Below are 43,696 nucleotides of genomic sequence, written 5' to 3'. Positions count from 1 at the left end.
ACAACTCGGCGCCGATCAGACCCCCAGCACCCGGCGGCCGGCGGCGAGGAGGGCGGTGTCCTCCTGGGGCGGGTGGACGCGCACGCAGAGCACGTCGCGCAGGTGCCGCTCGAGCGAGCCGTGCCGGGACAGCGCGGGGTTGCCGAGGGCCGCGACGGCGGTCTGCACCGCCGCCACCACGGACCTCGCGATGGCGACCTTGATGCCGGCGAGCTCCGGCACGACCGTCGTGTCGCCCGCCTCGAGGCGCAGCAGCGCGCCGTGCAGCAGCGTCTCCGCCTGCACGACGAGCACGTCCACCTCACCGGCGACCGCCTGGATCCGCTCGGTGGTCGCGATGGGGCGGCCCAGGGCGGCCGGCGCGCGCGTGCGGGCGAAGTCCACGAACGCCGCCCGGGCCGCGCGCGCCACGCCGACGTACAGCGCCGCGTGCCCCAGGCTGCCCGGCCCCGGCACGGCGGCCGGGTCGCGGTAGACCCCGTCGGCGCCGCGCGGGATCTCGACGAACGACGCGGCCGGCACCCGCACGCCGTCGTAGACCACGTCGTGCGTGTTCGACGCCCGCAGGCCGAGGTGGTCCCACGTCTCGATCCACGTGATGCCGGGGGCGTCGGCCGGCACGAGCACGTGGCCGACGCGGGGTCGCTCGGGGTCGCCGTCCGGCTCGTCGGCCACCGCCCACACGACGTGGTACGCCAGGGCCGTCCCGCCGGTCGCGTAGGCCTTGTGGCCCGACAGCTCCCACCCGTCGTCGGTGCGTCGCGCCGTCGTCGCCGGCAGCCCGCCGCGCGCGGGGGCACCGAGCTCGGGCTCGGCCCGGATCGCGTTGACCGGGGCCGGGCCCTCGAGCGAGCGGCGCAGGAGGTCGTCGTACGCCGCCGCGGGCCAGTGCGGCCGCTCCGCCTGCGCGGCGTGGGCGTTGAGGGTGTTGGCGACGACGAGCGCCACCGAGGCGTCGCCCTCGCCGAGGGCGGTGAGGATGCGCACCGCGTCCCGCGGTCCGAGGCCCGGGCCGCCGTGGGCCGTGCCGACGGTGGCCGTCAGCAGGCCGGCCCGGTGCGCGACCTCGAGCCCGGCCGTCGGTACGGCGCCGCTGCGGTCGTGCTCCGCGGCGTACGTCGCGACCTCGGCCGTCACCGCCGCGAGGGCGGCGGGGGAGAGGTCCGGGACGGGCAGCGTGCGGACCGGCGCCGTGGTCGCGGTCATGCGCGTCCCGCCGTCGCGAGCCGGCGGTACTCGTCGGTGTAGCCGCCGAGGTGCTCGGCCTGCAGGGTGCCGCGGCGGCCGGTGGTCGCCCGGTGCGCGAGCTCCTGGCGCACCAGGGGGATCACGTGCTTGCCGTAGTCGACCGCGTCGTTGAGCGTGTCGTAGCCGCGGATGCTCACGAGGTCCGCGCCGCGATCGACGTAGTCGAGGATCGCCGCCGCGACCGTCTCCGGCGAGCCGACCAGCGCGGTCGAGGCGCCGGCGGCGTTGGTGGCGGCCGCCGTCTTCGTCCACAGCGCCCGGTCGTAGAGCTCGGAGGCGTTCGCGAACGTCAGCGCCCGCTGCGAGCCGACGTTCTGCGGGTCGCCCTTCTGGTGCAGCTGCTTGCCGAAGACCCCGCGCTCGAACGTCGCGGCGATCCGCGTGACGTAATCGTGCGCCTTCTCCCACGCCAGCGCGTCGGTGGCCGCCACGATGGGACGGAACGTCACCCAGATCCGCGGCAGCGTGGTGCGCCCGGCGGCCCGCGCGATGGCGTGGACGCGCTCGATCTCGCCGCGGAGGTCGTCCAGCGGCTCGCCCCAGAAGCTGAAGACGTCCGCCTTCTCGCCGCCCACGGCGAACGCCTCGTCCGACTGACCGCCGATCGAGATGGGGATCGGGGAGTCGTACGGCGCGAAGCCGGGCCCGAAGCCGTCGAAGTCGTAGAACTCGCCGTGGTGGTCGAACGGCGCCGGCTCGGTCCACGCGCGGCGCAGCAGGTCGATGTACTCGCTCGTGCGGGCGTAGCGGCGCTCCTTCGGCAGGTAGTCGCCCTGCCGGGCCTGCTCCGCGTCGCTGCCGCCGGAGATGAGGTGGACGACCGCGCGGCCCTCGGTGAGCTGGTCGAGCGTCGCCAGCTTCTGGGCGGCGACCAGCGGGAACGTCGTGTTGGGCCGCAGCGCGACGATCGGCTTGATCCGCTCCGTCAGCTGCCCGACCGCCGAGGCGACGACGAACGAGTCGGCGGTGCCCGAGCCGTACGGCAGCAGCGTGTAGTCGTAGCCCCCGTCCTCCAGCGCCCGCACGTAGCGGCGGAAGTAGGGCAGGTCGATGCCGCGTGAGGGCACGGGCTCCAGCTCGGTCGACGGGTTGAGGTGCGAGAGGCTGATGAACTCGACCTGGCGCGCCGCGGTCTCGGGGATGGTGGGGTCGAACTCGGGGGTGCTCACCGTGGGCTCCTCGCGTCGGTACGTCGGGTGGCGCGGCACGTGCCGCGCCGGCGGTTCGACGCTAGGCGCGGGCACCGTGCGGGGTCCAAGAGCAATGGGGGATGGGGATCCATCGGCGGTGCCTATGCGTCGGCGCGCCGTTGCCCGTTCGACCGCGGACGGACCCGCGGATCACTACGATGGCGGCCTCGGCGTACGTCTCGTCGACGTTCACGATGGGGATCCATGTCCGTCCACACCACGCGCCGTCGCGTCCTCGCCACCGCTGCCTGGGCCGCGCCCGCCGTCGCCGTCGTCTCCGCCGCGCCCGCGTTCGCGGCGAGCACGGCCAACGGGACGTTCACCATCACGCGCGGCCTCTCGCGCACGGGTCCGGCGCCGCTCGACGAGGGCCTCGACGCGCACGCCCTCTTCTTCAACGGCTTCACCATCACGCCGAGCCGCTCCAGCGCGGCCGTGCTCACCCTCACCGTCACCCAGGTCTGGAGCTCGCTGGCCAACTCGCAGTTCATCACGGCGCCTCCCGGATGGATCCTGACGTCCGCGCTGGACACCCACCCGATCACGTACGTCTGGGGGACCGGCCTGACGGCCGCGCAGCCGGTGGCGTTCGGTCCGACCGGCTCGGAGTCCGTCTACTTCGACGACGGCGGCTCGCGGGGTGACTTCACCCTGACGGTGACGGCCCCGGGCTTCGACTCGGCGGCCACGGTCTTCCAGTCGCGCATTCCCGTCTGAGCCGCCCGGTCCCGCGTCGTACCCGGGACGTCATGCGTTCCGGCGCCTCGGGCGTGCGGTGCGCATGACGTCCGCGAGGTGGGCGGGGTCGGCGGGGTGGTCAGGGTCGGGCGGGCCGAAGTGGGATGTTGGTACGTCGCTGCCCCGGTCGGGCGCGTCCCGGCCGCACATTTCCGGCCCCCGGTCGGGACGAGGCCGCGTGGCCCCGACCAGATGACGTCAGCTGGCCTTCGCCGCCGTCTTGCGCGTGGTCGTCTTCTTCGCCGGTGACTTCTTCGCCGCCGTCTTCTTGGTGGCGGCCTTCTTCGTCGAGGTCGTCTTCTTCGCCGTCGCGGTCTTCTTCGTGGCAGCTCGCTTCCGCGGCGCCGGCTCCGCCTCCCCGGACCCGTCGGCCCAGTCGGCCCCGTCGGCCGCGTCGGCCCCGTCGCCGTCCGTGGCGGAGTCGTCCACGTCCTCGCCCCGCGACTTCTTCGCGGCCTGCACCGACCGCTGCAGCGCGGCGAGCAGGTCGACGACCTCGCCGGAGCCCTTCGTGGTGGTCTCGGTGCGCTGCACCTCGCCGCCCTCGATCTTCGCCTTGACGACGGCCTCGACCGCCTCGGCGTAGTCGTCGGAGAAGTCGGAGGCGTCGAAGTCGCCCGCGAGGGTCTCGACGAGCATCTGCGCCATCTTCACCTCGGAGTCCTTGATCTCGCCGAGGTCGTCGACGTCGACGGAGAAGTCCGGGGTGCGCACCTCGTCGGGCCACATCATCGTCTGGAGCACGATGACGTCGCCGTTCTCGGTCTCCCGCACGCGCAGCACCGCGATGCTGGTGCGGTTGCGGATGGCGACGGTGACGACGGCCATCCGATCGGCGTCCCGCAGGGCCTGGCGGAGCAGCGCGTAGGGCTTCGCGCCCGTCTTCTCGGGCTCCAGGTAGTAGCTCTTCTCGAAGAGCAGCGGGTCGATCTGGTCGCTGGGCACGAACTTCTCGACGGCGATCTCGCGCGACGACGCCGACGGCAGCGCCGACAGGTCGTCGTCGTCGAGGACGACCATCTCGCCGTCCTCCGTCTCGTACCCCTTGGCGATGTCGGCGTAGGGCACCTCCTCGCCGTCGAGCGAGCAGACGCGCTGGTAGCGGATGCGGCCGCCGTCCTTCGCGTGCACCTGCCGGAAGGACACGTCGTGGGACTCGGTCGCGGCGTACAGCTTCACCGGCACGCTGACCAGCCCGAAGGAGACCGCGCCCTTCCAGATCGCCCGCATCGTTGCTCCTTCTCGTCGTCGCCGTGCTGCCCCGGGAACCGGCCCTCCCGGTACCCCGCCGACCGCTCCGCGAACCAGTCTGGAGGAACGACCCGCCCACCGCCACGGACTCATCGGTGCCGGACGAGCGAGGATGGCACCGTGCCCGCTCCGCTGCGCCCCATGCTCGCGACCCGCGGCGACGCCGTGCCCGCCGGCGACGACTGGCTGCACGAGGTGAAGTGGGACGGCATGCGCGTCCTCGTGCACCTCGACGGCGCCGGCGGCCTGCGGCTCGAGAGCCGCAACGGCAACGTCGTGACCCCCGCCTACCCGGAGCTGCACGGCCTGGTGGACGCCGTGGCCGGCCGGTCGGCGGTGCTGGACGGCGAGGTGGTGGCGTTCGACGAGGCCGGACGACCCAGCTTCGCCGTGCTCGCCGAGCGGATCCACGAGCGCCGGGCGGCCCGGGTGGCGGCCCACGTCGCGGCGCGGCCCGTCACCTTCGTGGCCTTCGACCTCCTCGCGCTCGACGACCGCGACCTCACGACGCGCCCGCTCGAGCGCCGCCAGCGCCGCCTCACGAGCGTCCTCGAGGTCGACGGCGCGGCACCGTGGACGCAGTCGACGACGTACGACGACGGTCCGACGCTCCTCGCCGAGACCGCGCGCCTCGGGCTCGAGGGCATCGTCAGCAAGCGCCGCGACGCGCCGTACCGCCCCGGGGTGCGGAGCCGGGACTGGCTGAAGTTCCCGCACCGGACCCGGGAGTCGTACGTCGTCGGTGGCTGGCGGCCCGAGACCGGGACGCGGGACCGGCTGGGTGCGCTGCTGGTGGGCACGCCGACGCCCGAGGGGCTGCTCTACCGGGGCCGCGTCGGGTCCGGCATCGGCGGCCGGGCCGGGCGCGACCTGCGCGCGCTGCTCGACCCGCTGGTGCGGGCCACCAGTCCCTTCGCCGACGAGGTGCCGCGCGAGGACGCCCTCGGCACGACATGGCTGGAGCCGACGGTCGTGGTCGACGTCGAGGCCCTCGGGCTCAACGGGTCACCCGAAGGGAGCGGTGCGCGGCTGCGGCAGCCCACGTACCGTGGCGTGCGATCCGATCTCGGTGCGGAGGACCTGTGACGACCCACCCCTACGACGCGTCCCGGCGCGCGGTGCTCGCCTCGGTGGGCGCCCTGACGCTCACCGGGCTCCTGCGCCCGGTCCCCGCCACGGCGGCGAGCGCGGCCGTCGGCACCGTCCGGCTCGACAACATGCCCGTCGCGCTCCGCGCCGGCACCACCCAGGTGGTGACGTGCAACCGCACGAGCGGCTACAAGGCGCGCGTCGCGTTCTGGCGCCTGGTGGACGGCCGGTGGCGCAGCGAGTTCAGCACGACGGACGGGCGCATCGGCTACGGCGGGCTGGTCTCGCCCGGCTCGCGTCGCCAGGGCAGCGGCACGACGCCGATGGGCACCTACGGGATCCCCTTCACGTTCGGCCGGTGGAACCGCTCGACCGCGTGGCGGATGCCCTACCTGACGATGGTCACGGGCGACTACTGGGTGCTCGACAACGACTCGCGCTTCTACAACCGCTTCCGCAAGCGTTCCTCGGGCGGCTTCACGACCGCGGGCTCCGAGCACCTCGTCGACTACGGCGACCAGTACGAGATGTCCGCCGTGCTCGACTTCAACTACGCCTCCCCGGTGCGCCACCGCGGCGGCGCGATCTTCCTCCACGTCAACGGCCGGGGTGCCACGGCGGGCTGCGTCAGCGTGCCGCGCGTGATGATGGGCGCGGTGATGCGGGAGCTGCAGCCCGCCGCCGTGCCGGTCGTCACCATCGGCGCGGGCTGATCGGGCAGACTCGACGCCGTGCCGGCACAGGGCGAGGGGACCGAGGTCAGGGTCGACGTCGAGGGCCGCGTGCTGCGCCTGACGAACCTGGAGAAGGTGCTCTACCCGTCCACGGGCACCACGAAGGGCGAGGTGCTCGACTACTACGCGCGCATCGCGCCGGTGCTGCTGCCGCAGCTGCGGGACCGTGCCGTGACCCGGGTGCGCTGGCCCCACGGCACCGGCAGGCCGAGCTTCTTCGAGAAGAACGCACCGACGGGCACGCCGTCCTGGGTGCGCACCGCCGAGGTGTCGACGACGGGGTCGCGGCGGTCGCGGTCGACCGGGGAGGAGGCGCAGGAGGGCACGCTGGTCTTCCCCGTGATCGACGACCTCGCGACGCTCACGTGGGTCGTCAACCTGGCGGCCCTGGAGCTGCACGTGCACCAGTGGCGCGTGGGCCGCAGCGGCCGCTCCCGCCGGCCCGACCGCATCGTCATCGACCTCGACCCGGGCGAGCCCGCCGGGCTGGGGGAGTGCTGCGAGGTGGCCCTGCTGGTGCGTGGCCTGCTCGCGGACCGGGGGCTCGAGGCCACCCCCGTGCTGAGCGGCAGCAAGGGCCTCCACCTGTACGCAGCGCTCGACGGCCTGCCCCGAGGAGAGGCACCGGCGGACAGCCACGAGTCGACCGACCTGGCCCGCGAGGTCGCCGAGCAGCTGCAGCGCGACCACCCCGGCCTGGTCACGGCGTCGATGACGAAGCAGCGGCGCGGCGGCAAGGTGTTCCTCGACTGGTCGCAGAACGCCGGCTCGAAGACCACCGTCGCGCCCTACTCCCTCCGGGGACGCGACCGGCCCTACGTCGCCGCGCCCCTCACGTGGGACGAGGTCGTGGCCGGTGCGGAGGACCCCCTCGACATCGACCAGCTCACCTCGAGCGAGGTGCTGGCGCGGGTCGAGGCCCAGGGGGACCTCTTCGCAGCGGGGTGAGCGCCGGTCCGGCGGTCAGCCGATGAGCTCCTTGAGCTCCGCGATCGTGGCCGTCGGGTCGGCCGTGGCGGGGATGACGTTGAGGTCCGTGACGCCCGCCGCCTCGAACGCGGCGAGGCGCTCCTTCACGTACGACGCCGGACCGATCAGGTTCGCGGCCTCGAGCCACTCGGTCGGGACGAGGGCCTCGGCCTCGCGCTTCTTGCCCGACAGGTAGAGGTCCTGGATCTTCTCCGCCTCCTCCTCGTAGCCGTAGGCCCGCGCGACGTCGTTGTAGAAGTTCTTGCCCTTGGCGCCCATCCCGCCGACGTACAGGGCGAACATCGGTCGCGCGAGGTCGAGCGCCGCCCGCGTCTCCTCGCCCTCGCCGATGGCGACGAGGCCGCCGGCCATGACCTGCAGGGTGCCGAGCTCCTCGGGGCGCTTGGCGGCGCCCTTCGCGAGCGACTCGCCCCACACGTCCTTCGCCTTCTCGGGGTGGAAGAGGTGGGGGATCCAGCCGTCGGCGTACTCCGCCGTGTGCTCGACGTTCTTCGGGCCCAGCGCGGCGATCCAGATCGGGATGGACGAGCGCTCCGGCTTCGTCAGGATCTTCAGCGGCTTGCCGAGACCCGTCACGCCACCCTGCTCCTTGGTGAGCGGCAGCTTCACGATGCCGTCGTTCTCCAACGGCTCGCGGCGCAGCCCCCGGCGCACGATGTCGACGACCTCACGGGTGCGGCCGAGCGGCTTCTCGTACGGCACGCCGTGGAAGCCCTCGATGACCTGCGGGCCGGAGGCACCGAGGCCGAGGATCGCGCGTCCGCCGGAGACGTTGTCGAGGCCGGCCGCCGTCTGCAGCAGCGCGCCGGGGGTGCGCGAGAAGATGTTGAGGATGCCCGAGCCGATCTTCACGGTCTCGGTCTTCGCGGCCAGGTAGCCCATCAGCGTGGGCGAGTCGAAGCCGTACGCCTCCGGGACCCACACGGAGTCGAGCCCGGCCTTCTCCCAGGCAGCGACCTGGTCGGCCGCGTCGCGGGGATTGCCGGAGTAGTTCAGCAGGGTCGCGATACGCAGTGTCATGGCGCCACCATGACAGCACTGCTGTCACGGTGACAAGCGTCGCGGCTGCGCCGGCTTGGAACGTGTCCGCTCGGGCGCTCTAAGGTGGGCACCGTGAGCTCGGAGGCGTGGTGCGACCACTGTGACATGTCCTTGATCAGCTGCCCCCACGGTGCGCCTCCGCCTCCTCCGCCGCCGGCCCCCGAGCCGAAGGCGTCGCGGGTGCGCACGTCGCGGGTGACCGAGCCGGGCACCCCGGCGACCGGGGTGCGGTCGTCCGTGGCCCGACCGAGCGGGGCCCGCGTGCCGGGCACCCCGGCCCCGGCGCCCGTGCGGCGGTCGCCGATCACGAAGCCCGGGCGCACGCCCCAGGCGGCCTACCGCCCCTACCTGCTGTCCGTGGTCGCCGCGGCCGACGGCCGCATCGAGCGGGAGCCCGCGCTCGACGCGCTCGCCCGCCGCATGGCCGACGTGCTCCAGCGCGACGACCTGGCCGTCGGCCCCAGCGGCGAGCTGCGCTGGCGCACCGCCGCCCAGAAGGAACGGCGCGCGATGGTCGACGCCGGGCTGCTGCGCTCCGGCGGGCCGGGGGTCTGGGAGCTGACGCGGGCGGGGTACGACGCGCTCGACGCCTTCCGCGCCGCGCTGGCCGCCAGCGAGGCGGAGCAGTCCGAGCAGTCCGAGCAGTCCGAGCAGTCCGGACAGCCGGAGCAGTCCGAGCCGGGCGACGCGGAGCCGCCCACCTCCTGACACCTGGGCGACACCTGGACGTCGGACGGGTGTCGCTCGCGGCTGGTGCGCTCGAACGCGTGACGGTCACCCTCGCCACCCGGTCGCGGACCCGACCCAGCCTCGTCGTCACGCCGGGTGTCACCGCCCACCGCGGCGCCTCCGGCTGGCGCCCCGAGCACACGCTCGAGGCCTACCGCACGGCCATCCGCTGCGGCGTCGACGACATCGAGCTCGACCTCGTCTGCACCGCCGACGGCGTGCTCGTCGCCCGCCACGAGAACGAGCTGTCGGTCACGACCGACGTCGCTGCACGGCCGGAGCTCGCCCACCGGCGCACGCGGCGGCTCGTCGACGGGGAGCCCTGCGACGGGTGGTTCGCCGAGGACCTGACCGTCGCGGAGATCAAGACGCTGACGGCACGGGAGCGCTTCCCCCACCTGCGCCCCTCCTCCGCTGCCCACGACGGGCAGGAGGGCGTGCCGACGCTGACCGAGGTGCTCGCCATGGTCGAGGCCGAGTCGGTGCGCCGCGGTCGCGGCGTGGGCATCATGCTCGAGCTCAAGCACGTCGAGCACGCCCGCAGCCGTGGGCTCGACTACGAGGGCGCCCTCCTCGACACGCTGCGGCGCCACGACCTCGACCACCCGCGGGCCCGGGTCACCGTCATGTCCTTCGAGGTCGAGGTGCTCCGCCGCCTCGCGCGGCGCACCCGCGTGCAGGTGGTGCAGCTGCTCGACGCGGCGACCCCGTCGCCGCCCGACGCGCACCTCGCGGGCGTGCCCGCGACGTACGCCGCCATGGCCACCCCCGAGGGCCTCGCACGCATCGAGGAGTACGCCGACGGGATCGGCGTCGCCAAGGCCCTGGTGCTGGCGCCGGGGCCGGACGGCGGGCTTGGGGCGCCGACCCCGCTCGTGCGGGACGCCCACCGGCGCTGGCTGACCGTGCAGGTCTGGACCCTGCGGGCCGAGAACCGGTTCCTGCCCGCCGACCTGCGGTCGTCGACCGACCCGGCCGACGAGGCGGCGTTCGGTGACCTCGCCGCCGAGGCGAGCGCCTTCCTCGACGCCGGCGTCGACGGCCTCACCACCGACCACCCGGAGATCGTGCTCGGGGTCGTGCGGGCGCGGGCCTGAGCGCTCAGTCGTCGGTGTCGGCGCCCACCGCGGCGTCGAGACGCTCGCGGGCGCCGTCGAGCCAGGTCTGGCAGGTGCGGGCCAGCAGCTCGGCGCGCTCCCACAGGGCGAGCGACTCCTCGAGGGTCGTGCCGCCGCTCTCCAGACGCCGGACGACGTCGACGAGCTCGTCACGGGCCTTCTCGTAGGACAGGCTCTCGCTCGTGCCGGTCTTCTCAGGCATCGTCGTCCTCCGCGGGTTCGGTCGGATGGGTCGGGTCGGCGAGCGGCTCGAGCCGCGTCGTCGTCGCGTGGAGGCGCCCGTCGGCGACCCGCACCGTGACGTCCGCGCCGGGCGCGGTCTGGGCGAGCGAGGTGACGACCGCCCCGTCGGCGGTCTGCAGCACCGCGTACCCCCGCCGGAGCGTCGCGAGCGGCGACAGCGCCTCGGCCCGGGCACGGCGGTGCTCGACGTCGTCACCGGCACGGTCGAGACGGTGACGCAGCGTGACGCGGGCGCGGTCGCGGAGGGCGGTGACCTCGTCGCGACGCACGTCGAGCAGGTGGCGGGGGTCGGCCATCGCCGGGCGCGAGCGGAGCGCGTCGAGCGCCGCCTGCTCCCGCCCGAGCCAGTGCGCCAGGACCCGGCGCGCACGGTCGCGGGCGGCGGCCACCTGCTGCTGCTCCTCGACCACGTCGGGCACGACGCGCTTGGCGGCGTCGGTCGGCGTCGCGGCACGCCAGTCGGCGACGAGGTCGAGCAGGGGGGAGTCGGGCTCGTGACCGATGGCGGAGACCACCGGGGTGCGCACGGCGTGCACGGCCCGCACGAGCCCCTCGTCGGAGAACGGCAGCAGGTCCTCCACCGACCCGCCGCCCCGCGCCACCACGATGACCTCGACCGCCGGATCGCGGTCGAGCCGCTCGACGGCCTCGATCACCTCGCCGGCGCTGCGTGGGCCCTGCATCGCGGCGTACGCCACCGTGAACTTCACCGCCGGCCACCGCCGGCGGGCGACCTCGAGCACGTCGCGCTCCGCCGCGGAGCCGGGCGCGGTCACGAGCCCGACGACGCCGGGCAGGAACGGCAGCGGACGCTTGAGGTCGGGCGCGAAGAGCCCCTCGGCCGCGAGCAGCTGACGGCGCCGCTCGAGCCGTGCTAGCAGCTCGCCGAGCCCGACCATGCGGATCTCGCGGGCGGCGAGCGAGAGCGTGCCGCGGTTGGCGTAGAACGACGGCTTGGCGTGGACGACCACGCCGGCGCCCTCGACGAGCGGCGGGTTGAGGCTGTCGAAGAGCGTGCGCGAGCACGTGAGCGTCACCGAGAGGTCGGCGACGGTGTCGCGCAGCACCATGAACACGGTGCTCATCCCGGGTCGACGGTTGACCTGCGCGATCTGGCCCTCCACCCACACCGCGCCGAGCCGGTCGACCCAGCCGGCGATCGCCGTGGCGATCTGCCGCACCGGGGCCGGTTGCTCGAGGGAGGTCTCCAGGGCCACGCGCACGAGGTTAGGGCCTGCCGCCGACGGTTCTGCCCCGCGTGCCCCCCTCGCCTAGACTCGGGCCCCATGAGCACCGACCTGGGTACGCCGCGACTCCTGCCGCGCGACGACGCCGAGCGCGCCGTGCTGCTCGCCGCTCCGCGCGGCTACTGCGCCGGCGTCGACCGGGCCGTCATCACCGTCGAGAAGGCCCTCGACCTCTACGGCGCGCCGGTCTACGTGCGCAAGCAGATCGTCCACAACAAGCACGTGGTGAGCACCCTGGAGGAGCGCGGCGCGATCTTCGTCGAGGAGATCGAGGAGATCCCCGAGGGCGCCACCGTCGTGTTCTCCGCCCACGGCGTCTCGCCGATGGTCCACGCCGAGGCCGCGGAGCGCTCCCTCAAGACCATCGACGCGACGTGCCCGCTCGTGACGAAGGTGCACCACGAGGCGCGGCGGTTCGCGGCCGAGGGCTACCGCATCCTGCTCATCGGCCACGAGGGCCACGAGGAGGTCGAGGGCACGGCGGGCGAGGCCCCCGATCACATCACCCTCGTCGAGACGCCCGACGACGTCGCGGGCCTCGAGTTCCCCGAGGGCACGAAGCTCTCCTGGCTCTCGCAGACGACGCTGAGCGTCGACGAGACGATGGAGACGGTGCGCCGCCTGCGCGAGAAGTTCCCGCAGCTGGAGGACCCGCCCTCCGACGACATCTGCTACGCGACGCAGAACCGCCAGGTCGCCGTCAAGGAGATCGGCCAGGGCGCCGACCTGGTGATCGTGGTCGGCTCGGCCAACTCGTCGAACTCCGTGCGCCTCGTCGAGGTCGCGCTGGAGGCCGGCGCGAAGGCGTCCTACCGCGTGGACGACGCCAGCGAGATCGACGAGGCCTGGCTCGAGGGCGTCACCACGGTCAGCGTCACCTCCGGCGCCTCCGTGCCCGAGGACCTCGTCGAGGGGGTGCTGGGCTTCCTCGCGGAGCGGGGCTACCCCGACGCCCGCGCCGTGAAGACGGCGGAGGAGTCGCTCATCTTCGCGCTGCCGCCCGAGCTGCGACGCGACCTCAAGGCCGCCGGGCGCTCCTGATGGCCCGCTTCCTCGACCTGCACCCGGTCGACCCGCAGCCGCGTCTCGTCGCGCAGGTCGTGGAGGCGCTCCGCGACGACGCGCTGATCGCCTACCCGACCGACTCGGGCTACGCGCTCGGCTGCCGCCTCGGCAACCGCGACGGCAAGGACCGCATCCTGCGGATCCGTCAGCTCGACGACAAGCACCACTTCACGCTCATGTGCGCCGACTTCTCCCAGCTCGGCCACTTCGTGCACGTCTCCAACCACGCGTTCCGGTCGGTGAAGTCGGCGATCCCCGGGCCGTACACCTTCATCCTCCCGGCCACCCGCGAGGTGCCGAAGCAGCTCATGCACCCCAAGAAGAAGACCGTGGGCGTGCGGATCCCGTCGCACCCGGTGGTGGAGGCGCTGCTCGCCGAGCTGGGCGAGCCCCTGCTCACCAGCAGCCTGATCCTGCCGGGCGAGGCGGAGCCCCGCACCATCGGCTGGGAGGTCAAGGAGGACCTCGACCACGACGTCGACATCGTCATCGAGGCCGGGGAGACCCCGGCGGTCCCGACGACCGTCGTCGACTGGTCGGAGGACGTGCCGGAGATCGTCCGGTACGGCGCGGGCGACCCGGGGCGTTTCGAGGTCTGAGCCCGCTGGCCGCGCCCACCGGCGTCGGCTCCGTACGGCGCCGGATGGTGCTCGACGGCGGCTCGTGCCGGGCGGGTGCGGTCCGGTGCGCCTGCCCGAGCCGGTCCGGAAGTGTGCGGTTGGGGTTGGCCGGATCGACTCGGGGGTGCCCCAGGTGCACATTTCCGGCCCTGGCTTGGTCTGGCCTGGCCGGATCAGCCGCGCCGGGTCGGGTGACCGCTGGACGTGAGCGGGGTCGAACCCGGCCCGGTGCGCCCTGCCCGAGCCGGTCCGGAAAAGTGCGGTTGGGGTTGGCTGGATCGACTCGGGGGTGTCCCAAGCGCACATTTCCGGCCCTGGCCTGGCGTGGCCGGGTCTGCCGCGCCCGACCCGGTTGATCGCCGGAGGAGGGGTCGGTCGAACCTGGGTCGTGAACTGTGCGGTTGGTGTGCCTCGGATCGACTCAGGGGTGCCCCAGGTGCACATTTCGGCCCGGGCCCGCCCTAGCCCGGCCCGCCCTGCCCTGCTCGGACCAGCCCAGCCGGGCGGCGGCCGGCGCTCAGTCCCGCGTCATGCGGGCGCCGAGCGTGAGCAGGCACAGCGCGTAGCCCGCCGCGAGGCCCGGTGCGTGCAGCAGCATCCCGCTGACGAGGGCCTGGACGGCGCCGTCCTCGGGGCGGGCCAGGGCCCCGGGCGACACGAGGGCGATCGCCGTGAACGCGGCCAGCATGAGCAGGGGCGGCGTCATGCCCACGGCGAAGAACGCCGACCGGTCGGCCCGCACCGCCAGCACGAGGCAGAGCACGACGAAGCTCAGGTCGAAGAAGGAGCTCACCCGGCCGCCGAGGCCGAGGTCGACCGCGAGGATCGTCAGCATCCCGAGCACGCCGACGACCGCGACCCGGGGACCGGGCTCGGTGCCCGTCCCGCGGGCGGCCTCGAGCAGGCTCACGGCGTCAGGGTAGGGCCAACGGCTCAGGCACCACGGCTCGACGCGCCGCCCTGCTCGCGGGGGAGCTCCCGGACCTCGCGGGGGCCGGGCAGCGGCTCGTCGCTCACACCGAGGTCGCCCAGACGCCGCGCGGACACGAGGACCCGCGACTCCAGCGAGCCAACGGCGCTGTTGAAGTGGCGGGTCGCTGCGCCGAGGGAGCGGCCCAGCTGGTCGAGGTGGTCCGACCAGGTGCGCAGCCGCTGGTGGAGCTCGCGGCCGGTGCGCTGGATCTCCGCGGCCTGCTCCGCGAGGGCCTCCTGCCGCCAGCCGAGCGCCACGGTGCGCAGCAGCGCGATGAGGGTCGTCGGCGTGGCCAGCACGACCTGGCGCCCGGCAGCGTGCTCCAGCAAGCCCGGATCCGCCTCGAGCGCCGCCGCGAGGAACGCGTCGCCGGGCACGAACAGCACGACGAACTCGGGCGAGGAGGGCAGCGCGGCCCAGTAGCGCCGCGCGCCGAGGACGTCCACGTGGGCCCGCAGCTGGCGGGCGTGGCGCGCCAGGTGGGAGCGGTGCTGCTCCACCTCGGCCGGGTCGACGGGGTCGAGGAGGCTCGCGTCGAGGTAGCCGTCGAGCGGCACCTTGGCGTCGACCACGACCGTGCGGCCACCGGCCAGGCGCACCACCAGGTCGGGCCGGAGCGCCCCGTCGTCGAGCGGGGTCTGCTCCGTGAAGTCGCAGCGGTCGACCATGCCGGCCAGCTCCACGGCCCGCCGCAGGTGGAGCTCGCCCCAGCGCCCGCGCACGGCCGGTCGGCGCAGGGCGGTGGCCAGCCCGTGCGTCTCGCGACGCAGCTCGCCGGTCTGGTGGCGCATGTCGGCGACCTGGGCGGCCAGCTCGCCCTGCCACGCCGCCCGGTCGTGGTGGAGGTCGGCCAGCTGGTCGCCGAGCCGGTCGATGCCCTCCGCGAGGCGCCCGGCGTCGACGGACTCCCGCGGCGCCGGCCGCGACCGGGCCCAGAGCACCCCGACGAGGCAGCCGACCGCTCCTCCGGCGAGGAGCAGCAGCAGCGCGGTCACGACGGCGAGCAGGTCCATGGGGCCAGCATGGACGGCGGCACCGACGGTTCTGGGGAGCATCCCCGGTCTGGACCACGGGGCCCCGAGAAACAGTTGTTACAGCCGCGAAACCCGACGAGCGGTGCGTGAAACGAGCGATCACTAACTTCCGGTGCACCCGAGCAACGCACGTGGAAGGAAACCCATGTCCCTCTCCTCACGCCTGCAGCAGCTGCGCGACGCCCGTCGCCCGCTGCTCGCCGCCGCGTCCGCCCTCGTCCTGGCCGGCACCCTCGCGGCCTGCGGCGACGATGCCGACGCGTCGGGCGACGACGGTTTCGGCGAGATCAGCGTCCAGTACTCCTGGATCAAGAACGAGGAGTTCGCGGGCGAGTTCTACGCCTACGAGAACGGCTACTACGACGACGCGGGCTTCGACGAGGTGAACGGGATCTCGGGCCCCGACACCGGCGTCGCCAAGCTGCTGAGCGGCACCGTGCAGGTCGCGCTGAGCGACTCCGCCTCGGTCGGCGCGGCCGTCGCCGAGCAGGACGCGCCCCTCAAGATCATCGGCGCGACCTTCCAGAAGAACCCGTTCACGATCCTCTCCCTGGCCGACGGTGGCGACATCGCGACGCCGCAGGACCTCGTCGGCAAGAAGATCGGCGTGCAGGACTCCAACGCCAGCGTCTTCCGCGCGCTCCTCGCGGCCAACGGCCTCTCCGAGGACGACGTCGAGATCGTGCCGGTCGACTTCGACCCGACGCCGCTCATGAACGGCGACGTCGACGGCTTCATGGCCTACCTGACCAACGAGTCGCTGACGGTGGAGCTGGCGGGCTACGAGGTCACCAACCTGCCGTACGCCGAGAACGGCGTGCCCTTCGTGGCCGAGACCTTCACGGTCACCGACCAGTACCTCGCCGAGAACCGGGAGCTGCTCAAGCAGTTCCTCATCGCCGAGATCAAGGGCTGGAGCGACGTCTTCACGGAGTCGACGGACGACACGGTCGACCTCGTCATGGAGTACTACAACGCCGCCGCCTCGGAGAACGCGGAGGGCCTCGAGTCGGTCTTCGGTGCGCTCGACCCGGAGAAGACCGGACTCGCCCTCGAGGCGACGAAGGAGCTGATCTCGACCGACGAGACCGAGGAGAACGGGCTGTTCACCATCTCCGACGAGCTCCAGGAGCAGACGGTGGAGTCGCTGGGCGCCGCCGGGTGGGACGTCGAGACGGACCAGATCTTCGACACGTCGATCATCGACGAGATCTACGCCGAGAACCCCGACCTGATCGACTACCAGCCCTGATCATGACCGCTCCCACCCCCACTCCCACGAGCGAGGGGGCCGGTGCCCGCAGCGGCACCGGCCTCCGGATCACCGGGCTCAGCAAGACCTTCAAGGGCTCCCGGGGCAAGACCGTGCAGGCCCTGCAGGGCACGGACCTCCACACCGACCAGGGCTCGTTCCTCGCGCTCCTGGGTCCGTCCGGCTGCGGCAAGTCCACGATCCTGCGCATCCTGGCGGACCTCGAGACGCCGACGACGGGCCAGGCGCTCGTCGACGGCAAGACCCCGCGCGAGCTGCGCCGTGACTCCGAGCTCGGGATCGCCTTCCAGGACCACGCACTGCTCCCGTGGCGCAGCGTCGAGAAGAACATCCGGCTGCCGTTCGAGGTCGCCGGGAAGCCGGTCGACGCGGCGTACGTCGACGAGCTCATCGACCTCGTCGGCCTCCGGGGGTTCGAGAAGGCCAAGCCCGCGCAGCTGTCCGGGGGCATGCGCCAGCGCGTGTCGATCGCCCGTGCGCTGGTGCTGAAGCCGTCGGTGCTCCTGCTCGACGAGCCCTTCGGGGCGCTCGACGACATGACCCGGCAGAACCTCAACCTCGAGCTGCTCCGCATCTGGACGGAGAAGCCCGCCACCACGCTGCTCGTCACGCACGGCATCGCGGAGGCGATCTTCCTGTCCGACCAGGTGGCGGTCATGTCGGCCCGCCCGGGACGCGTCAAGGAGATCATCGAGGTGGACCTGCCGCGGCCCCGCACGCCCGAGATGATGCGGACGCCCGAGTTCCACGCGCTCGTGGACCGGGCCTCCGAGATCCTCTTCGGCGGCGCGGGACCGGCCGGCGGGGGGCACTGACGTGGTGGGCGAGCGCCGGGTCCCCGGCTGGCTCGCCGGGATCATCGGGACCGTCGTGCTCGTCGGCGCCTGGTGGCTGCTCTCCGTCACGGCGTTCACGCCCGCCGAGGGCACGGACTTCACGCCCGTGCCGTCGCCGTTCGCCGTGGTCCGGACGCTCCTGGAGGACGGGTTCGCGTCGTACTGGACGTTCTTCAGCGTCACCCTGACCGAGGCCGCCTGGGGGTTCCTCTGGGGCAACGCGCTGGCGCTGCTCCTGGCCTCCACGGTGCTCGTGCTGCCGCAGCTGGAGACGGTGGTGACGCAGGTGGCGGTCGTCAGCTACTGCCTGCCGCTCGTCGCGGTCGGCGGCATCGCGATCGTCGTGCTCGGTGGCGCCGACCAGCCCGGCGACCCGTCGTCGACGGCGATCTTCCTCGCCGCCCTCAGCGTCTTCTTCACCACCGTCGTCGGCGCGCTGCTCGGCTTCAAGGCGGCCGACAAGGCGGCGCTGGACGTCGTGAGCGTGTACGGCGGGGGCCGGTTCACGCAGCTGCGCAAGGTGCGCCTCGTGGCGGCGCTGCCCGCGATCCTCAACGCGCTCCAGATCGCCGTGCCGACGTCGTTCCTCGGCGCGGTGCTGGGGGAGTACATGGGCGCGACCGACCGCAGCGTCGGCATCACGCTCATCCGCCTGCAGGGCAACCTCGACGCGGAGCGGGTGTGGGCCGTGTTCCTGCTGTGCGCGCTGGTGGCGATGATCGGGTACGCGGCCCTCGGCCTCGTCTCCCGCCTCCTGACCCCCTGGATCTCCGGGCGGGCCGCGTGAACGCCGTGGCCCGGGCCGCCGGGCGGGGACTCCTCAACGCGGTGCTCACCCTCCTCGTCGTGCTCGCGCTGTGGCAGGCGGTGGTGTCGTGGGGCGGGATCTCGCCGTACGTCGCCAAGGGTCCCGTCGACGTCTGGAACCACCTCTTCGTCACCGACCCCGACGCCGTCACGACCGCCGCGGAGCGGCGGGACACGCTCGTGCCGCTGCTGACGTCGACGTTGAAGGACGCCAGCATCGGGTTCGTCGTCGGCATGCTGATCGCCGTCGCGCTCGCCATGGCGTTCACGCTGTCGAAGACGGTCGAGGCGGGCGTCATGCCGCTCGCGCTCCTGCTGCGCAGCATCCCGCTCGTGTCCATCGCGCCCGTGATCATGCTGCTGACCGGCCGCGGCACCACCGCGTCGGTCGCGGTCATCGGCACGATCGTGGTGCTGTTCCCGGCGCTCGCGTCGGTGCTGTTCGGCCTCAGCCAGGCGAACCGGCAGAGCCTCGACCTGGTGCGGGTGTACGGCGGGGGCAACCTGGCCGCGCTCCGCAAGGTCGCCGTGCCGGGTGCCCTGCCGTCGCTGTTCGCGGCCGCCCGGGTCTCCGTGCCCGGCGCCGTCACCGGGGCGCTGCTCGCCGAGTGGCTCTCCACCGGCACGGGCATCGGCGGCAACATCGTCAAGTTCAACGCCGGCGCGCAGTTCGACAACCTGTGGGCCTGCGTCGCGATGGTGACGCTGGTGACGCTGGTGCTCTACAACCTCGTGCAGCTGCTCGAGAACGTCGTGCTCGCCGAGATGGGGATGAGCCAGCGCTCGTAGGGGCGTTGCCGTCGGGGCCCGGTCGTGGGGGTCGGGCTCCGTCGGAGAGGGAGAACGCGGACGGGGCCGCGTACGGGAGAAAGAAAACGCGGACTGGTCAGGGCGACACGCCGAGGGGCGCGCCCGACCGGTCCGCGTTTTCCTTGTCCGTGCGGGGGCCGCGCCGCACTCTCCCCTCCGGGGCGAGAGCCGCGGCCGACCCTCAGTACGCCGCGCGGTCGCCCTTCGCGAGCCACGCGTCGAACGGCGCGGTCGCGTCGGTCGGGCGCACCTGCACGACGGGCGTCGTCCAGTCCGACCGCGGCGTCGCCATGAGGTCGTAGAACGCCCGGTCGTCGAAGCCTCCGCGGGCGGCGTCGTCGCGGTCGGCGGCGTACACGACGCGGTCGACGCGCGCCCACAGGGAGGCGGCGGCGCACATCGGGCAGGGCTCGCACGAGCTGTAGAGCACGCAGCCGGCCAGGGTGAACGTGCCGAGCTCGCGGCAGGCCGCGCGGATGGCCTGGACCTCCGCGTGGGCGGTCGGGTCGAGGGTGGGGGTCACCCGGTTCTGTCCGGTGGAGACCAGCTGCCCGTCGCGCACGACGACGGCGCCGAACGGTCCGCCGCCCTCCTGCACGTTGGCGACCGCCAGCTCGACGGCGCGGGCCAACCAGGTGGACTCGGTGCTCATTGCTCTCCTCGGGGGGACGTTCGGGCCAGCCGCCACACGCGGTCGCGGCTCATCGGGATCTCGTGGGGCCGCACGCCGAGCGCGTCGCGCACGGCGTTGGCGAGGGCGGGGGCGACGGGGTTGTAGGGCGCCTCGCTCATCGACTTCGCGCCGGCCGGGCCGAGCGGGTCGACGGTCGCGGCGAACAGCACCGTCGTGGGCGGCACGTCGGCCATGTTCGGCACCCGGTAGTCGCGGAACGCCGCCGTCGTGGGGACGCCGTCGACGAGCACGACCTCCTCCTGCAGCGCACTGCCCAGGCCCTGGGCGACACCGCCCTCGACCTGGCCGCGGAGCTGCTCGGGATTGAGCACGACGGCCGCGTCGACGCCCTGCACCGAGGTCAGCACGCGGACCTCGCCGGTGCGCGGGTCGACCGCGACGCGGAAGCCGTGCACGTTGAAGGCGACGGAGCGCGGCGAGCCGTCGCACGAGCCGTGGGCGACGAGCGGCCGGTCCAGCCGGGCGGGGTCGCCGCCGGCCGCGTCCAGCAGGGCCCGGAGGGACGTCGCGGCCCGCGCCACCGCCGTACCGGCCACGACCGACCCGGTCGACCCGTAGGCCCCGGTGTCGAAGCCGGCGGTCGCGGTGTCGGCGGTGCGCAGGCGCACCTGGTGGGCCGGTACGCCGAGGGCGGAGGCCACCAGCTGCGTGTGGACCGTCGCGGTGCCGTTGCCGAACTCGGCCGTGCCCACGTCGAGCGTGACGACCCCGTCGGGGGTGAGGGTGAGGGTGGCGTTGCTGTGGTGACCGCGCGGCGGGATGGTCGCGATCATCGCGGCGGCCACGCCCTCCCCGACGAGCCACGGCGTGCCGTCGGGCCGGACCGGGACCCGGTCGGCGTCGACGGGCGCGGTCTCCGCCAGGTGCCCCTCGACGAGGTCGAGGCACTGCGCGAACCCGTCGCCCGTGTGCTCGAGGTCGGTGTCGGGCGGGCCGTTGACGACGAACGCGTCGCCGGGCACGACGGCGTTGCGCCGCCGGACCTCGAACGGGCTGATCCCGACCTCGCGGGCGAGCTCGTCGAGGGCGGACTCGATGCCGAGCACGACCTGGCCGAGCCCGTAGCCGCGGAAGGCGCCCGAGGGCAGGTTGTTGGTGTAGACCGCCTCGGCGTCCACCCGCTTGTTGGCGCAGCGGTAGAGCGCGACCGACTCGTGGCAGCCGTGGAACAGCACGCCGGGACCGTGGTTGCCGTAGGCGCCGGTGTCGGAGAGCACGTCGACCGCCATCGCCGTCAGCACCCCGTCGGCGTCGGCGCCGAGCTCGACCGTGACGCGCATCGGGTGCCGGCACGGCACCATCGTGAACTGCTCGGGCCGGGTGAGCTCGAGCTGCACCGGCCGGGGGTCGCCCTCGGCGGCCGTGCGCAGCGCCGCGACGGCCGCGAGGTCCTCGACGAGCAGCTCCTGCTTGCCGCCGAAGCCGCCGCCCACCCGCGCGGCGACGACCCGGACGGTCGCGGGGTCGCGGTCGAGGAGCCGGGCGAGCTCGTCGCGCACGAGGAACGGCACCTGGGTCGACGTGCGGACGACGAGGGTGCCATCGGGCTCGACCCACGCCCGCGCCCCGTGGGTCTCGAGGGCCGCGTGGCTGACGCGGGCGGTCTGCCAGGTGCCGCGCACCCGGTGGGCGGCATCGGCGAGCCCCGCCGCCACGTCACCGACCTCGCCGTGCGTCTGGGCGACCACGTTGCGGGCCGGGTCGCTGATCCGGCACGCGACCGGGTCCTTGTCGCCGTGCAGCAGCGGGGCGCCGGGCGCGCGGGCGGCCTCGGGGTCGTGGACGGCGGGGAGCGCGTCGTACGCCACGACGACGAGCCGCGCCGCCTCCTCCGCCGCCTGCGGCGTCTCGGCCACGACGGCGGCCACGCGCTGGCCCACGAAGCGCACGACGTCGTCGAGGACGCGGGTGTCGTCGGGGTCGTCGAGCCGGCTCTGGTGGCGGCCGGTGGAGAAGAGGGTGGCCGGTACGTCGCGGTGCGTCAGCACGAAGCGCACCCCGGGCACCGCCTCGGCCGCGCGCGTGTCGATGGTGATCCGTGCGTGCGGCGCGGTGCTCTGCACGAGCGCGACGTGGAGCACGTCGGTGCCGGGCAGGTCGAGCGTGAAGGGCTCGCGGCCGGTCACGACGCGGGGCGCCGCCGGGGCCGGCAGCGAGGAGCCGACGGCGCTGCAGGCCCCGGAGACGTTGGTCCGGCCCGCCAGGGCGTCGCGGATCGAGCGGTAGCCCGTGCAGCGGCACAGGTTGCCCTTGAACCTCCGGGCCAGGGCATCGCCGTCCTCGACCACCGTCCCGTCCGGGCCGGCGAGCGCGGCCGCGGTCACGACGTACCCCGCCGTGCAGAACCCGCACTGGAACCCGGCCGCCGCGGCGAAGCGCTGCTGCACGGGGTGCGGCTCCTCGGGCGTGCCGAGACCGGCGGCGGTCGTGACGGAGCGACCGTCGGCGCGGTGCACCGGCACGAGGCAGGAGTGCAGCGGGGTGCCGTCGACGAGCACGCTGCACGCCCCGCAGTCGCCGGCGTCGCAGCCCTTGCGCACGTCGAGGTGCCCGGTGTCGCGCAGGAACGTGCGCAGGCACTGGCCCGGGTGCGCGGTCGACGCGTCGACGGGAGCGCCGTTGACCTCGATCACGCGGCGGCCTCCCGGACTCCGGCGTGGAGCTCGTCGAGCACCTCGCGGGCGAGCACGCCGGTGACGTGGGCGCGCCAGTCGGGGGCGCCGTGGGGGTCGGCGTACCACCGCTCGTCGGCGATGCCCGCCACCGCCGCCGCGAGCTCCTCGCTGCCGGGCAGGCCCGCGAAGCGCAGCACGACGGGTCGGTCGGTCGCGGCGGTCACGCTGAGGGCGCAGGCACCGGACGGCGCGTCGCGGCGACCGACGACGACGGCGGCCGAGCGGCCGACGGGGGTGAGGGAGAGGGTGCGGACGGCGTACGTCGCGGTCAGCGCCGCCGCGTCCACCTCGAGCCCGCGGAGCAGCTCCTCGGGACGCCGGTCGGTGCGGCCGGGGCCGGTGACGAGGTCGGCGACGGGTACGACGCGGGAGCCGCCGTCGGCCGCCAGCAGCGTCGCCCGCGCGTCGAGGGCGACGGCCAGCGACGTCATCGCGCCCGCCGGCAGGCCGAGGCAGATGTTGCCGCCGATGGTCGCGACCTCCTGCACCTTGAACGACATGAGGAACGCGTCGGCGCACCGGCGCACCAGGGAGGCCGCGCTCGCGCGGCCGGGTTCCGCGGCCCACGGGGCGGTCGCGGCCAGGAGGCCGGCGACGGTGCAGGTCGCGCCGATCGTCAGGCCGGGACCGTCGGCCGCCGGGACCGGCGCCACGGCCGACCAGCCCAGGCCGGCGAGGTCGACGAGGCCGCGCAGGTGGGGCTGCGGGGTCGAGTAGAGCCACGACCCGCCGGCGAGCCACGCCTCCCCGGGCTGCAGCCACGCCTCGTCGAGGGTGCGGGGGACCCGCACGCCGCGGAGCTCGGCGAGGTCCATCACTCCACCTCCGCCAGGCGCTGGTAGGTCGCGGAGATGCTGGTGACGCGCTCGCGACCGGCGGCGCCGCGGCGGGCGAGGACCCCGTCGGCGAGCACGGCGACGAGGCTCATCGCCGCGGCGTAGGAGTCGAACGCGAGGTCGGTCCCCACGGGACACTCGACCCAGATGCCGGCAGCGCCGATGCGGCCGAGGTGCTCCGCCGCGCTGGGGTCGCCGACGAGGACGACCCGGGCGCCGGTGCGCGCGACCTCGGCGAGGAACGCCCCGAACCCGGCCGGGCGGCGTCGGAAGCCGACGACCACGACGACGTCGCCGGGCTCGATGTCGGCGAGCTCCTCGCCGACCACCTGGCCCGGGGCCGGTGCCAGCCGGACGTGGGGCCGGGCCTGCACGAGCTGCTGGCGCAGGTGCAGGGCGACGACGTGGCTGTTGCGCCAGCCGACGACGTGGACGTGCGCGGCGTCGGCGAGGGCGGCGACGGCGTCGGCGATCGCCGGCCGGGACAGCGCCGCGGCGATCGCCGCGGCCTCCGCCCGCGCGTGGACCGGCAGGCTCGCGGGGCCGTCGGTGGCGCGCGGCTCGCCGATGGAGCGGATCGCGCGGAGGTGCTCGCGCACCTCGTCGAAGTCGCTGTAGCCGAGGCTGCGGAACAGCCGGCTCATCGTCGCCTTGGAGACCCCGGCGAGGTCGGCGAGCTCGGCCGCCCGGTAGGTCGCCAGGTCGTCGAGGTGCTCCAGCAGGGTGTCGGCCGCCCGCCGCTCCTGCGGGGACAGCGCGCCGCGGTGGGTCGCGATCCGCTCGTCGATGCGCACGGTGCTCACACCCCCAGCCCGACGGCGGGCGAGGGCACGGCGGTGGTCGCTCCCGCGTCGTACGCGCGGACGGCGGAACGCACCGCCTCCTCCAGGGCGACGAGCCCGGCGGCGACGTCGACCTCGCGGACGTCCTCGCCGGGGTGGTGGCTGATCCCGTCGAAGCAGCGGAGGAAGAGCATCCCGATGTCGGTGACGCGGGCGACGGCCATGGCGTCGTGCCCGGCCCGGCTCCACAGCGCCATGGGGTCGGGGTCGCCGGTGCGGGCGATGCCGTCGCGCACCGCCTGCTGCAGCCAGCCGGCACAGGGCGCGGCGGGCGCCGCGTGGGTCTCGATCGCCTCGAAGCGCAGGCCGCGGGCGGTGCAGGTGGCGGCGATGTCGGCCGCCATCACGTCCCAGGCCGCGTCGCGGGCGCTGTCCAGGGGGGCGCGGAGGTCGAGGCTGAGGTCGGCCCGGCCGGCGATGACGTTCACCGCACCGGGGCTCGCCTCGATGCGGCCGACGGTCGCGATCACGCCGCGCTCGCGGGCGATGCGCTCGATCGCGGTGATGGCGAGGCTGGCGCCGACGAGGGCGTCCTTGCGGCGCTCGTACGGCGTGCCGCCCGCGTGCCGGGCCTCCCCGTGCACGGTGAGGCGGAAGCGGCGGGCGCCGGCGATCGTCGTGACGTAGCCGAGCGAGGCGTCCGCGGCCTCGAGGTAGGGGCCCTGCTCGATGTGGGCCTCGAGGTAGCCGACCAGCGACCCCGGGTCCCGGGCCGCCTCGTGGTGGCGGCGCGGGTCGAGGCCGAAGTCGAGGTAGGCCTGGTGGAGCGTGACGCCCTCGCGGTCGCGGAGGTCCCAGAACGTGTCGTCCCACTGGCCCGAGAAGGCCTTGCTGCCCAGCAGGGCCGTGCCGAACCGGGTGCCCTCCTCGTCGGAGAACGCCACGACCTCGAGCGCGCACGGCCAGGTCGCGACCTCCGCGGCGAGGCTGCGCGCCACGTCGATCGCCATGACGACGCCGAGCATGCCGTCGTAGCTGCCCGCGTCGGGCACCGTGTCGACGTGGGAGCCGAGCACCAGGGCGGGCAGCCCCGGGGTGCGGCCCTCGATGCGGCCGCACTGGTTGCCCGCGGCGTCCTGCCAGGTGTGCATCCCGGCCTCGGCGAGCCAGGCCGCCACACGACGGTTGGCCAGCGCGTGCTCGGGGGTCAGGTGGGTGCGCTCGAGCCCCGTGGTCGAGGCGGAGAACAGGTCGAGCTCGCTGCAGCGCGCCAGCACCTCCTCCGCGCTCACGCGGCGGCGCCCGGGGTGGTGTCGGGGGTCGGTCCTGGGGGCGTGTCGGCGTAGGACTCCAGCGCCGCGCCGACCCCGCCGCCCGCGACGACCGGGGCGCCGGCCGCGCGGAGCACCTGCTCGAGCGCGGCCAGCGTGAGGAGCACGGCGTCCCGGCGGGCGTTGTGGCCCATGGTGCCGATGCGCCAGACCTTGCCGTGCAACGGCCCGAACGAGGTGCCGATCTCGATCCCGAAGTCGGTGAGCATCGCCCCCCGGACGTCGTCGGCGACGACGCCGTCGGGCACGTGGACGGCCACGACGTTGTGCATCTTGTGGGCGACGTCGCCGAAGACGGCGAGCCCGAGCCCGCGGACGCCCGCCAGCATCGCGGCGCCGTGGACGCGGTGGCGCTCGACCGCGGCGTCGACCCCCTCGGACAGGAGGATGCGGGCGCACTCGCGGGCCGCGTACAACATGCTCGTCGCCTCGGTGTGGTGGTTGAGGCGGCGCGGTCCCCAGTAGTCCATGACCTGGGCGAGGTCGAGGTAGTTCGACGCGATCCGCACCCCGCGCTCGCGTGCGACGTCGGACTCCTCGCGGATGCCCGCCTCGACGTGCCGGCGGCCGTCGATGACCGCGACCGCGCGCTCGCCGATCGTGATCGGGGCGCTGCCGGAGGGGCCGCCGAGGCACTTCTGCAGCCCGGCGCTGGCGACGTCGACGCCCCACGCGTCGGTCTCGAACGCGTTCCCGCCGAGGGAGGCGGTGGCGTCGCAGTAGAGGAGCGCGTCGTGGCGCCGGCAGATCTCGCCGAGGTCGGCGAGCGGCTGGCACATCGTCGTCGACGTGTCGCCCTGGACGACGGCGACGACCTTGGGGCGTACGGCGCGGACCGCCACCTCCAGCTCCTCGGGCTCGAAGACCTCGCCCCACGGGCGCTCCACGGTGTGGACCTCGGCGCCGCAGCGCTCCGCGATCTCGACGAGCAGGTGGCCGAAGCGGCCGAAGACCGGCACGAGCACCCGGTCACCTGGCTCGAGGAGGCTGACGAGGGCCGCCTCGATGCCCGCCCGGGACGTGCCGTCGACGAGCAGCGTGTGCTCGTTGGTCGTGCGGAACACGCCGCGGTAGAGGCCCATGACCTCGGTCATGTAGCCCGTCATGACGGGGTCGTACTGGCCCACCAGCGGCGCCGCCATCGCCCGCAGCACGCGCGGGTCGGCGTCGATCGGGCCCGGTCCCATGAGCAGGCGCGGCGGTGGGTTGACCTGCGCGGGGAGGGCGGGGGGACCGGACGACGGCGTCATGGGGCTGACGCTAAGAAACGGCCGTTTCGTGTGTGTTTCGGTGGTGGGGCAGTGTGTTTCGGGCCAGCCGTTCGGCCGCCGGACGGCGTGAGTGCGGGCGGTCCGGTGGATGCCGGTCGCCCGGGCGGTGCATGATCGGCGCGTGGCGAACAGGTACGACGTCGTGGTCGTCGGCGCGGGCATCGTCGGCCTCGCGGTGGCGCGCGAGGCGCTGCGGCGGCGCCCCGGGGCGCGGGTGCTGGTCGTCGAGAAGGAGACCGAGGTCGCCGCGCACCAGACCGGCCACAACTCGGGCGTGGTGCACGGCGGGATCTACTACGAGCCGGGGTCGCTGAAGGCGCGGCTGTGCGTCGAGGGCGCCCGCGAGATGTACGCCTACTGCGAGCAGCACGACCTGCCCCACGAGCGCTGCGGCAAGCTCGTCGTGGCGCTCGGCGAGCACGAGCTCGGCCGGCTCGACGAGCTGGAGCGCCGCGGACGGGCCAACCGGGTGCCGGGCCTGCGCCGCGTCGACGCCGCCGGCATCCGCGAGGTCGAGCCGCTCGCCACCGGGGTCGCGGCGCTGCACGCGCCCGGCACGGGCATCGTCGACTACGGCGCCGTGGCCCGGGCGATCGCCGCGGAGATCGCGGCCGAGGGCGCCGAGGTGCGGCTCGGCACCGAGGTCACCGGCATCGCCCCCGGACCGGGCGGCGACGGTGCGGTGGTGGACCTGGCGGACGACGACGGGGGTACGACGCACGTGGGCGCCGCCCGCGTCGTCGTGTGTGCCGGGTTGCGGGCGGACCGGCTCGCGCGCCGCTCGGGCGCCCCGGCTGACCCGCGGATCGTGCCCTTCCGGGGTGCCTACCTCGTGCTGCGACCGCGCCCCGCGGACGAGCCGCCGGTGGTGCGGGGGATGGTCTACCCAGTGCCGGACCCGACCCTGCCGTTCCTCGGCGTGCACGTGACGCGGCACATCGGCGGCGAGACCAGCCTCGGCCCGACGGCGATGCTCGTGCCGACGGCGGCAGCGCTCGCCTGGCCTGGCACGTGGCGCGTGGGGCGGCGGTTCTGGCGCACGGGCATCACCGAGGTGCGGATGGCCGTCAGCCCGCGGGCGTTCGTGGCGGCGGCGGCACGCTACGTCCCCTCGCTGACGGCGGCCGACCTCTCGGGCGCGACGCACGCCGGCGTCCGGGCCCAGGCCGTGGGCCGCGACGGACGCCTCGTGGACGACTTCGTCATCTCCACGACCGGCGGCGTCGTGAGCCACCTGCGCAACGCGCCGTCGCCCGCGGCCACGTCGGCCTTCGCGCTGGCGCGGGAGCTGGCGGACCGGGTGGGGCTCTAGGGGCCCGGCCCGGCCCGGCCCGGCCCGGCCCGGCCCGGCCCGGAACGGCCCGGAACGGCCCGGCCCGGTGCGGTTGGTGCGCCCCGGACGCGCTCGGCGCGGCACCAACGTCCCATTGCGCGCCCCGGTCGACGCCACCCGGAACATCCGCGCCCCGAGCACCGTTGTCCCCTCCGTGACCGGAGCCGTGATCCTCGTCGTCGCCGTCGTGCTCGCCCTGGGCGTCGGCGCCTGGCGCGCTCGTGTCGACGGGCGCTTCGGCGCGCGCCGTACGCCGCGGGCGACCGCCCCCGCCGCGAGCAGCGCCGAGCCGGGCGAGCCCACCGCCTGGGACGCCGTCGTCGCGGCGGGTCTCGTCGAGACGCCGGGGGAGCGCGCGACGCTGCTGCAGTTCTCGTCGGCCTTCTGCGCCCCCTGCCGGGCCACGCGGCGCGTGCTCGGCGAGGTGGCGGAGGTCGTTCCGGGCGTCGCGCACGTCGAGGTCGACGCGGAGCACCACCTGGAGCTGACCCGCACGCTGGGGATCCTGCGCACCCCGACGACGCTCGTGCTCGACGCCGCCGGCCGCGAGGTCACGCGGGCGGCCGGGGCGCCGACGAAGCAGCAGGTGCTCGCGGGTCTCGACGCCGCGGTCTGAACCGGGCACCGCCCGAGGTGTCCACATCGAGACGATCGAGTCCGGTTGGTCGATCGGCTCCGTAGAGTTCCCGCTCGTGGCCGACCTCCTCACGCTCTCCGCGCTCGCCGTCCTGGTCGTCAGCTTCGGCGTGGGCATCGTGGTCGGCCTGACCGGGATGGGCGGCGGCGCCCTGATGACGCCGGCGCTGATCTTCCTGGGCATCCCGCCGACGGCGGCCGTCGCGAACGACCTCGTCGCCGCGGCGGTCAACAAGTCGGTCGGAGCGGCGGTGCACTGGCGCCACGGCGCCCCCAACATGCGGCTGGCCGGCCTGCTGGTGGTGAGCTCGGTGCCGTTCGCGCTGGCGGGCGGGTTCATCGTGCACCGCATCGGCGGCGCCGACGCCGAGGAGCTCGTCGCGACGGCCATCGGTGCCGCGCTGCTGCTGACCGCGGTGACCTACACGCTGCGGGTCTTCCTGCAGCTCCGGCTGGTGCGCGACGGCAACGAGGCGCCGGACGAGACGGTCCGCCTGCGGCCGCTGCCGACGGTGCTGGTGGGGGCGTTCGGCGGTCTCCTCGTCGGCATCACCTCCGTCGGCTCGGGGTCGGTGATCATGGTGGCGCTGCTGCTGCTCTACCCGACGCTGACGGCGGTGCGGCTCGTCGGCACCGACCTCGTCCAGGCGGTACCGCTGGTGATGGCCGCCGCGATCGGCCACGTCGTCGTCGCGGGGGTCGACTGGGCGATCCTCGTCCCGCTCGTGCTCGGTGGCACGCCGGGCACGTTCCTCGGCGCCCGGATGGCGGCGTGGGTGTCGCAGTCGGTGATCCGCCGCGGCATCGTCATCGTGCTGTCGCTCACCGGCCTCAAGCTGCTCGGCGTGCCGCCCGAGGCCGTCGGCATGATCGGCGCGGCCCTCCTGCTCCTCGGGCCGCTGGCCTGGGGCTGGGTGCGGCAGCGCGCCGGGCTCCCGGCCTTCGACGAGCAACGCACCGCGTGGCGCCACGACGAGCCCGAGCCGGATCACTCCCGCTCGAGCTGACGCCCCCAGGCAGGGTCGGGACGGGCGCGGTCGACCAGGTCGCCGCGCACGACCGCGTGCGTCACGGCGCCGCGGAGCCGCACCCCGTCGTACGCCGAGATCGGGTTGCGGTGCGCCAGCGCCGTCGCGTCGACCGTGAGGTCGACACCGGGGTCGTAGACGGCGAGGTCGGCATCCGCCCCCACCGCGATCCGGCCCTTGTGCCCGAAGCCGACGAGGTCGGCCGTGTTCCGCGTCATCCACCGCGCCACGGACTCCAGGGGGATCCCGCGGCGCCGTGCCTCGGTGGCCATGGCGGCGAACCCGACCTGCAGGCCCGCGATCCCGCCCCAGGCCTGCTGGAGGTCGCCGTCGCCGCGGCCCTTCTCCTCGGCGGTCGCGGGGGAGTGGTCGGAGACGACGCAGTCGATGATCCCCGCCTCGAGCGCGGCCCACAGGTCGTCGCGGTTGCCGGCGTCGCGGATCGGCGGGCAGCACTTGAACTGCGGCGCCGCGTGCGGGACGTCCTCGGCCGCGAACACCAGGTAGTGCGGGCAGGTCTCCACCGTGACCGGCAGCCCCTCGGCACGGGCGTCGGCGATCATCGGGACCGCGCGGGCGCTGGACAGGTGCAGCACGTGCACCCGCGCGCCCGTCTCGCGGGCGCCGTCGAGCACCAGCCGGATGGCGGCGGTCTCCGCCTCGTGGGGCCGCGAGCGCACGAAGTCGCCGTAGGACCCGCCCGGCCGCTGGGGCGCTGCCGCCAGCACGGCCGGGTCCTCGGCGTGCACGATCATCAGTCCGTCGAAGCGGGCGACCTCGCGCAGCGCCGCCCGGAGCTCCGTGGCGTCGAGCGGGGGGAACTCGTCGACGCCGCTGGGCGACAGGAAGCACTTGAAGCCCAGCACCCCGGCGTCCCAGAGCGGCGCGAGGTCCGCGAGGTTGCCCGGCACGGCGCCGCCCCAGAACCCGACGTCGACCGCCAGCTGGCCGCGGGCCGCGGCCTGCTTGAGGCGCAGGTGCGCGACCGTCGTGGTCGGCGGGATCGCGTTGAGCGGCATGTCGACGAGCGTCGTCACCCCGCCCAGCGCCGCGGCCCGCGTCGCGGACGCGAACCCCTCCCACTCCGTGCGCCCCGGCTCGTTGACGTGGACGTGGGTGTCGACGACGCCGGGAACGACGTACGCCGCGTCCGGAGCCTCGAGGACCTCCCCGGCCACGTCGTGGTCGAGGTCCTCGACGGCCGCCACCCGGCCGTCCCGGACCACGACGGTGGCGGGCCGGAACGTGTCGCCCACGAGGACCCGACGGCCGCGCACGGCGTCGACGCGCACCGCGCCGGCCTCAGGCGAACGCGGGCACGGTGGCCCACGCCTGGGGGACCTCGGGCTGCCCCTCGCGGGTGATGGTCGCCTGGATCAGCCCGTAGGGCCGGTCGGCGGCGAAGAAGACCTCGCCGGGGTTGTCGAGCCCGAACGGGGCGAGGTCGACGAGGAAGTGGTGCTTGTTGGGGCACGACAGCCGGATCTCGGCGATCTCCGGGTGGTCCTCCAGCACGCGCCGTCCCATCGCGAAGAGCGTCTGCTGCAGGGCGAGGGAGTGCACCTCGGCGAACGTGGCGAGCAGGACGGCGCGCACCGCGTCGTACAGGCGGTCGAAGTCGAGCTCCTCGAGCTCGGCCTGCGTCTCGGGGGCGTAGCGCCACCACGCCGTCACCGACGTCGCCATGATGCGGTCGTCGGTCTCGGCGAGGGTCGTGTAGCGGTCGCGGGGGAAGCCCGAGAACTCCGAGCCCGTCGACTTCAGCACCGTGCAGCCGCTCAGCCCGGAGACGACCCAGGTCGCGTCGCCGTCCTTCTGCACCACGGTGGTGCGCACCTCGTCACCGCGGCGCACGAAGGAGTGGTCGTGCTCGCCGTCGCCGGTGACGATGCGGTCCCAGGCGTGGGCCTGGGCCTCCCAGCGTCCACCGGTGACCCACGTGAACTCCTCCACGAAGTGGCTGCCGAACGTCATGAGGAAGGTCTCCGGCGTGGCGATGCCGTGCTCGCGGGCGAACGCGTAGAGCGTGTTCTTCTGGGTGTCGGTCGCCACGACCTGGCTGTTGTCGCCGTCGGTGTGGCAGGCGGTGAAGTCGCCCCGCAGCTGGGCGGTCACGGTGAGGTCGGTGATGCGGTGCACCGGGGTGTCGCGGTCGATCCGGACGAGGCGGCACTCGGCCTTCCCGTACTGGTTCGCCCCGAGCACGATGTCGCCGTCGGCCATGTCAGCTCCCCTGGTAGGTGGTGTAGGCGTAGGGGCTGAGCAGCAGCGCGACGTGCACGTGGGCGCCGCTCAGCGCGACCGTCAGGTCGACGTGCGGGAAGAAGGTGTCGCGGCCCGCGGCGGCGTACCAGTCGCCCGTCGCGAACGACACGACGTACGTCGCGGGGTCCAGCTGCGCCGTACCTCCGGCCGCGGCGAGCGGGCCGTCCCACCGGATGCGGCCGTCGGCGTCGGTGGTGGCGGTGGCCAGCGTCGTGCCGGCGGGGGTGGCGAGGGTGACCTCCAGCCCGGCGGCCGGTACGCCGCGGGCGGCGTCGAGGACATGGGTCGAACAGGTGGTCACGTGGTGCTCCCCTCGAGCAGGCCCTCCAGGCGCAGCAGCGCGATCTGCGCCAGCTGGTCGTGCACCTCGACGCGCTCGGCGTCGGGGTCGTTCGTGAGGCGCCGGTCGAGCTCGGCGAGGATCTCGGACCGGCTGCGGCCGGCCGCGCGGATGAGGAAGACGCGACCGAAGCGGTCCTCGTACGCCGCGTTCCCGGCCGCGATCGCCGGCTCGAGGTCGGCTGCGTCGGAGCTGCCGACCCGGATGGCGCCCTGCTCCCGGCGGCTCAGCGCGGCCTCGGGGCCGTCGCCGGTCGGGCGCTCGCCGATCCGCGGGTGGTGCGTGAGGGCGCCCTCCACGTCGGCGTCGGTCCAGCGCGCCGCCTCGGTGGCGGCCAGCGCGAGCAGCGCCGGTGCGTCGGGGTAGGGCCGACCGGCGACCAGCGCGTCCAGCCACCAGCCGACGTCGGCCGCCGGGGCCAGCGTCGCGCGCGCCGTCGCCGCGTCGAGCGCGTTGAGCTCGTCGATCCGCACCTGTGCTCCTCCTGTCGGCTGAGCGCGACAGTAGGGAGCCCGTGTTTCACGGACCGGTCGCCGCGTTTCGCGGCTGTAACGACCGTTTCGACGGGTCGGGCGGTCGGGCGGTCGGGCCTCTCAGGCAGGCCGGGGGATCGTGCGCGCGAGCGCGAGCAGGTCGCGGTCGCGACCGGGGGCGGCGACCAGGCAGACGCCGCAGGGCAGGCCCTCCGCGGTGCGCAGCGGGACGGTGACGGCGGGCAGTCCGCCGATCCCCGCGATGGAGGTGAGACCGAGCATCGTCTCGCGCAGCGACTGGTCGGCGCCGCCGGGCAGGGGCGCGACCGTGGGGGTCGTCGGGAGGAGCACGATGCGGTCCGCGACCCGGTGCCGGATCTCGAGGCGAAGGCGGGTGAGGCTGTGCGCTGCGGCGTTCACCTCGGCCGGGTCGAGCCGGGCGGCGGCCTCGAAGCGGCCGCGGACGGCGGGCGTCAGGGTGTGCAGCCGCGAGGCCACCCAGGTGGCGTGCTGCTTCCAGGCCTCTGCCGACTGCACGAGGGTGAAGGTCGTGCGCCACGCGTCGAGGTCGTGGGCGTCGAACGGCTCCCGCACGACGTTGCCCCAGCCGCGCGCGAACTCCTCGATCGCGGCCCGCACGTCCGGCGCCGCCAGGGCGAGGAGGTCGGTGGCGAGCACGACGTCGCTGGTCGCGGGCGGCGGCGCGGGGGGCAGGAGCACGTCGCCGACGCGGGCGAGGAGGTCCGGGTCGCGGGTGGCCCAGCCGACGGTGTCGAAGGTCGGGGCGAGGGCGAGGAGGCCGTCGCGGGCGACCGCGTTGCGGGAGGTGCGGATGCCCCACAGGCCCTGCCACGACGCGGGCACGCGGATGGACCCGCCGGTGTCGGTGCCCAGCGCGATGCTCGTGTGGCCGAGGCTCGTGGCCGTCGCGGAGCCCGACGTCGAGCCGCCGGACAGCCGGCGGGGCGCGTGCGGGTTGGGGGGCGTGCCGTAGTGGGCGTTGTCGCCGAACAGGCTCCACGCGAACTCGTCGGTGCGGGCGATGCCGGTGACGTCCGCGCCGGCGTCGAGGAGCTTCTGCACGGCGCGGGCGGTGCGGGTCTCGACGGGGGCGGCGGCGAGGTAGGCCGGGCTGCCGGCGCCGACCTTCTGCCCCGCGACCGCGAAGAGGTCCTTCACGGCGATCGTCTCGCGGGCGAGCGGACCGTCCTCCGCGCCCGTCACCAGCGGGTCGCCGACGACCCGCCACACGCGGGTGTCGATCGCGGGCGGGCTGACGGAGACGTGCGCCGCCGTGACCACCCAGCCGTCGCGCTGCCGTTGCCACAGCTGGGTCTGGGCGCCGCGCCCGCCGCGGGCGAGCTCCGTGGTGGCGACGACGAGGGCGTTGCCGTCGTCGACGACCTGCACCTGGATGTCGACGACCGTACGGCGCGGGGCGCCACCCCGCCCGCCCCGGAACGCGCTGATCTGGTCGTGGCCCACGAGCGTGCCCGCTGCGTCCGTGCGGAGCGTCGCCGGGCCGGGCGCGAAGAGGCGGTCCAGGGCGGCGAGGTCGTCGGACATCAGGGCGGCCTCGTAGTCCCAGAAGGCGTCCATCAGGCCGTCGGGCAGCGGGTCGGGCGTGCCGTCGGTCATGGGCGCATCATCGCGTGCCGCGCCCGTCCCGCGCGGCACCTTCGCCGAGGTGCGCGAAGTCGGCGGTGCGGATCCGCGCGTGCACGCCCTTGACGACGTCGACCACCTGGGAGATGTCGAAGTCGGTCGCGGCCGACAGGTAGGCGTACGCCTGCGCCGGCTCCATACCGTAGCGCGCCCCGAGGAGCCCGATCGCGGCGCGCACGCAGTTCTGCACGGCGACGTCGAGGTCCTCGTCGAGGCCGGTCGGCACGAGGTGCTCGCGGGTCTCGGCCAGCGGGCCGACGAGGTCGCCGAACCGGGCGACGGCCTCCGCGCGCGGCACGACGTCGAGCCGCACCGTGGCCCGCAGGCTGGCCTCCATCGCGGTGAGCGCCACCTCGCCGTCGCCCTGCGCGAAGTGGGGATCGCCGACGTAGACCAGCGCGTCGGCGACCTGCACCGGGAGGTAGAGCGTCGCGCCCTCCGTCAGGAGGTTGATGTCGAGGTTGCCGCCGTGGGCCCCGGGCGGCACCGAGTGGGGCCGGACGTCGTCGTCCACGGCGACCCCGACGATGCCGAGGAACGGCGCGAGGGGGAACCGGGCCCGCGGGGCCGAAGGAGCGTCGTACCCGGCCCGCGTCAGCGGGATCTCCCCGTACGACGCGATCCGTCCCGTCGCGGGGTCCGGGTGCTCGGCGAGCGCGGCGAAGGCGGAGACGAGGGGCAGGCCGTCGAGGGGGTACTCGCCGGGCAGCGCGCCGCGGGCGTGCCGGTTGGAGACGACGCCGTAGGGCACGCGGGGGAGCGTCTCGACGATGGTCACGGCGAGGAGGTCGCCCGGCTCGGCGCCGGTGACCGCGATCGGCCCGGTGACGACGTGGGGTCCGTCCGGGCCCGGCGTGTGCGCGCGGTCGCTCGCCGCGAGGGCGACTGCGTCCGTGAGCACCTGCTCGCCGTCGACCCCGTACGACGCGAAGAACGCCCGCGGGTCGCGCCCCTGGTCCTCGAGCACGCCCTCGTGGCTGAGGGTGTCGACCGTGACCTCGGCGCCGGGATCGACACGGAGGACGGGGGCGTCGGTGCGGCAGGGGAGCCGTCCCCAGAGGAGGTGGTCGGGCGTGGAGGGGAGGTACGTCGCCGCCCGCACCGGCCCCACCCCCGCGTCGAGGGGTGCGTCGGGGAAGCGGTACCGGGAGGCCATGCCGCGGAGCGTAGGAAACCTGTGTTTCGGCGGGGTTGCGCGTCGAGTTGTCATGTATGCCGCGGCGGGGGCGTCGAGTTGTCATGTATGCCGCGGCGGGGGCGTCGAGATGGGAGTTGTGCGTACGTGTCGCCGGTCCGTGGGAGCGTGGACCCTCGCGACCGATCGGGGGACGGAATGGACGAGAAGCAGGGCCCGGGAGAGCCGGGCGGTCAGCAGGGCGGGACGCCTGCCGGGTGGTACGCCGCGGAGCCCGGCCAGGAGCGCTGGTGGGACGGGACGTCGTGGACGGGGCACGTGCGGCCGGCCGCTGGTCCGACTGGTCCGGGCGGTCCGGGCGGGGGCATCGCCTGGAAGGTCGTCGGCCCGGTCATCGGCGTCGCGGTGGTGCTCGTCGTCGCGCTCGTGGTGACGCTGGTGCTGACGCTGGGTGGTGACGACGCCTCGGACGCGCCGGACGACGCGACGACGGAGGAGTTCTGCGACGCGGTGGAGGAGATGTACGGCGTGCTCTTCGTCTTCGCCCTCCAGGAGTCGGACGCTCCGTGGGAGACGGGCCGCGCCGTCGAGGTGCTCACCGAGACGGGGACGCCGGAGGACATCCCGGCGGACGCCCGGGCCGGGTTCGAGGAGCTGGTCACCGCGCTCGAGCGGGTCGACGGCATGACCACGGAGGAGATCGAGGAGCTCGACGAGCTCGACACCGACGACGGGGACGACTCCCCGGAGGCCCAGGCGTTCGAGGAGTACGCCGACGAGACCTGCGGGGAGATGTTCGGCTGACCCTGGGGACGGGCCCGCCGGAACTGTCGGTGGGGCCGTGTTGAGTGGTGGGCATGACGGGGGTCAGCTCATCTGGTGACGCCGGCGGCGGGGAGCCGCCGGTGCCGGACTGGTTGGAGCACGCGTTCGCGACGGGAGAGTGGCCGGCGGAGGCGGACAACTCCTACTCCACCGTGTTCGTCCCTCCGGGCCGGCACGACGAGGTGCCGCCCCCGGCCGCCGTGGAGCCCGCGGGGTGGGCGGCGCCCGGTGTCCCGGTGGATGTCGGTGGTGACGTCGACCATCCCGTGGTGGCGGCGATCGGCGGGGCCTCGGGGGCACTGACGTTCGACGGCCTGGACTGGATGAGCGCCGCGGACGCCGGCGCGGGGCTGGTGGCGGTGCAGCGTCTGGTGGCGCGGGCCTCGGCGCTGGCGGCGGTGCTGCTGGCACGGGCCGAGGAGCTGGAGGTCCACCGGGAGAACGGTGCCTCGACGGCGGCGGTGTGGTGGGCGAACGCGACGGCGTTGACCCGGCGCGATGCGTACCGGTTCGCGCGGGTGGGGGACGCGATCACGGGCAGGTGCGGCACGCACCTGGCGACGGGGTGCGCGGCCGGGGCGGTGAACGTGGAGCAGGCCGATGTCATCGTGTCGGCGCTCGACGAGCTGCCCGGGGACCTGCCGGTCGAGCTGCGGCTCGAGGCGGAGGAGACGCTGGTCGGGTTCGCGGCCGATCACGACGCCCGCGCCCTGCGAGCGATCGGGAAGAAGATCCTCACCGTCATCGCGCCCGAGGTGGGCGAGGCGCACGAGGCCGCCGTGCTGGAGAAGGAGGAGCGGGAGGCCCGCGCTGCATCGCGTCTGACGATGGTCTCGGACGGCCGTGGTCGTGTGCACGGACGGTTCACGTTGCCCGAGCTCCACGGGGCGATGCTGCGCAAGGCGCTCGACGCCTACGCGGCGCCGCAGCACCTCAACAGCTCGGACGATCCCGAGCAGCGGTTCCGCAGGGAGCGTCCGACACCGGAGCGGTACGGGCTGGCGTTCCAACAGCTGCTCGAGATGCTCGACCAGAAGGACCTGCCCGCCGCGGGCGGGACAGGGGCGACCGTCCTGGTGACGATGACGCTGGAGTCGTTGCTCGGCGGGTTGGCGACGGCGTCGCTCGACACGGGCGGCGCGATCAGTGCCGGTGAGGCGCGGCGGTTGGCATGCGGGGCGCGGATCATCCCGGCGGTGCTGGGCGCCAAGAGCGAGGTGCTCGACCTCGGCCGCACGGCTCGCTTCCACACCAGGGCGATGCGCACCGCGATGGCGATCAGGGATGGCGGCTGCGTCGCCGAGGGCTGTGACCGACCGCCGCACCAGACGCAGGCGCACCACCTCACCGCGTGGGCCCGGGGTGGCGCCACCAACGTCGAGGACGGGTGCCTACTCTGCGACCAGCACCACCGGCAGGTCCACGACCCGCTCTACCTCGTCGAGCGCCTCGGCACGGGCAAGCTGCGGTTCATCCGCCGCGAGTGACCCGGCATCGCCTGCAGACGGGCCCACGGACGCGGAGGATTCGACCCACCCGGTGCGTCAGATCGTCCGCCGAGGCACCGGCCCTACGCGACCTCCACCACCACCGGCGCGTGGTCGGATGCGCCCTTGCCGTGCCCGTCGGCGCCGCCGCGCTCCTCGCGGTCGATGAACGCGCCCGTCACCCGGGACGCCAACGACGGACTGGCCAGCACGTGGTCGATCCGCATGCCGCGGTTCCGCTCGTAGCGCTGCCGGTAGTAGTCCCAGTAGGTGTAGCCCGCCTCGGGCTCGGGCACGTGCGGGCGCACCACGTCGACGTACCCGTCCTCCACGAACCCCTCGAACGCCGCCCGCTCGGGCGGGGTGACGTGGGTCGAGGTGGCGAACTGCTTGATGTCGAAGACATCGGTGTCGAGCGGGGCGATGTTCCAGTCGCCGACCAGCGCGGTGGGTTCGCCGACCCACGCGGTCGCGGCGGCGCGGAGCCGGGCGAGCCAGTCGAGCTTGTAGACGTAGTGCGGGTCGCCGATCTTGCGTCCGTTGGGCACGTAGAGGGACCACACGCGCACGCCCCCGCAGACCGCGCCGATCGCGCGCGCCTCGGCGACGGGCGGCTCGCCGAACTCCGGCATGGCGTCGAAGCCGACGGACACGTCCTCGATGCCGACCCGGCTGATGATCGCGACGCCGTTCCACTGGCTGATGCCGGCGGCAGCGACGTCGTACCCCCGCGCCTGCAGCCCCATCAGCGGCAGCTGCTCGACCTTCGCCTTCGTCTCCTGGAGGGCGAGGACGTCGACGTCGTGGCGCTCGAGGAACGCCTCGACGCGGTCGATGCGGGAGCGGAGGGAGTTGACGTTCCAGGTCGCGATGCGCACCCGCCCGAGGCTATAGCGCCGCCTCAGCGCCCGTCAGCGCGCCCGGAACGGCGTCAGCAGCCCGGGCGTCGCGGCGTCGGCGAGGCGCAGGGCCTCGGGGAGCGGCACGTCGCGGAGCTCGACCGACTCGGGACCGGCGGCCGTCGTCGCGACGAGGGTCGCGAGGCCGAGGCGTCGCTGGAAGAACGACTGGCGCACGACCCACCCGATGACGCCGTCGGTCTCGAGGACGGTGCGCACGCGGTCGTACCCGCCCGACCCCATCACCACGTGCCACGGCGTTCCGTCGGGCCGGTGGGTCAGAGCGTGGCCGAGGTGGCGGTAGGACTGCTCGGCGCCGACGACGCCGAACGCACCGAGGAGCACGGCGACCAGCACCGGCGGCCACCACGGGCCCTCGAAGCCGAGGGTCAGGCCCACCGCGACGAGCACGAGGAGCAGCGGCAGGCGCTGCCACCGCACGTGGGCACGCCGGCGCGCGGCACCCCCGTGCCGCGCGAGCGGGACCTGCAGCGGTGCGGTCTCCCGGGCGCCGAGCACCTCGTGGCCGACGCTGACGGCGACGGGGGAGGGACAGGGGGGCACGACGGTGGTCGTGCCCTCCTCGACCCCGGTCGCGAGCGTCGCCAGCTCGCCTCCACCGGCCACCCGCATGAGGGCCTGCTCGGTGAGCCGTACGCCGCGGACCCGCCGCTCCTCGACGGTGGTGGAGCGGGTCGTGAGGAGGCCGGCGCGCAGCTGGATCGACGTCTCCTCGGGCCGTCCCGCGGGGCGGAGCCGCACGAGCCGGAAGCCCGACCACGTGAGCACGTAGCCGACCACCGCGATAACGAGCCACAGCACCGCCGCGACGCCGAGGGCGACGAGCACGACGAGGACGAGCACCTGGCTCGTCACCCAGGCGTACGCCGACTGGGCGTGGTCGACGTCCGCGAACGGCAGGTCGTCGACGAACTGCGAGGCACCGGCGCACGCGCCGAGCACGATCGCCATCTGGGCGACGTTGAGGGGGGCGAACCGCAGCCACGACCACGACAGCGCTGCCAGCTGCTCCTCGGCCTGGCCGGCCTCGGCCGGTGCCGGGCCTCCCGCCGCGGGCGCCGCGGGTACGACGTCGGGTCCGACCCCCGCCGTACCCGGTCGTGCCCGGTCGAGCAGCTCCTGCTGGAGGCGACGGGCCTCGGCGACGTCGACGGCCTCGAGGGTGATGCGCTCGTCGTCGACGCCGGTGCCGATCTCGACCTTCGTCACGCCGAGCACGCGGTGGATGAGCGAGGCGGTCAGGTCCACGCTGCGGACGCGGTCGAGCGGCGCGGTGAGCCGCTTGCGGTTGAGCCAGCCGGTGCGGAGCTCGAGCTGGGTGGGGGTGCGGCGGTACGACGTGGTGAGCCAGGGGAGTGCCCCGAAGAACCCGGCGGCGACGAGCGAGACGGGGACGAGGAGGAGCGTCCAGACGCCCGCCTGCGTGCCGATCCCGATGAGGCTGAAGATGATGGGGACGGCGAAGCCGCGCAGCACCTGGAGCGGACTGATGACGAGCAGGCGCCGGTCGAGCCGCTGCCACTCCTCGGCCGGCGGGGGCGGGGGCGCGGGCGGCCACGGGGGCGGTGGCGGGGCAGAACCGGGGGCGCCGTAGCCGTAGGGGTCGCTCACGTCGCGTCGTCCTGGCTCGCGCCGGTGATGGCGGTGAGGTCGGCGACGAGGTGCTGGGCCGTGCCGACGTCGAGGCAGGCGATGGTGATCGGCCCGGCGGCGGACGCCGTCGTCACGGTGAGGGAGCGCAGGCCGAAGGCGCGCTGCAGCGGGCCTTGCGAGGAGTCGACGGTCTGCACGCGGGAGAGGGGCGCGATGCGCTCGTCGATGCTCAGCCAGCCGCTGCGGGTGTGGACGGCGTCGTCGGTGAGCTCCCACCGGTGCACGCGGTAGCGGAACGACGGCATGATCGCCGTCCACCCGAGGAGCAGGAGCACGACGAGGGCGGCGGGGACGAGGTACCACCAGGGTCGGTCCGGCCACACCAGCGCGACCACGACGAGCGGGACCGTCACGACGGACGCGGTGATGCCGGCACCGACGCGCCAGTAGGTCACCGCCCGCGGTGACACCTGGTGGGCCGGCTCGCGCAACGCGACCGGCACGGGCTGGACGGTCTCCCCTGACGTCATGCCCCGAGCCTCCCACGTCGGGAGGAAGGAGGGCGGGGTGCTCGCCGGTGACGGAGCAGGGCGCGCCGCGCCGTAGACTGCCGCCCCGTGGCTCTCACCATCGGCATCGTCGGACTCCCCAACGCAGGCAAGTCGACGCTCTTCAACGCGCTGACCAAGAACGACGTGCTCGCGGCGAACTACCCGTTCGCGACGATCGAGCCCAACGTCGGCGTCGTGGGCGTCCCCGACGAGCGGCTCGCCACGCTCGCCGAGATCTTCGGCAGCCAGAAGATCCTCCCGGCGACCGTCGAGTTCGTCGACATCGCCGGCATCGTGCGCGGCGCCAGCGAGGGCGAGGGCCTGGGCAACAAGTTCCTCGCCCACATCCGCGAGTCCTCCGCGATCTGCCAGGTGACCCGCGTCTTCCGCGACGAGGACGTCACCCACGTCGACGGTGAGGTCAACCCCGCCAACGACATCTCCACCATCCAGACCGAGCTGATCCTCGCCGACCTCGAGACCGTCGACCGCGCGGTCGTCCGGCTCGAGAAGGAGTCGCGGAAGGTCAAGGACCTCGTCGCGAACCTCGAGGCCGCCAAGGCCGCGAAGGAGGCGCTCGAGTCCGGTGCGCCGATCATCGCGACCGACATCGACCGCAGCCTCCTCCGGGAGATGTCCCTGCTGACGGCCAAGCCGTTCCTCTACGTCTTCAACTGCGACGCGGACGAGCTCGCCGACGAGGACCTCAAGACGAAGATGCGCGAGATCGTCGCCCCGGCCGAGGCGATCTTCCTCGACGCCAAGTTCGAGTCGGAGCTCATCGAGCTCGACGAGGAGGAGGCCGCCGAGTTCCTCGCCGAGGCCGGCGTCACCGAGCCCGGCCTCGAGGTGCTCGCCCGCGTCGGGTTCGACACCCTCGGCCTGCAGACCTACCTCACCGCCGGGCCCAAGGAGACGCGCGCCTGGACGATCCCCAAGGGCGCCACCGCGCCCGAGGCGGCCGGTGTCATCCACACCGACTTCCAGAAGGGCTTCATCAAGGCCGAGATCGTGTCCTTCGACGACCTGGTCGCCGCGGGGTCGATGGCGAAGGCCAAGGAAGCGGGTCGCGTGCGCATGGAGGGCAAGGAGTACGTCATGGCCGACGGCGACGTGGTGGAGTTCCGCTTCAACGTGTGAACGCCCAGGTCAGCAGGCTTTCAGGGCCGCTTCGCCCACATCTCGCCCACATTTGTCGCGAGGACCTGCTGCGCAAGGGCCGAGGCAGCGGCGGTCCGGCACTGTCCAGCTCAACGAGATTCCCGAGGTCCGTCCCGACCGTCGTCGGCGCCCGGGGCGAGTCGGCGGCAGTAATGCTTGACGCCAACCACGCTCGGCGGCTCCGGCAGTCTTCTCAGCGTGGGAGCGGACCGACCAGACGGGCAGGAGCCAGGTACCTCGCCCGGCAAACGTCCTGAAGCGTCTTGCGCCTATGTCGCTGCGTGAGTGCATGGCAGCTGGGCGGTCGCGGTTCAGGCTGCGTGCCGACCGTTTAGTCCGACGGGCGCCGCTCAGCTGGCGGTGCGCCAGTAGAGCGTCGTCGTGACTGGGTCTGGGGGGTGGTCACAGTGGCCGAGGATGCCGCGAAGCCTGCGCTCGAGACCGTGACGGTGAAGGTGCCGCGCCCCCAGCGGTGCGAGGCGACGTAGCCCGTGCCGAAGGCTGCTACGCGGGGTAGTGCCAGCACTCCGTGGAGATAACCACCGTAGACGTAGGTAACTGCCGCCACAGAGGTCCCAGGCGGCGCCGCTGAGTTCCAGCCCGTCATACGGCTCGAGATGAAGATGGGTTCGCCGTCATCCGGTTCGCCCGCGCTGTTGTGAAAGGTCACGATCAGGCTCAGAGTTCCCGCGGGCACGGGCGCGGTCGAGGTAATAGTCGCGCCGCTCAGTACTACGTCGTAGAAGTTGCCGGCAGGGGCCATGTACGTCGCCCCGAGGTCCAAGATCAGCCGTGGCGCGGCCGAGGCCGCAGCGGCAGGTGCGGCGGCGAGGGCGACGACGGCGGGGGCGGACCACGCGGCTGCGCCAACGAGGGTGCGTCGGGTCCATCGGGGGTGGGACATGCGGGCTCCTGGGGCGGGCAGGTTCGGAAGGGCGATGGGTGGGTCGGACAATCCCAGTGGCATGCCCTCGTCGCGCTCACTGCTGTTGACCACGGCGGTACGTGCGGCCCTTTCGTACGAGTTCAGTGGACCGCTTATTTGTCCACCCTGGTAGGGTACGCAATATACATCCGCAGTCCAGTCGGAAGTGAAACGTCGAGAACAGCGCGATCGGGCGCCGCCCGCCGCCGCTACGGCGGCGGCTGGCGGGGCGAGACGGCCGGGGCGAAACCGAGAGGTGGTGCACCGCGAGGCCCTCCGGCTTTCTGGTGCACGGGGACACACCCGCAGACGCTGACCCATATCGCTGGGGGCGGAGCGCGGGCAGGGGCTCGCCGTCATCCACAAGCTTGCAGCCGCGGGCGTCGACGCCGCACGTGACTTGGTCCACGCTCTAGCGATCAGGTCCGATTCACCCCCACGGGTGGCCGGATCCGTGCCACCGATCTCGGGAGGAAAAGTGGCCTCGGATTTTTTCTGTCGCGCCTCGAGGCGCCGACGTCAGTCAGGCAAGCGCGCTGCGCGCCTCTACAGGCATGAAGGAACGCCGTCGCGCCGCCGGTGCGCGTGCTGGGAGGGTTGGCCTAGGTGTGATGTCCAGGGAGGTTGTACCGACCAGCGTCGGTGAGCCTGTCTGAAAGGTGAAGGCCTCCGGATGTGAAGTGGAGCTGTCTAAGGAACCGCTTCACACACCAGGAGGCCTTCGTGTCCCACGC

41 protein-coding genes are annotated in these 43,696 nt (G+C 74.1%); 18 read left to right on the top strand and 23 right to left on the bottom strand.

From position 1 onward, the window contains the following. Nucleotides 1-15: 15 nt before the first annotated feature. Together G3T38_RS20245 and G3T38_RS20240 are read right to left on the bottom strand one after the other, a co-directional pair. Nucleotides 16-1,206 (bottom strand): acyl-CoA dehydrogenase family protein, encoded by a 1,191-nt coding sequence (locus G3T38_RS20245; protein WP_163774600.1) that lies wholly within the window; start codon nt 1,204-1,206, stop codon nt 16-18. Further along, nucleotides 1,203-2,417, bottom strand: a complete 1,215-nt coding sequence (locus tag G3T38_RS20240; RefSeq protein WP_163774598.1) for an LLM class flavin-dependent oxidoreductase — start codon at nt 2,415-2,417, stop codon at nt 1,203-1,205. Before G3T38_RS20240 ends, G3T38_RS20245 begins: the two co-directional genes overlap by 4 nt. A gap of 225 nt (nt 2,418-2,642) precedes the next feature. Between G3T38_RS20240 and G3T38_RS20235 the strand changes: the two genes are divergently transcribed. Continuing rightward, nucleotides 2,643-3,155 carry a hypothetical protein gene (locus G3T38_RS20235; RefSeq protein ID WP_163774596.1) on the top strand — a complete coding sequence of 171 codons (513 nt, stop codon included), beginning with the start codon at nt 2,643-2,645 and terminating at the stop codon, nt 3,153-3,155. Nucleotides 3,156-3,374: 219 nt separating this feature from the next. Here G3T38_RS20235 and ku read toward each other — a convergent pair whose 3' ends face one another. Next, nucleotides 3,375-4,406, bottom strand: a complete 1,032-nt coding sequence (ku, locus tag G3T38_RS20230) for a non-homologous end joining protein Ku (protein WP_163774594.1) — start codon at nt 4,404-4,406, stop codon at nt 3,375-3,377. Between the two features lie 141 nt (nt 4,407-4,547). Here ku and ligD (G3T38_RS20225) point away from each other — a divergent pair, with 141 nt between their 5' ends. From ligD (G3T38_RS20225) to ligD (G3T38_RS20215), 3 genes are read left to right on the top strand one after another with little or no spacing between them, the layout of a single operon-like run. After that, nucleotides 4,548-5,513: a non-homologous end-joining DNA ligase gene (ligD, locus tag G3T38_RS20225; RefSeq protein WP_338037787.1), complete on the top strand. Its 966-nt coding sequence runs from the start codon at nt 4,548-4,550 to the stop codon at nt 5,511-5,513. After that, nucleotides 5,510-6,229, top strand: a complete 720-nt coding sequence (locus tag G3T38_RS20220) for a L,D-transpeptidase family protein (RefSeq protein WP_338037786.1) — start codon at nt 5,510-5,512, stop codon at nt 6,227-6,229. The genes ligD (G3T38_RS20225) and G3T38_RS20220 overlap by 4 nt, the downstream gene beginning before the upstream one ends. Nucleotides 6,230-6,247: 18 nt before the next feature. Then, nucleotides 6,248-7,198: a non-homologous end-joining DNA ligase gene (gene ligD, locus G3T38_RS20215; RefSeq protein ID WP_163774592.1), complete on the top strand. Its 951-nt coding sequence runs from the start codon at nt 6,248-6,250 to the stop codon at nt 7,196-7,198. Between the two features lie 15 nt (nt 7,199-7,213). On the opposite strand, the gene G3T38_RS20210 is transcribed toward ligD (G3T38_RS20215), so the two are convergent. Beyond that, nucleotides 7,214-8,260 (bottom strand): LLM class F420-dependent oxidoreductase, encoded by a 1,047-nt coding sequence (locus G3T38_RS20210; protein ID WP_241729115.1) that lies wholly within the window; start codon nt 8,258-8,260, stop codon nt 7,214-7,216. A 201-nt stretch (nt 8,261-8,461) separates the two neighbouring features. Here G3T38_RS20210 and G3T38_RS20205 point away from each other — a divergent pair, with 201 nt between their 5' ends. Beyond that, a complete protein-coding gene (locus G3T38_RS20205) occupies nt 8,462-8,989 on the top strand; it encodes a hypothetical protein (protein ID WP_163774590.1) in 528 nt (175 codons plus the stop codon). A 59-nt stretch (nt 8,990-9,048) separates the two neighbouring features. Then, on the top strand, nt 9,049-10,107 hold the full coding sequence (locus G3T38_RS20200) for a glycerophosphodiester phosphodiesterase family protein (protein ID WP_163774587.1): 1,059 nt from the start codon (nt 9,049-9,051) through the stop codon (nt 10,105-10,107). A 4-nt stretch (nt 10,108-10,111) separates the two neighbouring features. Here G3T38_RS20200 and G3T38_RS20195 read toward each other — a convergent pair whose 3' ends face one another. Beyond that, on the bottom strand, nt 10,112-10,330 hold the full coding sequence (locus G3T38_RS20195; RefSeq protein ID WP_163774585.1) for an exodeoxyribonuclease VII small subunit: 219 nt from the start codon (nt 10,328-10,330) through the stop codon (nt 10,112-10,114). After that, nucleotides 10,323-11,588 carry an exodeoxyribonuclease VII large subunit gene (gene xseA, locus G3T38_RS20190; RefSeq protein WP_163774583.1) on the bottom strand — a complete coding sequence of 422 codons (1,266 nt, stop codon included), beginning with the start codon at nt 11,586-11,588 and terminating at the stop codon, nt 10,323-10,325. Before xseA ends, G3T38_RS20195 begins: the two co-directional genes overlap by 8 nt. A gap of 69 nt (nt 11,589-11,657) precedes the next feature. On the opposite strand from xseA, the gene G3T38_RS20185 reads away from it, so the two are divergent. Together G3T38_RS20185 and G3T38_RS20180 are read left to right on the top strand one after the other, a co-directional pair. Beyond that, on the top strand, nt 11,658-12,659 hold the full coding sequence (locus G3T38_RS20185; RefSeq protein WP_163774582.1) for a 4-hydroxy-3-methylbut-2-enyl diphosphate reductase: 1,002 nt from the start codon (nt 11,658-11,660) through the stop codon (nt 12,657-12,659). Next, nucleotides 12,659-13,282 (top strand): L-threonylcarbamoyladenylate synthase, encoded by a 624-nt coding sequence (locus G3T38_RS20180; protein ID WP_163774580.1) that lies wholly within the window; start codon nt 12,659-12,661, stop codon nt 13,280-13,282. The genes G3T38_RS20185 and G3T38_RS20180 overlap by 1 nt, the downstream gene beginning before the upstream one ends. Nucleotides 13,283-13,820: 538 nt before the next feature. Here G3T38_RS20180 and G3T38_RS20175 read toward each other — a convergent pair. Together G3T38_RS20175 and G3T38_RS20170 are read right to left on the bottom strand one after the other, a co-directional pair. Further along, nucleotides 13,821-14,213 (bottom strand): DUF6542 domain-containing protein, encoded by a 393-nt coding sequence (locus G3T38_RS20175; protein WP_163774578.1) that lies wholly within the window; start codon nt 14,211-14,213, stop codon nt 13,821-13,823. A gap of 23 nt (nt 14,214-14,236) precedes the next feature. After that, a complete protein-coding gene (locus G3T38_RS20170) occupies nt 14,237-15,289 on the bottom strand; it encodes a DNA recombination protein RmuC (RefSeq protein ID WP_163774576.1) in 1,053 nt (350 codons plus the stop codon). 166 nt (nt 15,290-15,455) lie between these two features. Between G3T38_RS20170 and G3T38_RS20165 the strand changes: the two genes are divergently transcribed. From G3T38_RS20165 to G3T38_RS21995, 4 genes are read left to right on the top strand one after another with little or no spacing between them, the layout of a single operon-like run. Further along, nucleotides 15,456-16,562 (top strand): ABC transporter substrate-binding protein, encoded by a 1,107-nt coding sequence (locus tag G3T38_RS20165; RefSeq protein WP_163774574.1) that lies wholly within the window; start codon nt 15,456-15,458, stop codon nt 16,560-16,562. A 2-nt stretch (nt 16,563-16,564) separates the two neighbouring features. Next, nucleotides 16,565-17,398: an ABC transporter ATP-binding protein gene (locus tag G3T38_RS20160; protein ID WP_163774572.1), complete on the top strand. Its 834-nt coding sequence runs from the start codon at nt 16,565-16,567 to the stop codon at nt 17,396-17,398. Between the two features lie 4 nt (nt 17,399-17,402). Beyond that, the gene (locus G3T38_RS20155; RefSeq protein WP_163774609.1) at nt 17,403-18,206 is read left to right on the top strand and encodes an ABC transporter permease subunit; all 804 of its coding nucleotides are present in this window, start codon (nt 17,403-17,405) and stop codon (nt 18,204-18,206) included. Beyond that, the gene (locus G3T38_RS21995) at nt 18,203-19,015 is read left to right on the top strand and encodes an ABC transporter permease (RefSeq protein ID WP_338037785.1); all 813 of its coding nucleotides are present in this window, start codon (nt 18,203-18,205) and stop codon (nt 19,013-19,015) included. Before G3T38_RS20155 ends, G3T38_RS21995 begins: the two co-directional genes overlap by 4 nt. A 202-nt stretch (nt 19,016-19,217) precedes the next feature. Here G3T38_RS21995 and G3T38_RS20145 read toward each other — a convergent pair whose 3' ends face one another. Genes G3T38_RS20145 through G3T38_RS20120 form a run of 6 tightly spaced genes read right to left on the bottom strand, consistent with a single transcriptional unit; the run spans nt 19,218 to nt 26,604 of the window. Next, complete coding sequence (locus G3T38_RS20145) at nt 19,218-19,688, bottom strand: nucleoside deaminase (RefSeq protein WP_163774568.1); 471 nt, start codon at nt 19,686-19,688, stop codon at nt 19,218-19,220. After that, on the bottom strand, nt 19,685-22,363 hold the full coding sequence (locus G3T38_RS20140) for a molybdopterin-dependent oxidoreductase (protein WP_338037784.1): 2,679 nt from the start codon (nt 22,361-22,363) through the stop codon (nt 19,685-19,687). Before G3T38_RS20140 ends, G3T38_RS20145 begins: the two co-directional genes overlap by 4 nt. Then, complete coding sequence (locus G3T38_RS20135) at nt 22,360-23,220, bottom strand: FAD binding domain-containing protein (protein WP_163774566.1); 861 nt, start codon at nt 23,218-23,220, stop codon at nt 22,360-22,362. The genes G3T38_RS20140 and G3T38_RS20135 overlap by 4 nt, the downstream gene beginning before the upstream one ends. Next, nucleotides 23,220-24,044 carry a MurR/RpiR family transcriptional regulator gene (locus G3T38_RS20130; RefSeq protein ID WP_174268244.1) on the bottom strand — a complete coding sequence of 275 codons (825 nt, stop codon included), beginning with the start codon at nt 24,042-24,044 and terminating at the stop codon, nt 23,220-23,222. The genes G3T38_RS20135 and G3T38_RS20130 overlap by 1 nt, the downstream gene beginning before the upstream one ends. After that, nucleotides 24,041-25,315: an allantoate amidohydrolase gene (locus G3T38_RS20125; protein WP_163774564.1), complete on the bottom strand. Its 1,275-nt coding sequence runs from the start codon at nt 25,313-25,315 to the stop codon at nt 24,041-24,043. Before G3T38_RS20125 ends, G3T38_RS20130 begins: the two co-directional genes overlap by 4 nt. Then, nucleotides 25,312-26,604: a pyridoxal-phosphate-dependent aminotransferase family protein gene (locus G3T38_RS20120; RefSeq protein ID WP_241729114.1), complete on the bottom strand. Its 1,293-nt coding sequence runs from the start codon at nt 26,602-26,604 to the stop codon at nt 25,312-25,314. Before G3T38_RS20120 ends, G3T38_RS20125 begins: the two co-directional genes overlap by 4 nt. 142 nt (nt 26,605-26,746) lie before the next feature. Between G3T38_RS20120 and lhgO the strand changes: the two genes are divergently transcribed. The 3 genes from lhgO (at nt 26,747) to G3T38_RS20105 (ending at nt 29,601) form a co-directional block, all read left to right on the top strand. After that, nucleotides 26,747-27,937, top strand: coding sequence for an L-2-hydroxyglutarate oxidase (lhgO, locus tag G3T38_RS20115; protein WP_338037783.1), 1,191 nt, complete (start codon nt 26,747-26,749; stop codon nt 27,935-27,937). A 175-nt stretch (nt 27,938-28,112) separates the two neighbouring features. Next, a complete protein-coding gene (locus G3T38_RS20110) occupies nt 28,113-28,574 on the top strand; it encodes a thioredoxin domain-containing protein (RefSeq protein WP_163774560.1) in 462 nt (153 codons plus the stop codon). A gap of 76 nt (nt 28,575-28,650) precedes the next feature. After that, a complete protein-coding gene (locus G3T38_RS20105; protein ID WP_163774558.1) occupies nt 28,651-29,601 on the top strand; it encodes a TSUP family transporter in 951 nt (316 codons plus the stop codon). On the opposite strand, the gene allB is transcribed toward G3T38_RS20105, so the two are convergent. The 6 genes from allB to G3T38_RS20075 form a co-directional block, all read right to left on the bottom strand. Next, nucleotides 29,583-30,914 carry an allantoinase AllB gene (gene allB, locus G3T38_RS20100; RefSeq protein WP_163774556.1) on the bottom strand — a complete coding sequence of 444 codons (1,332 nt, stop codon included), beginning with the start codon at nt 30,912-30,914 and terminating at the stop codon, nt 29,583-29,585. The genes G3T38_RS20105 and allB overlap by 19 nt on opposite strands. 10 nt (nt 30,915-30,924) lie before the next feature. Further along, nucleotides 30,925-31,845 carry a factor-independent urate hydroxylase gene (gene pucL, locus G3T38_RS20095; protein ID WP_163774553.1) on the bottom strand — a complete coding sequence of 307 codons (921 nt, stop codon included), beginning with the start codon at nt 31,843-31,845 and terminating at the stop codon, nt 30,925-30,927. A 1-nt stretch (nt 31,846) separates the two neighbouring features. Further along, nucleotides 31,847-32,188, bottom strand: a complete 342-nt coding sequence (gene uraH, locus G3T38_RS20090; RefSeq protein ID WP_163774551.1) for a hydroxyisourate hydrolase — start codon at nt 32,186-32,188, stop codon at nt 31,847-31,849. Continuing rightward, the gene (gene uraD, locus G3T38_RS20085) at nt 32,185-32,700 is read right to left on the bottom strand and encodes a 2-oxo-4-hydroxy-4-carboxy-5-ureidoimidazoline decarboxylase (RefSeq protein ID WP_163774549.1); all 516 of its coding nucleotides are present in this window, start codon (nt 32,698-32,700) and stop codon (nt 32,185-32,187) included. Before uraD ends, uraH begins: the two co-directional genes overlap by 4 nt. Before the next feature lie 120 nt (nt 32,701-32,820). Beyond that, entirely contained in the window at nt 32,821-34,338 is a 1,518-nt protein-coding gene (locus tag G3T38_RS20080) for an AtzH-like domain-containing protein (RefSeq protein WP_163774547.1), read from the bottom strand. Between the two features lie 7 nt (nt 34,339-34,345). Then, nucleotides 34,346-35,521 carry an acetamidase/formamidase family protein gene (locus tag G3T38_RS20075; RefSeq protein ID WP_163774546.1) on the bottom strand — a complete coding sequence of 392 codons (1,176 nt, stop codon included), beginning with the start codon at nt 35,519-35,521 and terminating at the stop codon, nt 34,346-34,348. A 177-nt stretch (nt 35,522-35,698) separates the two neighbouring features. On the opposite strand from G3T38_RS20075, the gene G3T38_RS21100 reads away from it, so the two are divergent. After that, nucleotides 35,699-36,304 carry a DUF2510 domain-containing protein gene (locus G3T38_RS21100; RefSeq protein WP_194247595.1) on the top strand — a complete coding sequence of 202 codons (606 nt, stop codon included), beginning with the start codon at nt 35,699-35,701 and terminating at the stop codon, nt 36,302-36,304. Nucleotides 36,305-36,357: 53 nt separating this feature from the next. Further along, entirely contained in the window at nt 36,358-37,812 is a 1,455-nt protein-coding gene (locus tag G3T38_RS20065) for an HNH endonuclease signature motif containing protein (RefSeq protein ID WP_163774545.1), read from the top strand. Nucleotides 37,813-37,895: 83 nt separating this feature from the next. On the opposite strand, the gene G3T38_RS20060 is transcribed toward G3T38_RS20065, so the two are convergent. The 3 genes from G3T38_RS20060 to G3T38_RS20050 are packed head-to-tail and all read right to left on the bottom strand — an operon-like array spanning nt 37,896 to nt 40,855. Continuing rightward, nucleotides 37,896-38,690 (bottom strand): exodeoxyribonuclease III, encoded by a 795-nt coding sequence (locus tag G3T38_RS20060; RefSeq protein WP_163774544.1) that lies wholly within the window; start codon nt 38,688-38,690, stop codon nt 37,896-37,898. Between the two features lie 33 nt (nt 38,691-38,723). Next, nucleotides 38,724-40,343, bottom strand: a complete 1,620-nt coding sequence (locus G3T38_RS20055; protein WP_163774543.1) for a PH domain-containing protein — start codon at nt 40,341-40,343, stop codon at nt 38,724-38,726. Continuing rightward, entirely contained in the window at nt 40,340-40,855 is a 516-nt protein-coding gene (locus G3T38_RS20050) for a PH domain-containing protein (RefSeq protein WP_163774542.1), read from the bottom strand. Before G3T38_RS20050 ends, G3T38_RS20055 begins: the two co-directional genes overlap by 4 nt. A gap of 87 nt (nt 40,856-40,942) precedes the next feature. On the opposite strand from G3T38_RS20050, the gene ychF reads away from it, so the two are divergent. Next, nucleotides 40,943-42,016, top strand: coding sequence for a redox-regulated ATPase YchF (gene ychF, locus G3T38_RS20045; protein ID WP_163774541.1), 1,074 nt, complete (start codon nt 40,943-40,945; stop codon nt 42,014-42,016). Nucleotides 42,017-43,696: the final 1,680 nt, after the last annotated feature.

This window comes from Nocardioides zeae (assembly GCF_010686755.1).
In the GTDB taxonomy this organism is placed as follows: Bacteria; Actinomycetota; Actinomycetes; order Propionibacteriales; family Nocardioidaceae; genus Nocardioides; species Nocardioides zeae.
The sequence above is the reverse complement of the archived record's forward strand: the minus strand, read 5'-3'. Positions and strand labels throughout refer to the sequence as shown.

Bases quoted from the DNA above. Each gene is read 5' to 3' on its own strand.
- G3T38_RS20245 (WP_163774600.1), bottom strand. From the start codon at position 1,206: ATGACCGCGACCACGGCGCCGGTCCGCACGCTGCCCGTCCCGGACCTC.
- G3T38_RS20235 (WP_163774596.1), top strand. From the start codon at position 2,643: ATGTCCGTCCACACCACGCGCCGTCGCGTCCTCGCCACCGCTGCCTGG.
- ku (WP_163774594.1), bottom strand. From the start codon at position 4,406: ATGCGGGCGATCTGGAAGGGCGCGGTCTCCTTCGGGCTGGTCAGCGTG.
- G3T38_RS20210 (WP_241729115.1), bottom strand. From the start codon at position 8,260: ATGACACTGCGTATCGCGACCCTGCTGAACTACTCCGGCAATCCCCGC.
- G3T38_RS20195 (WP_163774585.1), bottom strand. From the start codon at position 10,330: ATGCCTGAGAAGACCGGCACGAGCGAGAGCCTGTCCTACGAGAAGGCC.
- G3T38_RS20185 (WP_163774582.1), top strand. From the start codon at position 11,658: ATGAGCACCGACCTGGGTACGCCGCGACTCCTGCCGCGCGACGACGCC.
- G3T38_RS20180 (WP_163774580.1), top strand. From the start codon at position 12,659: ATGGCCCGCTTCCTCGACCTGCACCCGGTCGACCCGCAGCCGCGTCTC.
- G3T38_RS20170 (WP_163774576.1), bottom strand. From the start codon at position 15,289: ATGGACCTGCTCGCCGTCGTGACCGCGCTGCTGCTGCTCCTCGCCGGA.
- G3T38_RS20165 (WP_163774574.1), top strand. From the start codon at position 15,456: ATGTCCCTCTCCTCACGCCTGCAGCAGCTGCGCGACGCCCGTCGCCCG.
- G3T38_RS20160 (WP_163774572.1), top strand. From the start codon at position 16,565: ATGACCGCTCCCACCCCCACTCCCACGAGCGAGGGGGCCGGTGCCCGC.
- G3T38_RS20145 (WP_163774568.1), bottom strand. From the start codon at position 19,688: ATGAGCACCGAGTCCACCTGGTTGGCCCGCGCCGTCGAGCTGGCGGTC.
- G3T38_RS20135 (WP_163774566.1), bottom strand. From the start codon at position 23,220: ATGGACCTCGCCGAGCTCCGCGGCGTGCGGGTCCCCCGCACCCTCGAC.
- G3T38_RS20120 (WP_241729114.1), bottom strand. From the start codon at position 26,604: ATGACGCCGTCGTCCGGTCCCCCCGCCCTCCCCGCGCAGGTCAACCCA.
- pucL (WP_163774553.1), bottom strand. From the start codon at position 31,845: ATGGCCGACGGCGACATCGTGCTCGGGGCGAACCAGTACGGGAAGGCC.
- G3T38_RS20080 (WP_163774547.1), bottom strand. From the start codon at position 34,338: ATGACCGACGGCACGCCCGACCCGCTGCCCGACGGCCTGATGGACGCC.
- G3T38_RS20075 (WP_163774546.1), bottom strand. From the start codon at position 35,521: ATGGCCTCCCGGTACCGCTTCCCCGACGCACCCCTCGACGCGGGGGTG.
- G3T38_RS21100 (WP_194247595.1), top strand. From the start codon at position 35,699: ATGGACGAGAAGCAGGGCCCGGGAGAGCCGGGCGGTCAGCAGGGCGGG.
- G3T38_RS20065 (WP_163774545.1), top strand. From the start codon at position 36,358: ATGACGGGGGTCAGCTCATCTGGTGACGCCGGCGGCGGGGAGCCGCCG.
- G3T38_RS20050 (WP_163774542.1), bottom strand. From the start codon at position 40,855: ATGACGTCAGGGGAGACCGTCCAGCCCGTGCCGGTCGCGTTGCGCGAG.